At 76.0% G+C, this 57,671-nt stretch carries 50 protein-coding genes, 1 tRNA gene, 1 pseudogene and 1 riboswitch (2 of these 53 cut by a window edge); of the genes and pseudogenes, 20 read left to right on the top strand and 32 right to left on the bottom strand.

Translation table 11 applies throughout. From position 1 onward, the window contains the following. A protein-coding gene (locus ACYVQV_RS06635; protein ID WP_461022481.1) for a hypothetical protein crosses the window boundary here: on the bottom strand, positions 1 to 124 show its 5' end (the start). It extends 1,610 nt beyond the left edge of the window; 124 of the gene's 1,734 nt are visible here — the first part of the coding sequence; the start codon lies at positions 122 to 124; the stop codon falls past the left edge of the window. Between the two features lie 180 nt (positions 125 to 304). On the opposite strand from ACYVQV_RS06635, the gene ACYVQV_RS06630 reads away from it, so the two are divergent. Beyond that, positions 305 to 377, top strand: a tRNA-Arg gene (locus ACYVQV_RS06630). A 109-nt stretch (positions 378 to 486) separates the two neighbouring features. Here the strand turns inward: ACYVQV_RS06630 and ACYVQV_RS06625 are convergent. Then, a complete protein-coding gene (locus ACYVQV_RS06625) occupies positions 487 to 1,305 on the bottom strand; it encodes a nucleotidyltransferase domain-containing protein (RefSeq protein WP_461022480.1) in 819 nt (272 codons plus the stop codon). A 38-nt stretch (positions 1,306 to 1,343) separates the two neighbouring features. Beyond that, on the bottom strand, positions 1,344 to 1,799 hold the full coding sequence (locus tag ACYVQV_RS06620) for a hypothetical protein (protein ID WP_461022479.1): 456 nt from the start codon (positions 1,797 to 1,799) through the stop codon (positions 1,344 to 1,346). Between the two features lie 172 nt (positions 1,800 to 1,971). Between ACYVQV_RS06620 and ACYVQV_RS06615 the strand changes: the two genes are divergently transcribed. Then, on the top strand, positions 1,972 to 3,324 hold the full coding sequence (locus tag ACYVQV_RS06615; protein ID WP_461022478.1) for a COG1470 family protein: 1,353 nt from the start codon (positions 1,972 to 1,974) through the stop codon (positions 3,322 to 3,324). Positions 3,325 to 3,332: 8 nt separating this feature from the next. On the opposite strand, the gene ACYVQV_RS06610 is transcribed toward ACYVQV_RS06615, so the two are convergent. The 18 genes and pseudogenes from ACYVQV_RS06610 to ACYVQV_RS06525 all read right to left on the bottom strand — a co-directional run bounded on the left by ACYVQV_RS06610 (position 3,333) and on the right by ACYVQV_RS06525 (position 21,897). After that, a complete protein-coding gene (locus ACYVQV_RS06610; protein WP_461022477.1) occupies positions 3,333 to 4,325 on the bottom strand; it encodes a zinc finger Ran-binding domain-containing protein in 993 nt (330 codons plus the stop codon). Further along, positions 4,315 to 4,875 carry a phage tail protein gene (locus tag ACYVQV_RS06605; RefSeq protein ID WP_461022476.1) on the bottom strand — a complete coding sequence of 187 codons (561 nt, stop codon included), beginning with the start codon at positions 4,873 to 4,875 and terminating at the stop codon, positions 4,315 to 4,317. The genes ACYVQV_RS06610 and ACYVQV_RS06605 overlap by 11 nt, the downstream gene beginning before the upstream one ends. Next, a complete protein-coding gene (locus tag ACYVQV_RS06600; protein ID WP_461022475.1) occupies positions 4,872 to 6,827 on the bottom strand; it encodes a putative baseplate assembly protein in 1,956 nt (651 codons plus the stop codon). Before ACYVQV_RS06600 ends, ACYVQV_RS06605 begins: the two co-directional genes overlap by 4 nt. Further along, the gene (locus ACYVQV_RS06595) at positions 6,824 to 7,228 is read right to left on the bottom strand and encodes a GPW/gp25 family protein (protein ID WP_461022474.1); all 405 of its coding nucleotides are present in this window, start codon (positions 7,226 to 7,228) and stop codon (positions 6,824 to 6,826) included. Before ACYVQV_RS06595 ends, ACYVQV_RS06600 begins: the two co-directional genes overlap by 4 nt. A 3-nt stretch (positions 7,229 to 7,231) precedes the next feature. Next, positions 7,232 to 7,630, bottom strand: coding sequence for a PAAR domain-containing protein (locus ACYVQV_RS06590; protein WP_461022473.1), 399 nt, complete (start codon positions 7,628 to 7,630; stop codon positions 7,232 to 7,234). Positions 7,631 to 7,675: 45 nt separating this feature from the next. Next, the gene (locus ACYVQV_RS06585) at positions 7,676 to 9,328 is read right to left on the bottom strand and encodes a VgrG-related protein (RefSeq protein ID WP_461022472.1); all 1,653 of its coding nucleotides are present in this window, start codon (positions 9,326 to 9,328) and stop codon (positions 7,676 to 7,678) included. Next, positions 9,321 to 9,989 carry a CIS tube protein gene (locus ACYVQV_RS06580; protein ID WP_461022471.1) on the bottom strand — a complete coding sequence of 223 codons (669 nt, stop codon included), beginning with the start codon at positions 9,987 to 9,989 and terminating at the stop codon, positions 9,321 to 9,323. The genes ACYVQV_RS06585 and ACYVQV_RS06580 overlap by 8 nt, the downstream gene beginning before the upstream one ends. Further along, complete coding sequence (locus ACYVQV_RS06575; RefSeq protein ID WP_461022470.1) at positions 9,990 to 10,970, bottom strand: eCIS core domain-containing protein; 981 nt, start codon at positions 10,968 to 10,970, stop codon at positions 9,990 to 9,992. 1,303 nt (positions 10,971 to 12,273) lie between these two features. Further along, complete coding sequence (locus ACYVQV_RS06570; RefSeq protein ID WP_461022469.1) at positions 12,274 to 12,777, bottom strand: phage tail protein; 504 nt, start codon at positions 12,775 to 12,777, stop codon at positions 12,274 to 12,276. Further along, a pseudogene (locus tag ACYVQV_RS06565) lies at positions 12,770 to 12,919 on the bottom strand (DUF6760 family protein); the annotation flags it as partial. The pseudogene ACYVQV_RS06565 and the gene ACYVQV_RS06570, both read right to left, overlap by 8 nt. A 17-nt stretch (positions 12,920 to 12,936) precedes the next feature. After that, entirely contained in the window at positions 12,937 to 13,293 is a 357-nt protein-coding gene (locus ACYVQV_RS06560) for a hypothetical protein (protein WP_461022468.1), read from the bottom strand. Next, a complete protein-coding gene (locus tag ACYVQV_RS06555; RefSeq protein WP_461022467.1) occupies positions 13,290 to 13,721 on the bottom strand; it encodes a phage tail protein in 432 nt (143 codons plus the stop codon). Before ACYVQV_RS06555 ends, ACYVQV_RS06560 begins: the two co-directional genes overlap by 4 nt. A gap of 68 nt (positions 13,722 to 13,789) precedes the next feature. Then, positions 13,790 to 15,424, bottom strand: a complete 1,635-nt coding sequence (locus ACYVQV_RS06550) for a phage tail sheath family protein (RefSeq protein ID WP_461022466.1) — start codon at positions 15,422 to 15,424, stop codon at positions 13,790 to 13,792. A 31-nt stretch (positions 15,425 to 15,455) separates the two neighbouring features. Next, complete coding sequence (locus tag ACYVQV_RS06545) at positions 15,456 to 15,788, bottom strand: ANTAR domain-containing protein (RefSeq protein WP_461022465.1); 333 nt, start codon at positions 15,786 to 15,788, stop codon at positions 15,456 to 15,458. An 84-nt stretch (positions 15,789 to 15,872) separates the two neighbouring features. Continuing rightward, the gene (locus ACYVQV_RS06540) at positions 15,873 to 18,542 is read right to left on the bottom strand and encodes a phage tail protein (RefSeq protein ID WP_461022464.1); all 2,670 of its coding nucleotides are present in this window, start codon (positions 18,540 to 18,542) and stop codon (positions 15,873 to 15,875) included. Between the two features lie 90 nt (positions 18,543 to 18,632). Then, positions 18,633 to 19,271 carry a Pvc16 family protein gene (locus ACYVQV_RS06535; RefSeq protein WP_461022463.1) on the bottom strand — a complete coding sequence of 213 codons (639 nt, stop codon included), beginning with the start codon at positions 19,269 to 19,271 and terminating at the stop codon, positions 18,633 to 18,635. Next, the gene (locus ACYVQV_RS06530) at positions 19,252 to 21,243 is read right to left on the bottom strand and encodes an ATP-binding protein (RefSeq protein ID WP_461022462.1); all 1,992 of its coding nucleotides are present in this window, start codon (positions 21,241 to 21,243) and stop codon (positions 19,252 to 19,254) included. Before ACYVQV_RS06530 ends, ACYVQV_RS06535 begins: the two co-directional genes overlap by 20 nt. 6 nt (positions 21,244 to 21,249) lie before the next feature. Continuing rightward, a complete protein-coding gene (locus ACYVQV_RS06525; protein ID WP_461022461.1) occupies positions 21,250 to 21,897 on the bottom strand; it encodes a response regulator transcription factor in 648 nt (215 codons plus the stop codon). Between the two features lie 194 nt (positions 21,898 to 22,091). Here ACYVQV_RS06525 and ACYVQV_RS06520 point away from each other — a divergent pair, with 194 nt between their 5' ends. Both ACYVQV_RS06520 and ACYVQV_RS06515 read left to right on the top strand, forming a co-directional pair. Beyond that, positions 22,092 to 23,585: an NlpC/P60 family protein gene (locus tag ACYVQV_RS06520; protein WP_461022460.1), complete on the top strand. Its 1,494-nt coding sequence runs from the start codon at positions 22,092 to 22,094 to the stop codon at positions 23,583 to 23,585. 9 nt (positions 23,586 to 23,594) lie between these two features. Next, positions 23,595 to 24,668 (top strand): COG1470 family protein, encoded by a 1,074-nt coding sequence (locus ACYVQV_RS06515; RefSeq protein WP_461022459.1) that lies wholly within the window; start codon positions 23,595 to 23,597, stop codon positions 24,666 to 24,668. A 13-nt stretch (positions 24,669 to 24,681) separates the two neighbouring features. Here the strand turns inward: ACYVQV_RS06515 and ACYVQV_RS06510 are convergent, their stop codons facing one another. Together ACYVQV_RS06510 and ACYVQV_RS06505 are read right to left on the bottom strand one after the other, a co-directional pair. Further along, a complete protein-coding gene (locus tag ACYVQV_RS06510) occupies positions 24,682 to 26,316 on the bottom strand; it encodes a dynamin family protein (RefSeq protein WP_461022458.1) in 1,635 nt (544 codons plus the stop codon). After that, positions 26,313 to 28,160, bottom strand: a complete 1,848-nt coding sequence (locus ACYVQV_RS06505) for a dynamin family protein (RefSeq protein WP_461022457.1) — start codon at positions 28,158 to 28,160, stop codon at positions 26,313 to 26,315. Before ACYVQV_RS06505 ends, ACYVQV_RS06510 begins: the two co-directional genes overlap by 4 nt. A 125-nt stretch (positions 28,161 to 28,285) precedes the next feature. Here ACYVQV_RS06505 and ACYVQV_RS06500 point away from each other — a divergent pair, with 125 nt between their 5' ends. Beyond that, on the top strand, positions 28,286 to 30,343 hold the full coding sequence (locus ACYVQV_RS06500; RefSeq protein WP_461022456.1) for an Hsp70 family protein: 2,058 nt from the start codon (positions 28,286 to 28,288) through the stop codon (positions 30,341 to 30,343). On the opposite strand, the gene ACYVQV_RS06495 is transcribed toward ACYVQV_RS06500, so the two are convergent. Both ACYVQV_RS06495 and ACYVQV_RS06490 read right to left on the bottom strand, forming a co-directional pair. Continuing rightward, entirely contained in the window at positions 30,268 to 34,929 is a 4,662-nt protein-coding gene (locus ACYVQV_RS06495; RefSeq protein WP_461022455.1) for an Ig-like domain-containing protein, read from the bottom strand. The two genes, ACYVQV_RS06500 and ACYVQV_RS06495, sit on opposite strands and share 76 nt — an antisense overlap. Before the next feature lie 79 nt (positions 34,930 to 35,008). Further along, positions 35,009 to 36,091 (bottom strand): hypothetical protein, encoded by a 1,083-nt coding sequence (locus tag ACYVQV_RS06490; RefSeq protein ID WP_461022454.1) that lies wholly within the window; start codon positions 36,089 to 36,091, stop codon positions 35,009 to 35,011. 127 nt (positions 36,092 to 36,218) lie between these two features. Here ACYVQV_RS06490 and ACYVQV_RS06485 point away from each other — a divergent pair, with 127 nt between their 5' ends. Next, positions 36,219 to 37,034, top strand: coding sequence for an alpha/beta hydrolase (locus ACYVQV_RS06485; RefSeq protein WP_461022521.1), 816 nt, complete (start codon positions 36,219 to 36,221; stop codon positions 37,032 to 37,034). Between the two features lie 30 nt (positions 37,035 to 37,064). Then, complete coding sequence (locus ACYVQV_RS06480) at positions 37,065 to 37,412, top strand: hypothetical protein (protein ID WP_461022453.1); 348 nt, start codon at positions 37,065 to 37,067, stop codon at positions 37,410 to 37,412. Positions 37,413 to 37,423: 11 nt separating this feature from the next. Here ACYVQV_RS06480 and ACYVQV_RS06475 read toward each other — a convergent pair whose 3' ends face one another. Continuing rightward, entirely contained in the window at positions 37,424 to 37,762 is a 339-nt protein-coding gene (locus tag ACYVQV_RS06475) for a rhodanese-like domain-containing protein (protein ID WP_461022452.1), read from the bottom strand. Between the two features lie 34 nt (positions 37,763 to 37,796). On the opposite strand from ACYVQV_RS06475, the gene ACYVQV_RS06470 reads away from it, so the two are divergent. From ACYVQV_RS06470 to ACYVQV_RS06450, 5 genes are all read left to right on the top strand, one after another. Beyond that, positions 37,797 to 38,471, top strand: coding sequence for a TetR/AcrR family transcriptional regulator (locus ACYVQV_RS06470; protein WP_461022451.1), 675 nt, complete (start codon positions 37,797 to 37,799; stop codon positions 38,469 to 38,471). Between the two features lie 77 nt (positions 38,472 to 38,548). Then, positions 38,549 to 39,373, top strand: a complete 825-nt coding sequence (locus ACYVQV_RS06465; protein ID WP_461022450.1) for an alpha/beta fold hydrolase — start codon at positions 38,549 to 38,551, stop codon at positions 39,371 to 39,373. 59 nt (positions 39,374 to 39,432) lie between these two features. Beyond that, positions 39,433 to 39,858, top strand: coding sequence for a helix-turn-helix transcriptional regulator (locus ACYVQV_RS06460; RefSeq protein WP_461022449.1), 426 nt, complete (start codon positions 39,433 to 39,435; stop codon positions 39,856 to 39,858). A 5-nt stretch (positions 39,859 to 39,863) separates the two neighbouring features. Beyond that, positions 39,864 to 40,280 (top strand): VOC family protein, encoded by a 417-nt coding sequence (locus tag ACYVQV_RS06455; RefSeq protein WP_461022448.1) that lies wholly within the window; start codon positions 39,864 to 39,866, stop codon positions 40,278 to 40,280. 283 nt (positions 40,281 to 40,563) lie between these two features. After that, positions 40,564 to 42,072, top strand: a complete 1,509-nt coding sequence (locus ACYVQV_RS06450) for a SulP family inorganic anion transporter (RefSeq protein ID WP_461022520.1) — start codon at positions 40,564 to 40,566, stop codon at positions 42,070 to 42,072. 42 nt (positions 42,073 to 42,114) lie between these two features. Here ACYVQV_RS06450 and ACYVQV_RS06445 read toward each other — a convergent pair whose 3' ends face one another. Continuing rightward, a complete protein-coding gene (locus ACYVQV_RS06445; RefSeq protein WP_461022447.1) occupies positions 42,115 to 43,386 on the bottom strand; it encodes a hypothetical protein in 1,272 nt (423 codons plus the stop codon). A 218-nt stretch (positions 43,387 to 43,604) separates the two neighbouring features. Here ACYVQV_RS06445 and ACYVQV_RS06440 point away from each other — a divergent pair, with 218 nt between their 5' ends. The 7 genes from ACYVQV_RS06440 to ACYVQV_RS06410 all read left to right on the top strand — a co-directional run bounded on the left by ACYVQV_RS06440 (position 43,605) and on the right by ACYVQV_RS06410 (position 51,071). Next, positions 43,605 to 45,290: a ribonuclease J gene (locus ACYVQV_RS06440; RefSeq protein ID WP_461022446.1), complete on the top strand. Its 1,686-nt coding sequence runs from the start codon at positions 43,605 to 43,607 to the stop codon at positions 45,288 to 45,290. Positions 45,291 to 45,370: 80 nt separating this feature from the next. Then, positions 45,371 to 46,615, top strand: coding sequence for an AI-2E family transporter (locus ACYVQV_RS06435; protein WP_461022445.1), 1,245 nt, complete (start codon positions 45,371 to 45,373; stop codon positions 46,613 to 46,615). Between the two features lie 54 nt (positions 46,616 to 46,669). Next, positions 46,670 to 48,280 (top strand): GGDEF domain-containing protein, encoded by a 1,611-nt coding sequence (locus tag ACYVQV_RS06430; RefSeq protein WP_461022444.1) that lies wholly within the window; start codon positions 46,670 to 46,672, stop codon positions 48,278 to 48,280. Between the two features lie 56 nt (positions 48,281 to 48,336). After that, positions 48,337 to 49,113, top strand: coding sequence for an alpha/beta fold hydrolase (locus ACYVQV_RS06425; RefSeq protein WP_461022443.1), 777 nt, complete (start codon positions 48,337 to 48,339; stop codon positions 49,111 to 49,113). A gap of 253 nt (positions 49,114 to 49,366) precedes the next feature. After that, entirely contained in the window at positions 49,367 to 50,047 is a 681-nt protein-coding gene (locus tag ACYVQV_RS06420) for an HAD family hydrolase (RefSeq protein WP_461022442.1), read from the top strand. A 59-nt stretch (positions 50,048 to 50,106) separates the two neighbouring features. Next, the gene (locus tag ACYVQV_RS06415) at positions 50,107 to 50,550 is read left to right on the top strand and encodes an SRPBCC family protein (protein WP_461022441.1); all 444 of its coding nucleotides are present in this window, start codon (positions 50,107 to 50,109) and stop codon (positions 50,548 to 50,550) included. Positions 50,551 to 50,756: 206 nt separating this feature from the next. Then, positions 50,757 to 51,071 carry a hypothetical protein gene (locus ACYVQV_RS06410; RefSeq protein WP_461022440.1) on the top strand — a complete coding sequence of 105 codons (315 nt, stop codon included), beginning with the start codon at positions 50,757 to 50,759 and terminating at the stop codon, positions 51,069 to 51,071. A 102-nt stretch (positions 51,072 to 51,173) separates the two neighbouring features. On the opposite strand, the gene ACYVQV_RS06405 is transcribed toward ACYVQV_RS06410, so the two are convergent. Continuing rightward, on the bottom strand, positions 51,174 to 52,028 hold the full coding sequence (locus ACYVQV_RS06405) for a C40 family peptidase (RefSeq protein ID WP_461022439.1): 855 nt from the start codon (positions 52,026 to 52,028) through the stop codon (positions 51,174 to 51,176). 20 nt (positions 52,029 to 52,048) lie between these two features. Next, a riboswitch (cyclic di-AMP (ydaO/yuaA leader) is annotated at positions 52,049 to 52,185 on the bottom strand. Positions 52,186 to 52,387: 202 nt separating this feature from the next. Beyond that, positions 52,388 to 53,641 carry a D-alanyl-D-alanine carboxypeptidase family protein gene (locus tag ACYVQV_RS06400; protein ID WP_461022438.1) on the bottom strand — a complete coding sequence of 418 codons (1,254 nt, stop codon included), beginning with the start codon at positions 53,639 to 53,641 and terminating at the stop codon, positions 52,388 to 52,390. A gap of 192 nt (positions 53,642 to 53,833) precedes the next feature. Between ACYVQV_RS06400 and ACYVQV_RS06395 the strand changes: the two genes are divergently transcribed. Further along, positions 53,834 to 54,586 carry an SDR family oxidoreductase gene (locus ACYVQV_RS06395; protein WP_461022519.1) on the top strand — a complete coding sequence of 251 codons (753 nt, stop codon included), beginning with the start codon at positions 53,834 to 53,836 and terminating at the stop codon, positions 54,584 to 54,586. Here the strand turns inward: ACYVQV_RS06395 and ACYVQV_RS06390 are convergent. The 3 genes from ACYVQV_RS06390 to ACYVQV_RS06380 all read right to left on the bottom strand — a co-directional run. After that, on the bottom strand, positions 54,505 to 56,673 hold the full coding sequence (locus ACYVQV_RS06390; RefSeq protein ID WP_461022437.1) for a diguanylate cyclase: 2,169 nt from the start codon (positions 56,671 to 56,673) through the stop codon (positions 54,505 to 54,507). The genes ACYVQV_RS06395 and ACYVQV_RS06390 overlap by 82 nt on opposite strands. A 204-nt stretch (positions 56,674 to 56,877) precedes the next feature. Further along, positions 56,878 to 57,549: a GerMN domain-containing protein gene (locus ACYVQV_RS06385; RefSeq protein ID WP_461022436.1), complete on the bottom strand. Its 672-nt coding sequence runs from the start codon at positions 57,547 to 57,549 to the stop codon at positions 56,878 to 56,880. Beyond that, positions 57,546 to 57,671 carry the final stretch of a HAMP domain-containing sensor histidine kinase gene (locus ACYVQV_RS06380; RefSeq protein ID WP_461022435.1) on the bottom strand. The gene runs 1,338 nt beyond the window's last position, so the window shows 126 of its 1,464 coding nt (coding positions 1,339-1,464); its start codon lies off the right edge, out of view; the stop codon is at positions 57,546 to 57,548. Before ACYVQV_RS06380 ends, ACYVQV_RS06385 begins: the two co-directional genes overlap by 4 nt.

The raw sequence follows: 57,671 nt of genomic DNA, 5'->3' as shown, positions 1-57,671 counted from the left end.
CGCCGTCCGTCGGTCCGGCTGCCCGGTCACCCCCGCCCGTGTCGGGGGCGTCGGTGCAGGCGGCGAGGACGGCGGCGGCGAGCACGGCGGCGGTCGCGGCGGCAAGACGTCGGGTCGTGGTCACGGTGGCCTCTCGTCGTCGGCGGGCCCGGTGGGGCAGGCCGGCGGGTGGGGTCGCGCGCGTTCGTTCTGTCCGGATCGTCCCCGACCCTACGGCGGCGAGCCCGTGCCTGCGCGGCTCCACGAACCCGATTTCGACCTGGCGTCGGGGTCGGGTACCCTCGTGCGTCGGACGCAAGTCCGAGCGCCCGTAGCTCAACGGATAGAGCATCTGACTACGGATCAGAAGGTTAGGGGTTCGAGTCCCTTCGGGCGCGCTCGTTGAGACAGCGACGTGGAAGGCCCGTGACCGAGAGGTCACGGGCCTTCGGCGTTCCCCGACGTCGGGTCCGGTCACCGAGCGCAGTCGGCCCGCTGCGTGGGCAGTCAGCCGAGGACCGCGAGCACCTCGCGGAAGCCCGCCTCCGCCAGCCGCCTCGCCTCGGCGAGGCCGCGCGTGCGGTCAGCGGTGCCGTCGAGGTCGTCCCGGTCGAGCTGGGCGATCACGAAGTCGCGTACCGGACGGGGAACCGTCCCGGTGCCGAGCTCGCGGGTGCGGCCCTTCAGGTCGACCAGCCCGTCGACCGCCGCCACGACGTCACCGGGCGCGCCGGCCTCGTGCAGCAGGTCCTGCACGCGCATCGGGGGGACCGCCTGCTGCGGGTGGGCAGCCATCCAGTGCAGGGCGGCGGCGGGCCGCAGCGCGTAGAAGACGCCCTTGAGGCGTACCGGGGCGTCGGGACCCGTGACCCTGAGACGCTCCCACTGCTGCCGCCCGAGGTGGAGGTAGTGCCGTGCCACCAGCGCCGGTTCGACGACGTCGTCGGCCAGGTCCAGCAGGAGCTCGCGGAAGCGTCCGTCGCCCCGGTAGACGATGGGCGACCGCAGCCACTCCAGCACCGTGGCGTTGCCACGGACCATCAGGTCGACGGCCTTGCGGACGTCCCAGCCGTTGACGTCGAGGACGGCGTCCAGTGGCGTCTCGATGACGTCGCGCGGGGGCCACGGCGTGAGGTAGTCCGTGGCCCGGTGCACGTACAGGAACCGGCAGTCGTAGTCGCTGTCCGGGGAGGGGAACCCCCAGGCGCGACTGCCGCTCTCGACGGCCCACCCGATGCGGACCCGGTGCTCGTCCTCCACCCGTGCGAGCCGCCCGTCGACCAACCGGACGACGGCCGGGTCGAGGTCGTCGGGGACGTGCCGCACGCGCTGAACCTACCGGCCTCGCACGTGGCGCCTCGCCCTCACCTGACGACGACGTTGAGGATCGGGCTGCCGGGGAGGTCCTCGGCGTGGGTGGCGAGGAAGGTGACCGACAGCGCGTAGCCGTCGTCCGTCTCGGCGTCCAGCACGATCGTCGTCCCCCATCCCCCGGACACCCCCGGGGCGCCGTACTCGATACCGAGGTCGCTCGCCGTGTCCGCCCACGTCAGGCCGCCCGGCAGGTCGCCCGCGTCGGCGCTGAAGCTCGAGTCCGACGCCGGCAGGCCCAGGGCCGTCTCGTCGTTGTACAGCGTCACGGCGACGACCGTGCCGGCGTCGTCCGCCGTCAGCGAGAAGCCCTGCGACTGCACGTGGACGTCGGTGCCCGGCTCACCCCAGTCCGTACCGAGGTCCTCGGTGTAGGTGACGAACACCGGGTCGGACCACAGGTCGCGGCCCAGCGCCCACTGCCACACCTCGCCCTCGGGGCCGGCCACCGCGTCCTCATGACCCACGCCCGTGCCCTCGTACCCAGCGTCCGCCAGGGCGCTCCGCGCGGCCAGGGCCGGAGGTCACCGTGCCGCCCGGATGGTTGCCCGTGGGGTCCTCGACCCCAGCCCGGCCGCCGCGGTTGGCTGGGACGACCGGCCGGCCAGCAGGGGGAGGACCATGACGGCGGATCCGAGGGTCGACCTGAGGGTCGCCGTCGAACCGGACCGCGTCGACCTGGCGGCCGGACGGCAGGAGACGGTCACCGTCACCGTCCGCAACGTCGGGCGGACCGTCCAGCACGTCACCACCCGGGTCGAGGGGCTGCCCGACGGCGCCACGTTCCGGCCGGACCCGGAGGCCGTGAAGCTCCTGCCCGGTGACGAGGCGACGGTGGTCCTGGAGCTGCGGCTGCCCGAGCGACCCCCGCCCCGCGCCGGCACCCACGTGCTGGGCGTGCTGTGCGCGTCCACGCACGACCGCTCCGTGTCGCACTGCGAAGAGCTGCGACTGTCCGTGGCCGCGGCGCCAGCCGCGACCCTGACCCCCGACCGGACCCTGGTGCGGACCCGCCGGCACGGCCGCTTCGTCCTCACCGCCGCCAACACCGGCAACCAACCGCTGCGCCTCGGCCTGCGGGCCACCGACCCCGAGCAGGTCCTGCACGCGCGGATCAGCCCACCGAGCGTGGAGCTCGCGCCGGGTCAGCAGGGCCACGTGGTCGTGGCGCTCTCCGGTCCGACGGTGTGGACCGGTCAGGACCGGCAGCACGCCGTGCGCCTGGACGCCACCGGCGAAGGGGTGGAGGCCACGACGACGGTCCAGTTCGTCCAGCGGCCCCGCCTGCCCGGTGGCGCGCTGCGCACCGTGGGCGCGGTCGCCGCGCTCGCCGTCCTCGTCGCCGCCGTCGTGGGCGGGGCGCTGATCGCGCGCGACGGCGACGACGACCCCCCGAACGGCCCCACGCCCACGGCGTCACCGACGGATGGACCCACCCCGACCGAGACCACCGCCGAGCCGACACCGACGCCGACGGAGGAGCCGACCGAGGAGCCCACCCCCACGGAGACCGAGCCGCCCGACGTCGTCGACCGGTTCGAGGACTTCGAGGACCTGCAGCCCGGGCCGCTCACCGGTGGGCTGGACGGCGTCCGGGTCAGCACCCGCCCCTCGCAGGCGTGCGCCGACACGGAGACGGTCGTGGCCGAGGAGGTCGACGACGACGTGCGTCTCACCGCCGGAGCGACGACGGCCACCTGCCGCTCCACGCCGCTGCTGCTCGCCTTCGACGACCCCGCGACGTCCGTGCGGCTCGGTGTGCCGGAGGGCCCCACCTACCGGCTCGTCGTGGAGGACGACACGGCGGGGACGACCGCGTTCACGGCCAGCGCGGCCGACGGGGTTGTCGACGTCCCGGTCGCCCCCGGTCGGTCGGTGAGCCGGATCCTGCTGGCACTCGACCCGAGCGAGATCGGGGACGACCCCGAGGCGGTGCTCGCGCTGACCGCCCTGCGCTGGCAGGTGCCTGGCTGACCGCACGGTCAGGGCAGCGCGAGGAAGCCCATCTCGCTGATCGCGACGTCGTCGTACCGCGCGCCCTGGTACACCGAGAGCACCTCGATGGTCACCGTGGACGTCGGACCCAGGTCGGCGTCGACGACCTGCGGGTCGCGGGTGTCCGCGAACGTCACCTCCACCGACCCGGAGTCGCCGCTGATCCGCGCACCGGCGACGCGGTGGTTCGCGGCGAACAGGTCCTCCCCGGTCGGGCCGGTCTTGACGTACCCGTTGAGCACCTGCAGGGCGGTCACGTGCAGCGGCCCGTCGAAGGTGTAGCGCAGGCGGACCCCCTCCGGTGGTATCCCCGGGGGGTCGGCGTCCACGTTGCCGTCGTGGTTCCACGCCGTCGCCGGGTTGCCGTCCAGCGTCAGCTCCGGGCCGTAGGTGACGTCGCCGTCGGGCTGCTGGATGCTCGACGCCTCGGCCCGCACGATCCGCTCGCGCGGCACCGGCGCCGCGGTGCCTGGTGGGTCCTCCTGCCCCGGACCTCCGCCGTCGCCGCCGAACAGCGTGACCACCGCGAACGCGGCGGCCGCCGCCACGAGGACGAGCACCGTGACGCCGACGAGGACGGGCGTCATCGACCGCCGCCGCGGCGGCGGCGGTGGCGGAGGGGGTGGCGGCGCGTCCTGGCCGCGCAGCCGGGTCCCGCACCGCACGCACCAGGTGCGTTCGCGCTCGTTCTCCGTCCCGCACGACGGGCAGGTCGGGCCGGCGGCCGGGAGGGGGCGCAGCACCTGGGTGTCGGACGCCTGCGGGGCGTCGACGGGCGTCGCGTCGGCGTCGTCCACGGTGGTGTCGTCGTCGGCCTCGCCCGGGCGGCGCGTGGTGGACCGGCTCGCCCTCGGCGGCTCGCGGTCCTCGAGGAACTCCAGCGGGAAGCCGCACTCGCACAGCGGCTGGTCGGACGGCACCCGCCGCCCGCAGTCGGGGCAGGTGACCGTGCCGCGGGTCCGTGCCGGGTCAGGTGCCATCGTCCTCGCCCTCCGGGTGGTAGCCCTCGTGACCATCGTCCTCACCGACGGCGCGTCCGGCCACCTCGAGCCGGGCCACCGCGCCCACGGGCAGCTCACCGCGCACCAGGGCCAGCAGCTGGCCGTCGGTCAGGTCACCGGCGTGGTCGACCCGCACCACGACCGTCGGGTCGTGCGGCGGCACGTCGTCGCGCGGGCCGAGGACGCCGCCGGCGTCGGTGACGACGGTCCGCGCGCCCGTCGCCGCCGACACCACCTCCTCCAGGCAGAACCGCGTCCCCCGCCACGGAAGGGTGCGGCCGACCGCGCGCAGCAGCGCCCGCTGCCGCTCCGGGGACTGCCCCGGCTCCAGGTCCACGGCCAGCCACGCGGCGACGTAGCGCAGCATCTCCGGGGTGGCCAGGTCCGGGTCGAGGAGGTGCTCGGCCCCGTCGACGCGCTCCCGGACCGAGTCGCTGACCTGCTCCAGGGCCAGCACGAAACCGGCCAGCACCTGGTCCTCCTGCATGGCCCGCGGCAGCTGGCGCAGCAGCCAGCCGGTGCTCGTCACGAGGTGACCACCACCCGGTGCCGGTAGGACAGGAACAGCGCCTCGGGCGGCAGCGGCACGCGCTGGTCGACCTGGCTGCGACGGTCGGGGTGGCGCAGGTCGACCGTGAAGAACCGCACGGTGCGGACGTCGAGCACCCCCGGGACGGACCGCAGCACGGCGTGCGCGTCGTAGATCGTCAGCTCCTCGTCGAACGGCCAGCCGGTCCCGTCGGAGCCGCCGCGCAGCGGGTCGAGCATCGCGTACAGCGCCTGCTCGGCGCTCTCGCGCACCGTCTCCGGCCGGATGCCGGGCGCCCCGCGGACGTCGGCGACGACGGTGATCCCCTGGTACCGCGGGGTGCCGACCTGCACCCGCACGGTCAGCACCCGCCGCGGTTCGAGGGTCTGCCGGATGCGCTCGACGAGGTCGTCGGGGACCGCCAGGTCGTCGAGCTGCAGCCGCTCGGGCAGGACGTCGACGCGCGGGACGACGAGCAGCCGCGCCGGGCCGCCGTCCCGCTCGGGGTCCAGGCAGCGTGCCCTCGCGACCCCGCGGACGGCGTCCAGCGCCAGCCGCTCGACGTCGCGGCGGGTGACGGCGCGCCCGCCGCCGCGCAGCGTCATCGGGCCGCGCACCCGCGCGTTCTCCACCGTCTCCGCGTCGACGCCGCCGGTGGCAGCGTGCCGGTTGGTGACGCCGGCGACGAACGGGACGGTGGTCCGCAGCTCCTCGAGCTGGCCGGCGGCGACGTTGCCGCGGCGCCCCCCGCCGTAGCGGTAGCCGGTGACCCACACCTGGGCGTCGGGCTCGGGGACGGCGCCGTGCTGGTGGGCGGTGCCGTGCCGGTCCAGCACCCGGGGACCGAACCGCACCTCGCCGGTCGCGCCGTTGACGGTGACGACCCGCTCGTCGGGGCCGACGTCGGCGAAGTCGGCGACCTCCGCCCAGTCCTGCGCCCCCGGCTCGGTGCGCCCCGGGCGGCTGGGCGCGACCACGCGCACGGTCTCGCCGGGACGCCGGGGCAGCACGGGGTGCCGGCGCAGCTGGAAGACCTGCCCGGGCCGGCCCGTGCTCGTGCCCAGCAGCTCGGCGGGTGCCGGCTCGCCGTGCTGGGCGGGGACCGCGACCCCCAGGGTCGCGGCGCTCAGCGCCTCCAGCACGGGCGGGCGTCGGTAGGGCGGCTGGTCCGCGGCGGGGGTGACGAGCCGGCACCGCAGCCAGTGCGCCCGCGCCGGGCCGAGCGCCAGCAGCGCGTGCCGCTGGGGCAGCAGGACCTCCACCTGGCCGGTCGTGTTGAACCCGGCGCTGGTGTCGCTGAGGACCTCGGCGGTCTGCCACGCGCCGCCGTCCCAGGCCTCCCACACGCGCGGCGGCCGCGTGGGGTCGACGCCGGCGCCCTCCGGCCCGGTGCGCAGGTCGAGGCGGACCAGGCACCCGGCGAGCGGCTCGGCGAACCCGACGTAGAACGCCTCGTCCGGTTGCAGCGACTCGAACAGGACCACGGTGCCGGCCTCGCGGGACAGGTCGTCCCAGCGGTCCTCGAGCTGCTGGCCGCGGCTGACCAGGCACGCGGACAGCCGCGGCGGCACCGCTTCGGCGTCGTGCTCGGTGAGGAACACGACCGGCTCGTCGTCGGCGCGGCGGGTGCCGACCTGCGTCCCGGCGGGGACGCGCACCGCGGCGTCCTGCGGTGCGGTGAGCCGGAACAGCAGCTCGGTCCGGGCGGGCACCGAGGAGAACAGCTCGACGCCGACGAGCTCGAGGAACTTCACGTACAGCCGGTCGGGCACCTGGTTGAGCCGGTACAGGACCATCTCGGTCATCCACGCGAACAGCTCGACGAGTGCCACGCCCGGGTCCGACACGTTGTGGTCGGTCCAGTCCGGGCAGTAGCGGGGGATGAGGCGCTTGGCCTCGTCGACGATGTCCTGGAAGCGGCGGTCGTCCAGGCTGACCACGGGCAGCGTCACGGCGCGGCCTCCTCACGGGGGATGACGTAGAAGGGGTGGACGAGGTTGCGCCGGTCGTTCGTGGTGGCGACGCGGTAGTCGAGGTGCACGTGGACGGCGCCGGCGGCCGGGTCGGCGACGGCCTCGACGCGGTCCAGGACGACGCGGGGCTCCCACCGCTCCACGGCCTCGCGGACGGCGTGCTCGATGAGGCCGAGCGTGGACGGCGTCATCGGCGCGTACACCTGGTCCCACAGGGCGCAGCCGAAGTCCGGTCGCATCACCCGCTCCCCGGGGGACGTCGTCAGGATCATCCGCAGGGCGGCGTCGATGTCGTCGGACCCGCCGACGAGCCGGACGGCGCCGGTCGGGGTGATCCGGGTGGGGAACGACCAGCCGCGGCCGATGAAGTCGGTGCTCACCGCTCAGCCCGCCAGCACGTCGGGTGACCCGGCGACGATCGAGGACGTCGGCGCCGGCGCGGGGTCGTTGCAGGTCTGCACCTGGTCGCCGAGGCGGGCGACGGGCTTGCCGCCGGCCAGCACCGTCGTGCTGCCGACGACGACCTGGCCCTGGTTCGTCGGGGGCACCGAGAACGACGTACCGGGCGGCGGCAGGTGCGGCGGCGACGCCTGCGCGCCGCTGCCGACCACGGCGACGGGTCGGCCGTCGACGAGGACGTCGGCCACCGTGCCGGAGGTGATGGCGCCGGAGAAGGGCAGCGGCGTCGGGGTCGGCACCGGTCCGCCGGGGGACGGCACGAGGACGACGTGCACGTCGGTGCCGACGACCTGGTCGCCCTGCCGCGCAACGGGTTGGGGCACGTCGTCCTCCTCGGGTCGGGTGGTCGGGTCGGGTGGTCGCGGGGGTCAGTTGAGCTTGATCGGCTTGCCGGTGGCGGTCAGCGGGCCGGAGGCCTTGACCTCGACGGTCGGGGCCTCGAGGACGAGCTTGCTGTCCGCCTTGATCTCGATCTGCTGGGCGGTGACGACGAGCTTGGTGTCACCGGTCAGGCCGGAGGCCTTGGCCTCCAGGTGCAACGAGCAGGAGCCGTCGCCGAGGGAGAGGTCGACGGACTCGGTCGGGTCGTCGGTGAGGGTGAGCCGGTGGTCCTTGCGGCTGGCCAGCACCCGCGACTGGACCGCCCCGCCGCTGACCGCGCCGGGCACGGGGGGCGCGTCCTCGCGGTTCCACAGCCCGCCGCACACGACGGGCCGCTCGAGGTCGCCGAGCTCGAACCCGACGAGCACCTCGTCGCCGACCTCGGGCAGGGCCTGCAGGCCCCTGCCCTTGCCGCCACCGGGGACGAGCAGCCGCGCCCAGCCGCTCTCGTCCTGGTCGGACAGGGCGGGCAGCTGCACCTTGACCCGGCCGAGCCGCTCCGGGTCGTCGTTGTTGGTGACGACGCCGACGACCAGGCCGCCGAAGCCGCGCCGGACCGTCGCCTCGCCGGCGCCGCGGGTGAGGTCCGCCAGCCCCGCGGGCTCCTTGCCGCCGCAGACGAAGCGGGTCACGTACGGGACCCCCGCGGCCAGCACGTGCTCGACGGCGGTGACCCGGTAGCGGCCGCTGAGCCGGCTGCCGACGCCCTCGACCTGCACCTCGCTGCCCGCCGCGAGCCGCGGGTCGCCCGCCGTCTCGCCGCGCAGCACGGTCTCCGCGCCGCTGGCCCGCTCGAGGAAGGACTGCGCGAGCCCGTCGGCGGCGGCGCCGTCGGGCACGGGGACCTGCGGGGCGAAGCGCTCGGTGCGGCCGAACGCGCGGTCCGCCGCACCCACCATCTGCTGGGCCGCGGGCGCGTCCGTCCAGGGCTGCGGGGGCCGGGACCGCCCGGTGACCGCGCGCTTGCCCAACGGGTCCCAGGACCGGACGACCACCCGGTCGCAGTGCTCGGTCGAGCTGAACCGCACCTTGAACCGCTGCAGGTTCTCGCCCCAGCGCAGCACCGGGGGTGAACCGGGGGCGTCCGGCCGCGCCCGCACGTGCAGCGTCCGGTCCGTCACCCACACGTCGAACCCGGAGCGCACCGCCCTGCGGCGCAGGAACGCCAGGTCGGTCTCGCCGGCCTGGACCAGGTGCTCGTGGACGGTGCCGCCGCGCTCGACGTCGGCGTCCAGGCCGTTGTCGCGGGCGATGCGCCCGGCGACGTCCGCGTCGGAGGACGAGGTGAACGTGCGGGTGCGGGGCCCGCGCATCAGGCGGTGGGTGAGGTCCATCCCGCTGACGACCAGCTCGTGCCGGCCCGAGACGCCGGGCTCCACGGACACCGCCGTCACCTCGCCGCTGGTGACGACCACCGCCTGGCCCTCGGCGCGGTACGCCACCTCGACCCGGGCACCCATCGGCACCGCGTCGGCGTCGAACAGCTCGAAGTGCGGGTCGTCGAGGTGCAGCGTGAACCGGTCCGGCAGCTGCACGGACTCCTCGACCCGCACCAGCCGCAGGCGCGCGTACAGGTCCGCACCGAGGTCGCGCCCGTCGACGGTGACCTGGGCGCCGTCCAGCCGCCGCCCCTCAGGCACGGTGACGCACCGGCAGCTCGGGGACCGCCAGCAGCGTCCCCGGGGGGACCTCCAGCGGGTCGACGACGTCGTTGGCCTGCGCGACGACCCGCCACTGCGACGGGTCCCGGTAGTGCCGGGCCGCGACCCGGTCGAGGGTCTCCCCGGCCACGAGGCGGTGCGTGGCGTGCAGGACGTCGGTGTGCGAGGTGGGGTTCTGCAGCGGGCGGCGCTGGTCGTCCTTGTACTGCTTGAGCGAGACCTCCGCCTTGGCGCGCAACGGCGTCCCGTCGTCCGCGAAGTAGGTGAAGCGCACCTGCACCCGCTCGACGATCGCCTGGAACGAGTGCAGCCGGCCCCAGTGCAGCTGGACCCACGGCGGGCGGCCGGAGTTGCGCTGCCTGTCGCTCCCCGGCAGGGAGCCGTCGACGTCCATCAGCGCGAGCAGCCGGTTCGTGTGCTCGGCGACGTCGCCACCGGTGTCCGTCGTGTCGAACGTCAGCGACAGGGACAGCGTCCCGGACTGCCCGCCCTGGAAGCGCAGCTCGGGGGCGTTGCCGCCCTTGGCCTCGCCGCCGCCCCAGGACGTGGACCGCGCGATCGTCAGCTCGGCCGGGTTGAACATGCACGCGATCGACGTGCCGGTCTCCGAGGTCAGCTTGGCCTTCTCCAGCCCGGGCACTCAGAACACCCCCTGCCAGCGGCCACCACGCCGCTCGATCTCCGCGAGGAGGCGCTCCTCGAGCGCCTCGACGACCCGGTCCATGTCCGGCAGGACGCCCGTGCCCGGGGCGGCGTTCGGCGCCGCCGCACCGCCCGGGGCGCCCGCGGTGGCGGCGCCGCCGGACGCCGCACGCGCCCCTCCCGCGGCCCCGCCGGGCGACACCGACGGGCCGGGAGCGTGCGTGGAGGCGCCTCCCGCCGGGCCAGGGACGTCGTCCGCGGCGCCGGCTCCGGCGGACGACGCGCCGTCCCAGAGGTCGGCCGCGCTCGCGAGCCCACCACGGAGTCCGCCTCCACCCCCGTCTCGCCCGAGTGCGGCTGCGACGGGTGCGGCGGACAGGACGGCGGCGGTTGCCGCGCGCCGGGCCACCTCGGCGACGTTGCGCGCCGCGCCGGCCACCGGCAGGTCCCGGACGCCCGGTGCCGCGAGGCCCGTCGCCAGTTCACCGACGTGCCGGGCGCCGCGCTCGTCCTCGTCGGCGGCGTGGTCGTGGTCCCGCAGCAGGAACCGCGGCCGGACGACGGCCGAGCGCAGGTGCGCCAGCTCGTGCGCCACCAGGCCCACCGACTCCGCGTCACCCGGTGCGGGTGGCCGCGGCAGGTGCAGCAGGCCCCGGCTGGTCGCCGCGCGGGCCCCGGCGGCGGCGAGGGCGGCGCGGGTCGCCGGCCCGGTCGTGTAGCGCACCGGCACCGAGGACGGCGCGCCGCCCACGACCGCGCTCGCGAGGGGGTGGAACGCGGCGGGCAGGGGCTGCGCGGTCTCCAACGGCCTCAGCCGGGTGGCGGCCTGCCACCGCTGCTCGGGGGAGCGGACGGCCGACGCCTCCGGCGCCGCGACCGGTGCCGCCGGCCGGTACGGGTCGCCGGCGCGGTCCGGGGCGGTGACGGCCCCCTCGCCGAGGACCCGGCGGTCCCCCACGGCGTCCGGGGCGCTGGTCACGGGTCCGGGCGCCGGTGGACGGGCCAGGGGGGTGGTCGGTGCAGTGAGCACCCCGCGGACGCCGGGGCGACGCGCGGAGGCTGCCCACGCGGCGGGGTGCTGATCCGTGCGGTCCCGTGCCGTGGGGTGCGGTGCCGTGGGGTGCGGTGCCGTGAGGTGCGCTGCCGTGAGGTGCGGTGCCGTGGGGTGCGGTGCCGCCGTCTGCCGGGACGGCGGGTGGTGCGCCGCGGAGGAGGTGAGGGGCGGTCGTGGGGTCAGGGCCCGCGCACCCGGTGCGGACGCGGTGGTCGGTCCGGGCACCGTGCGGCGAGCGAGGGGCGGTGGGAGGTCGGCCCGCCGGTGGCTGGCGGCGCGGGCCGTGCCGAGACCGTCGGGGAGCCCAGCGGCGGAGAGGCCTGCCACGGGGAGCCCTGCGACGGGAAGGCCGGCGGCGGCGTGCGACCCGGGCTCGCCGTCCGCGGTGCCGGCGTGGCCACCGGCGACCCGGCCCCCGCGGACGCCGTCGGCTCTCGCGTCACCGCGATCGCCGTGGCCCCCCTCGCGTGGGAGACCTGGCACGTCACCGGCACGGTCGGTGGCCCCCCGAGGCCGAGGGCTGTGGCCGGGTCGCGGCAGCAGGCGCGCGGACCACTGGTGCGACACCGGTGCGGTCGTCGGCCCGGGAGCGCCCGTGTGCGGCAGCGCGTCCCGGGTGCTGGTGCGCGCATCGGAGGGCGGTCGGTCGCTCCCCGGCTGCAGGAGGTCGCGGACGAGCCGGGCCAGCGGGTGACCGGCCGGCACTGCGGTGGTCGCCCCGGCCGGCGGGACGGTGGGGCGGCCCGGCACGACGGCGCGGGGCAGGCGGGGGTCGCGCGCCAGCCCGGTTCGCCGGGGTCCGGGGAAGGTCCACCGGCCCGGCCCCTGGACACGGTCGACCACCTGCGCTCCCGTCGGAGGCAGGTGCAGCCCGCCGTGCAGGTCGTCACCGTGCTCGCCGCCCGGGCCGTGACCGTGCTCGCCGTCCGGGTGCGCGCCGTGCCGGCGTCCGTCGTCCGGGTGCGCACCGTGCCGGTCCTCCCGGTGCCCCGCTGCCGCGAGCCCGGCGGGCGCGTCGTGCGGCGCGGCGAGGCGCCGGGACCGGCGGGAGCGCAGCAGCCACCACGACGGGCGCACGCGCAGACCAGCGGAGCCCGTGGACGTCGCGGACGCCGGCCGGCCGCCCGCCGCCATCCGGCGCAGGCCCAGCGGGGCGGTCAGCGGCGCGGTCAGGCGAGCCACCCAGCCCCTCAGGCCCGGGCGGCGGCCGGGACCGCCGGCGGCGGCGTCAGGTCGTCGTACGGAAGCCACGGTGGCAGATCTCCAGCTCCTCGAGGGCCAGCTCGTTCGACGACGCCGCGAGCTTCGGCCCGCTCCACTTCACCGGGTACGCGCCCTCGACGGTCCAGCGCCGGGACTCCTTGCCGGTCGGGTCGCGCAGCACGATGCTCGCGTTCGCGGGCGTCGCCTTCTTGACCAGCGCGGACGACGTGGTGTCCGGCGCCTGGGAGTGCGACGCGTCCTGCCAGGTCCGGTAGAACCAGGCGAACAGCTCGTCGCTGTTCGTCACGCCGCGCTTGAGCACCAGGTTCGGCCACTTCAGGCGGCCGGGCAGCCGGTGCACGTACCCGTTGACGCCGCCCTCGACGACCTCCTCGACGTCCATCTGCACCGACAGCCCGGACACCTCCATGAACCGGCCCAGGTCGACGTGGTCGACCTGGAACGTGAAGTGGCCGGTGAACGGCGGGTCGGGTGCGCGGCTGGGCGCCCCGCCGGTGGTCTCAGGCATCCAGCACCCCCTGCCAGGCTCGTTCGTTCAGTCCGGCGACCTCCTCCACCAGGCGGATCCGGTCGCCGTGCTCCAGGTCGAGCAGCCGGTCGAGGTCCCAGTGCAGGTGGTAGGCCAGGTAGGTCACCTCGTGCCACAGCTCGTCGACGGCGTAGTGCCCTAGCCCCCCGCCAGCGAGTCCTGGGGGAAAGGGGTGCCGGGCTCGACCGCCTCGAGGATGCTCGGGTCCTGGAAGTTGACGATCCGGTACAGGTCCTGCAGGTAGCCGAAGTCGCTGACGAACAGCGACTCGACGGTCTTCGTGGTGACGCGCGGGACGGTGCCCAGCTCGGTGACGACCCGGGCCAGGACGATGACCGTCGCGTACGCCTCGTTGTCCTTGACCCGCGGGTCGCGCAGCGGCTCGATCTCGTCGCTGGCGCGGGCCAGGCGCATGACCCCCTCGCGGTGCAGGACGCCGTCCTCGTCGACGAAGCCCTTCGGGAGGGTGAACGGGTACTCGGTGCGCAGGCTCATGCCCGGTACAGCCGCTCGTGCTGGATCGTGACCTTCTCGGTGGCGATCGAGTTGGTGCCGGCGTCCAGGTCCGAGGCGCTCCAGTCCGACGGCCAGCCCTTCTCGAAGTTCCACCGCGCGACCTCCTCCAGCATGGAGTTGAACTGCACGATGGAGCCGTCGCGGCGGGCCTTGTCGATGTTCCCGGCGAGGACCTCCTGCCGCCACTCCTCGAGCATCTTCGCCTCGTCGACGCGGCGCTCGAGGACCAGCGGCTCCCACTTCGTGGCGCCGGGGACCTTCCGGATGATCATCTTTCCTTCCTTGGTGACCTCCTTGGACTCGATGACCTCGGTCTTGTAGGTCAGCCCGGTCACCTTGCGGAAGGTGGCGATGGTGACGCCCCCCACCTCGAGGGTGAAGGTGTTGGTGGTCATGAGGTCGGGCACGGGGTCCTCCTGCTCGCTTCGTCGCTGCTCAGGTGCTCAGGTGGCCCGCTCGGGGCCGGAACCGCGGGTCACTCGCTGATCTCGCCGCCCGTGGGCAGCTGCGAGATGCGGAAGATGACGAACTCGGCGGGCTTGACCGGCGCGATGCCGACCTCGACGACGAGCTTGCCCTCGTCGACGGACGCCGGCGGGTTGATGCTCTCGTCGCACAGGACGTAGAAGCCCGGGAAGCCGCTCTGCGTCGCCAGCGCCCCCTGGTCGGCCAGACCGCGCAGGAACGAGGTGATGTTGCGCTTGACGAGCTGCCACAGCGCCTCGTTGTTCGGCTCGAACACCGCCCACTGGGTGCCGCGGCGGATCGACTCCTCGACGTAGTTGAACAGCCGCCGGACGTTGACGTACCGCCACGACGGGTCCGTGCTGGACAGGGTGCGCGCGCCCCAGATCCGCATCCCGTTGGTGCCGAACGAGCGCAGGCAGTTGACGCCGTCCGGGTTGAGCAGGCCCTGCTCGCCGTCGGTCAGGTCGGTCTCCAGGCGCGCGATGCCCATCACGGTCTCGTTCGCGGGGGCCTTCCAGACGCCGCGGGTCCCGTCGGTGCGCGCCCACACCCCGGCGACGTGGCCGACCGGCGTGACGGTGACGAACTTGTCGGTCGCCCCGGACGGGTCGTACTGCGGGTTGTCGACCACGACGTTCGGGTAGTAGAGCGCGGCGAACGCCGAGTCGCGGGCCAGGCGCGTGCGCCAGTCGAGGGCGCCGGTGGCCGTGAGTCCCGGCGGGGTGTCGAGGATCGCCATCCGGGTGCCGCTCATCGTGCACCAGTCGACGAGCTTGCCCTGGATGGACAGGTACGTGTCCTCGTCGACCGTGCCGTCCTCGCGCCGGGCGATGTTCACCAGGTCGGGGATGGCGACCATCGTGACGTCCTTGGCGATCGCCAGGCCGAGGTAGCCGGTCCGGTCCGTCTCCGAGCCCTCGACGGCCTGCGGGGTGGCGACGAGCGCCGCCTCGGTGACGATCGCGGACTCCAGGTGGTAGCGGCCCGGCGCGGGGACCAGGTCGGCCAGCGACACCCCGGACGGCGCCTCGACGGTCAGGGTGACCAGGCGCGACTGGTCCCGGACGGTCTTCTCGAGGTTGCGGGGCGAGCGGGCGAAGCTGAGCCCGGTGATCTCCTCCTGCACCGCCCCGCCGCCGTCGATGACGCGCAGCGTGTAGTCGGTGCTCGGCTGCTGGCCCTCCTGCGGCTCCGGCGGGGGGACGACCTCGACGTCCAGGTCGACGCCGGGCTCGACGGCCTCGACGTGCAGGGCGCCCAGCCCGGCGCGCTCGGTGGACGCGGCGGCCGGCAGCGCGGCCCGCGGGCGCGGCACGCCGTTCCCGCCGTCGTCGTCCCCCGTCCCGCCGGTGGGGATCCGGACGACGAAGCAGGTGCTGCCGCCGTTGTCGAAGAAGCCCTTCACGGCGTGCGGCAGCATCGCCCCGTCGACGTACCCGCCGTAGATGCGCTGGTACTGCGGCCAGTTCGTCACCAGCTGCGGCTTCACCCCGAGCGGGTCGGTCGGGTCGCCCTGCTCGGGGACGTACTTCTCCGTGAAGCCGACGAACGCGGCGACGGACGTGCCGACGCCCTCGATCGGCATCGACCCGCTGCGCTGCTCCTCGATGTAGACCCCGGGGGTCAGGTACGACGCCGCCATGTCAGGCTCCTTCTGCGGTCAGGCTCTGCGGTCAGGCGTGGATCGCGCTGGTGAGCAGCGCGGGCTCGAGTCGGGTGGTGTAGGACTCGCCGTGGTGCAGCGAGGGGAAGACCCGCATCACCGGCGCCGTCGACGAGCAGGCGATGACGGTGATCCGCGGGAAGCGGTGGGTGATCGTGGCGACGAGGGCGTCCGTCTCCAGGGCGTCCCCGTCGAGGACGACGACGTCGGGCAGGACGTCGAGGAGGCGCTGGACGAGCACCGGGGTGTGCGCCTCGACCACCTCGACCCCCTCCCCCTGGAGGACCTCCTCCAGCCCGAGTCGTTGCAGGGCGGTGAAGTCGCCCATCAGCACTCGTGTCATCTGCTCCTCCTGCTACCACTCTCCGTGTCGGGGCAATGTCAAGGAAGCGATGGTGGGGCAGCCATGAGTGCAGACGACGCCTGCTCACATCTCGTAGGACGACGTGCCATCCGGCCGGAAGACGAGGAAGCCCCTCGGATCTCTTACAACGATCGGCGCACCCGCTGTCTGGGCATGACGTTCCAGCGCCGATACGCAGGTGGCGCAAACCTCCTTGGAGACACCGATGCCTGACGCGCCTGTGAGTGCTCGTACCTGGCGCTCCGCGTGTGCATGCCAGTAGCGGCCCGGAGTCCCCTTGTCCTCGGATCGAGCGGCCTTCCCGGACACCCGATGCCACACGCGCTCGGCAAGCTCACGGAACTCAGCGTTGGACAGAGGTTGTTCTGGCAGCGCCGCAATCAACTTCTGTGGGTAGCCGAGTCTGGTTTGCTCCTCCGACACCTCGGCGCTCACGATCATGTGGCGTAGAGCGTCGAAGCTGTAGCGGCGGGAATTATCGCTTCCCCAGCCACTCATGATCGTTCGCCAGCCGTCCGAACTGAACGTTTTCTTGGACTTTGGCCTACGTTTGAGCCAGGCTTGCTGAGCTTCGCACGCCGCGCTGTATGCAGTCGCTGCCTGTTTCTTCAATTCTTCTAGGTTGACTGGTTTCGTTCGATTGCCGAGATCCGCCACGCCGTAGGCTTTCGCATAGCGGCCTAGGGCGATTACCACCCGGTCCAAAGCCAGTTGTACCGACTGCTGAACGTGTTGATGCGCTTTCAGTTGCTCGGGCGTCCTGTCACTGGGCTCAACGCTGGTCGGCATACCTGCATTCAGTTCGGCCAGCTTGGTCGCGAGTGGCAATAACGCCTTGGCGGCTTGAACCTGTGCCGGGTTGCCTTCGGATAAGAGGATCTCGCGATTGATCTTCGCGAGAAGTAGCTCATCCGCAACGGACGCCATGGTTACGCTGCCCGTCCGCCCCGGCGAGAGGGTGATGCGATGCGGATGAGCTCTCATGGTGAAGGATCGCCGCAGGATGCCGAACTTAGCCCCGATCGCTGCCAGCCGGGCGCGGCCCGCAGAGAGGCCTGACTCGACCCGTTTCGTTACAACTCGACCGGCCTTCTGGAGGCCAGTCCCTAGCCGCTTCGCCCTATCGGCCAGCCAGTTGACGACCTTGTCGAGCGCCCGGTCGAGCACACCGCGTGCGCGGCCGATGAGGTTCTTGACCGGCGTGGCGACGTCACCGAGACCGATCAGCCGCGCGAGAAAGCCGATGGCCACGGGCAACGCCTTGGACAGCGCGTTCTCGACGGCGTTCATGGCGTTGCCTAGGGCTCCGCTCGCGATGGCGGCGATGGAGCCGAACACCGCGTTGGCGAGGCTCGCGAGCTGCTGGGCGCGCTCGATGAAGAACCGGATGGTGTTGTACGCGGCGATGATCGCCTGGATGACCGCGCCGGCCGGGTTGAACATGGTGACGAGCCGGCTGATCGCGGCGCCGACGACGGTGCGGCCGACCCAGTCGCGGATGCTGCCGATGACCGTGTCCACCAGGCCGGTGGCGAACTCGGCGATCCGCTCCCACACGGCGGACAGCCCCTCGGTGGCGATGCGCTGCACCCAGTCGACGGCTCGCTCGATCATCGCGACGCGCGGTTCACCCAGCAGCCGCACCATCCGGGTCCGCAGCCACGACCACGTCGCGCCGACGAGCTGCAGGACCAGCGACAGGATCCCGCGCAGGTCGAACCGCTCTGGCAGCGTGATCGCGCCCCGCAGCGCACCGGTCAGCCAGCCGAACAGCCCCTGCCGCAGGTGGTGGCCGATGCGCGCGGCGAACTGCCCGAACCCGCCGCGGACCGCCGCGACGAGCCTGCCGGCGAAGCCGACGGGGTCCCGGAAGACCGTGCCGAGTACCGACCCGGCCCGCCGGATGACCGCCATGACCTGGCCGCCCAGGGACCCGGCCAGGCTCAGGCCGCCCTCGAAGACCAGCTCCAGCAGCTTCGACCCGGCGGAGGCCGCGAAGGCCAGCACCCGTTGCAGCGGTGCGGCGAAGACCGCCTTGAGCTTGTCCCAGACACCCGCCGGGTCCAGCAGGTCCCGCACCCCGAGGGCGTCCCACGCCCGCCGGAACAGGCCCCGCAGGTAGTCCCACGTCAGGCCGAGCTTCTCCCACGCCGTCCCGAACCACGCGGCGGCCTTCTCGATCGCCCCGGTCGCCTGCAGGTTCGCGAAGATCCCCGCGCCACCGGGGACCAGGCCGACCAGCCCGCCGACGACGTTCGTCGCGGTCCGCGGCACCTGCTGGCCCGTCACCAGGTCCTTCCCCAGGGCCACGCTGAGCAGGCCGTACCCCGGGATGCTCCTCGCCCTGCCGGCGACGGCCCCGAGCACACGGCTGGTCAGCGCCCCAAGACCCGCGCCGACGCTGCTGAGGGCGCTGGACACGGCGTCCTTGACGTCGTCCCACCAGCTGCGGTCCTCGGCCTGGCGCGCCTCGCGCGCCGACGTCGCCGGCACCATCTCGGGGATCGGTCCGGTGGGCACCGGTGCGGTCGGGACGGCACCCGGGGTGAGCACCGCCGTCGAGCCTCCTGACGCCGTGAGTCGCGCCACCGCGCCGTTGCCGGCGGTCCCCTGCAGGGCCAGGGCGCCGGTGGTCACCGGTCCCGCCGAGCGCGCGGGCGCCGCCGTCCGGTCCGCGACGGCCACCGCCCCGGCGGGCTCCTGCGCCCGCTCCCGGGTCACCGCGGCCCCCACCGGCCGGTCCTACCGCCGCGCACGACGCCACCGTCCTGCCGCTCCCGCGCCCGGCGACAGGACCGCGAGGGCAGACGTGTGGGCCGATCTTCAGCCGGTCGCGTCGTCCTCTCCCGACGCCCCTTCCGGCGGCGGGACGTCGCGCTCGGAGATGTGCGTCCCCTCGGTGCTGCCGGTGCGCAGCACGTACCGGTCGACCCGGTGCGCGGGACGCTGCGCCACGACGGCCTCGACGGGCGCGGTGAGCACCAGGTCCAGCCCGGGCTTGAGCTGGCCACCCAGGGCGGACCAGAAGTCGGAGTCCTCACCGGACTGCCCGCCGCGCAGCACGAGCCGGGGCAGCGGCCGCAGGTGCGCCATCGGCGGCGGCAGGTACTCCGGTGGCAGGACCGCGTGCTCCAGCAGGGCGACGAGCACCTGCCCGAGCGTCTGGTGCTCGTTGCCGACGTCCTCCGCCCACACCGTGAGCAGGTACCGGCAGTCCACCAGCGGCAGGGGGCGGCGCAGCACCGCCGAGCCGTCCACCTCGCCCGGCTCCAGGCCCGACTCGCGCAGCGCGGTGTTCGGGCGCACCTCGCGCAGGTAGGCGTTCAGCGTCGGCGTGGACGCCGCGCGTCCGGCCGCCCAGCCCTTGTCCGGCGCGTCGAAGGAGATCGCGTACTCGTGGGAGGGCAGCGGGACGACGGCCCGCAGGAACTCCTCGAGGGCCTCATCGAGCAGGTGCAGCACCGGGACCTCCAGCCACGAGGGGGAACCAGCGGCCGAACTCCTCCTTGGTGCGCAGCCGCCCGAGCTTCTGGTACTCGCGCCCCAGGGCGAGCGCGACGTGCTCCATGTCGATGGCGGTGCCCTCGTCCGCGGCCCGGAACGCCGCCCCCAGGGCCGCGCCGACGATGACCCCGCCGGTCACCTTGAAGGACCGGGCGAGGAACTCCACGTCCAGGTCGACGACCGGGGCGGTGGCGGGGAACGCCCGCCGCCACAGCGCGAGACGCTGCTCCTCGTCGGGCACGGGGAAGTCGACGGCCACCGAGATCCGCCGGGTGAACGCCTGGTCGATGTTGCGCTGCAGGTTCGTGGCCAGGACGACGAGGCCGTCGTGGCGCTCGAGCCGCTGGAGCAGGTAGGCGACCTCGATGTTGGCGTACCGGTCGTGCGCGTCGCTGACCTCCGACCGCTTGCCGAACAGGGCGTCCGCCTCGTCGAAGAACAGCACCAGGTCGGCCGTCGCCGCGGCCGTGAAGATCCGTTCGAGGTTCTTCTCGGTCTCACCGATGTACTTGCTCACGACCGAGGACAGGTCGACCCGGTACACGTCCAGGCCCAGGTCACCGGCGAGCACCTCCGCGGCCAGCGTCTTGCCGGTGCCGCTCGGACCGGCGAACAGCGCCACCACCCCCGTCGACGGGGACGGCGTGAAGCCCCAGTCCTCGTGGACGCGGCGCCGGTGCCGGTAGCGGGCGACGAGCTCTCGCAGCCTGGCCTCCTGGTCGGCGGGCAGCACCAGGTCGTCCCAGCCGCGGCTCGGCCGGATCCGGACGGCGAGCCGGTCCAGGTGGCCACCGGCGAGCCGGCGGACCGCCGGCTGCAGACGACCTCCGTCGGCGGAGGCGGCCGCGGCGACGAGCCGCAGCTGCTCGCGGGACAACCGGGTGGCCGGGTCCGGCTCCCGGCCCAGCTCGGCCCGCCAGTCGCCGTCGTCGGCGTCGCCGTCGCTGACGTGCAGCTCCGTCCAGGGGCGCTGCGGGACCGTCTCCAGCGGCAGCTCGGTGGGCGACGACAGGACGGCGGGCAGGTGCGCGGCGTCCTCGACGACCCGGCGCGCGGCGCCGTCCAGCGGCTCCTCCACCTCGACGAGCAGCACGGCGCCCCGACACGTCGCCTCCCGCACGAGCGCCAGCCAGCCGGTGCGGTCGCCGGGGGCCTGCGGGCTGGTGACGACCGGCGCGTCGGGCCAGCGGGCCAGCGCCGCCAGGCGGCGGCTGACCCGGTCGGCGCCGTGCACGAGCACCAGGGACGCCGGTCGCGGCGTCCCCGGGCCCGGCGTCCAGCGCGTGCCGGGCGGCGTGTCCGGGTCCAGGACGGTGTCGCCGTCCACCGGCCCGGCGGCCGGTCCCATCGAACCGGTCAGGTGCCACGCGACGCGGTCGGGCAGGCCGCAGCAGCGGACGGCCCACGGCCCGGACGCGTCCACCTCGACCAGTCCCGCCCGGACCAGCGGCGAGCCGGGGGCGACGTGCGCCGCCCAGCCGTCGTCCCCGTCGCGCCGGCCGACCCGCCGCAGCGTCCACAGGGTGGGCCGGCGCAGCTGCACGTCGTCCTGGACGAACTGCACGAGGCGCTGCCGGCGCGGGTCCAGGTCGACGCCCGCGACGAGCGCCAGCACCTCCGCGGCGACCGGACCCGGGTCGGCCGCCCGGACCAGCCGGTCGAACGGGGACCCGCCCTCGGCGACCCCGCGGTGCACCGCGGCCCGGGCGGCCGTCACCTCCGGCTCGAACGAGGTCAGCACCTCGCCGGTGCCCGCCGGGCCGCGCCCCACGCCGCGCAGGGCCCCCAGGGCGGCCTCGACGTCCTGCTCGGTCACCACGAGGCCGGCGAGGTCACGCGGCGTCGTCCCGTCGACGAGCAGCGCGAGGGCGACCTCGCGCCGCAGCAGCACGTCCGCGAACGCCTCCCACGTCCCGTCGACGGGGCCCACGGCGGCTCAGATCACGCCCTCACGGGTGGCCAGGGCCACCGCGTGGGCCCGCGTGCGGCAGTGCATCTTCATCAGGACGTCGTGGACGACGTTCTTCACGGTGCGCTCCGAGTAACACAGGTCCGTGGCGATCTGGCGGGTGTCGCAGCCGTCCGCGAGCAGCCGCAGCACGTCGCGCTCGCGCGCGCTCAACGCGCCGGAGCCGCCCTGCGCGGCGCGGGCGGCGAGGGCCAGCAGCCGGGGCAGCAGGTCCGACGGGAGGGTGACCCGGCCGGCGACGACGGCGCGCAGGGACGCGCCCAGGGACTCCGGGGTCAGGTCGTCCTGCGGCAGGACCGCGGCGACGCCGCCCTCCACGAGCTCGCGCACGCACCGCTCGTCGACGGTCCGCAGCGTCGCGACGAACCGCGTCCGGTCGCCGGCGAGGGCGCGGACGCGCCGCAGCGTCCCGGGCTGGGCCTCGAAGACGAGCACGTCGGCGGCGCCGAGCTGTGGCTCGGGCCGCAGGTGCGCGCTCTCACCGAGCACCGCGAAGCCCTCCTGGCGCAGGCACGCCAGCATCCCCTTGCGGACGATCGCGTGGCTCTCGTCGACCCACACCGACGGGGTCGTGCGGTCACCTGCGACGTGGTCGCGCACCACCTGGTCGCTCATCATCAGCCACCCCCGGCTCCCCGTCCCCGGACGGGTGCTGTCAACTGTAGGGACCGAACAGGTGCCGCGAGAGCGGTTTCCTGATACGGGCGCGGCCGGTGTCCACGGGCGGGCCGGGACGACGCGGCGGACCTGCCCCGGTCGCTGCCCGGAAGTCCTACCGGCGCGGCGGCGGCCGGACGTACCCTCGGCTCATGGCCAGGTACTCGGCCGAGCAGATCTACGCCTTCGCCCGGCAGGCGGGGTTCAGCCCTGACGCCGCGACGACGATGACGGCCATCGCCCTGGCCGAGTCCGGGGGGCGCAGCAGCGCCCACAACCCCGTCGGCGAGGACTCCCGCGGCCTGTGGCAGATCAACGTGAACGCGCACGCCGACCTCGGGCGCCGGCTCGACCTGTACGACCCGGCGCAGAACGCCGTCGCGGCGTTCGAGGTGTCCCGCGGGGGTCGCGACGTGTCGCCGTGGACCGTGACGCACGGCGGGGCGTCGGCCCGCTACCTGCACCACAAGGACGCCGCGCAGGCCGCGGCCGTCGCGTACGGCGACGGCCCCGGCCTCGGGGTGTGGAGCGGGACCAGCGGGTACGGCGACCCGCTGTCCGCCGGCGCACCCGGCGGAGCGCCCCCGGCACCACCACCCGCGGCACCACCGCCGGACCCCGGCGCCGGGTCGGGCACGGTCGACACCGCCGCCGACGCGGCGGAGGGCAGCGCGCTGCGGCTGTTCCTCGACGCGGCCCTGGCCCAGAAGGGCGACCGGTACGTCTTCGGCGCGGAGACCGACCTGGACGAGGCGGACCCGGACGCGTTCGACTGCTCCGAGCTGGTGCAGTGGGCCGCCCACCAGGCGGGAGTGACCGTCCCGGACGGCGCCGCCAACCAGTACCTGCACCTCAAGCAGGAGGGGATGCTCGTCCCCGTCGAGCAGGCGATCGACACCCCCGGGGCGCTGCTGTTCACGTTCTCCCGGGAACCGCGCCCCGGCGAGCCGCGGCAGGGCACCGCGCACGTGGCGATCAGCCTCGGCGACGGCAGCACCATCGAGGCCCGCAACTCCAGGGTGCCGGTGGACTCCTACCCCGTCGGCAACCGGTTCACGTTCGCCGCGGTCATCCCGGGGATCTCGGACGCCGCGGGCTTGGCCGCGGCCGCCGCGCCCGCCGCGGCGCCCGCCGCTCCGCCCGTCGCGCCGCTGCCCGTCCCCGAACCGAGGCACGAGGTGGACCTCGGTGGCGTCGACAGCGACGGCGACGGGCTGACCGACGCGCGCGAGGCGCAGATGGGCACCGACCCGACGAACCCCGACAGCGACGGCGACACGCTGCTCGACGGGTGGGAGGTCGTGAACGGCAGCGACCCCCGGCTGGCGAACACCGACGGTGACCTGCTGCCCGACGCCTTCGAGTTCGCCCGCGGCAGCGACCCGGCCGACCCCGACGAGGACGACGACGGGCACCTGGACGGCGCGCTGGCCGACGCCTGGCTGGACACCGACGGCGACGGCCTCGACGACGCCCTGGAGGTGCTGCTGGGCCTGGACCCGGCGGTCGGCGACAGCGACGGCGACGGGTTCACCGACCGGCTCGAGGTGGACGCCGGGCACGACCCGCTGGACCGGCTGGACCTGCCCGGCCGTGGACCGTCGGCGCTCGAGGACGCCGCCGACGGCACGCTGCCGACGGGGTGAGCGGGCCCCGTGCGTCCGGACGGTGCGCTGCAGCTGCGCCTGGGCGACCCCACGGTCGAGGTCGCCCCGGGGGGTGAGGCGACCGTCTCGGTCGACGTCGCCTGCGGCCCCGACCGGGCCGCGACGGTGGGACTGAGGGTGACGGGTCGGGCCGAGCCGTGGGTGCGCGCGGACCACGGCGACGTGGCGCTGGCCGCGGGGGGCGCGGCGCGGGTCCGGCTGACCGTGCGGCCACCGGCCACCGCCCCCGAGGGGGTGGTGCCGTTCGCGGTGGAGGCCGCCGACGACGCGGGCGGTCGCACCCGGGTCACCGGCCTCCTGGTGCTGACTCCTCCGCGCGGCCTCGACGTGCAGGTCGTCCCGGCGACCGTGGCCGCCCGGCGGGCGGCGCGGTGCACCGTGACGCTGGGCACCGGCACCGGCACCGGCGGGACGGTCGACGCGCGGGTCGTGGCGCTCGACGTGCAGGCCTCTGACGGCCTGCAGGCCGCGCTGGACCAGCCGACCGTCCAGGTGGGCGCCGCGTCTCCCGCGCAGGTGGGCCTGACCCTGCGACCGCGACGCCCCGCCCTGACCGCCCGCACCCGTGCGGCGGTGGTGCGCTGGTCTGTGCTGCCGACCGGCGACCCGCACGGCACGGCGCGCGTGGAGGTGGTCCAGCGCCCGCTCGTGCACCCCGCGGTCGCCGCGGCGGTCGCCGTGCTGGTGCTCCTCGCCGGCGTCGCCGGCACCCGCGTGCTCCTCGGCCACGACCCGCTGCCGTGGGTCGCCGACCCCCCGCCGCCCGGGCAGGAGGCGCCGGTCGAGGGGGACTACGTCCAGCTGTGGTCCGGCCTGAAGGGCGCGGACGAGCAGGCGAGCCGGGACGCCGCGCAACGACGCGCCGACGAGCTGGTCGCCGCCGGCCTGGACGGTGCCCGCGTCGTCAGCGGCGGCGCCCTGCCCGACCCGGCCGAGCGCGGCGACGACTTCTGGGTGGTGGTCCGGGACGGCTTCGACGGCCCCGCCGCGGTGGCCCGGTACTGCGCCGAGCACGCGGACGCCGCCGTGGCGGCCGGCGGGCGCTGCGTCCCCGGCGGGTGAGGCCGAGCCGCGGTCACCGCTCGGTGCCGTCGTCCACGCCGGTCTCGACGCCGGTCTCGACGCCGGTCTCGACGCCCGCCTCGACGTCGGCCTCGACGTCGGCCTCGAGGTCGGCCACGAGCCGCTCGCACGACCGGGCGGCGGCGACCGCGGCGCGGCGCAGGTCCTGGGAGGCCATCGGGTGCTCGCTGAGGTCGCGGCAGCGGGTCAGCGCGCGGTAGGCGGCTGCCCGCAGCTCGTCCACCGTCGCGTCCGGGGCCAGCCCCAGCCGGTTCGCGGCGTCCGCGCCGTCACCCCCGAGCAGCCGCTCCAGCTCGCGGACGCGCTCGGGCCGCCCGCCGGCCCGGCCCGTCCGCAGCAGCCGCAGGAAGCGCACCTCGACCAGCTCGTGCGCCCCCGCCCGCAGCTCCTCCACCTGGGTGCGCAGCCCGGCCGCGTCGGCGCACCCGTCGGCGGCGAGGACGGCGTCCAGCACGGCGAGCGCGGACCTCGCCTTGAGCGCCGACGCCCGCGAGAGCAGCTGCACCTGCAGGACGTCGCGCAGCGCGGACAGGCCGCTGCGGTCGACCAGCTCGCGGGCGAGCCCCGCGCCGTCCACCACGGCCCCGGAGCGCACGAGGTGCACCGCGAGGCGTACCCCGTACAGGCCCAGCCGCTGCAGCAGGTGCGCCCGCTCCAGCGGGCCGACCGGCACGGGGGACGGCGAGCGGGCCAGGTCGTCGGCGGTCAGCAGCAGCCGGCGCAGCTCGGTGGCCGGGGCGGCCGCCAGCGCCGCGAGGCACCGGAACTCGTCCTCGCGCAGCGTCGCCGCCGCGCACGCGGGCAGACCGGCCACGGGGACGACGACCGGGCAGAGGCGTCGCAGCCGCTCGTCGGCCCGGTAGCGCGCGGCGACCCGGTCGGCGACGTCCATCGCGTCCAGCCGCGCGTAGCCCACCTCGTCCGCGCGGGACAGCACCCCGACGGTGTTCAGGGGCGTCCCGGCGACGAGCTCGTCGTCGGCGAACGCCTCGAGGAACGCGACGTCGGACGCGTGCGCGTGGCGCAGCAGGTACACCACGGCGTCCGCCTCGCCGGCGCGGCCGTCGGCGTCGTCGGCGTCCGGGCCGAGCCACCGACGGGTGCGGTCGGAGACGTCGGTGCTCAGCGAGCCCAGGCCGGGGGTGTCGACGAGCGTGACGGACCGCAGCGCCGGGCTGGGCACCTCGACGTCGACGTGGTCGACCCGGTCGGGGGTGGTCCCGAGGTCGACGACCAGCGCCCCGGCGTCCCGGGTGAACCGCCGCTGCCCGGCGACGCCGCCGCGCGGGTGGACGACGGCCCGCGGCGCCGGTCCGTACCGGTACCAGGTGACGACCTGGGTGCACTCGCCCGCGTCGGTCGGCGCGACCTCCTGGCCGACGAGGGCGTTGAGGAGGGTGGACTTGCCTGCCTTGACGCGCCCGACGAGGGCCACCCGCAGCGGCTCGCCGAGCCGGGTCCGGGTGCGGTCGAGCAGCGCCGTGACCTCCGGGGTGCGCGCGCGGCCGCGCGCGTCGAGCAGGACGGCGTCGACGCGGTCGACGAGCGCGCTGCCGGGCGGGGTCCCGGCGAGTCCCCTGGCATCGGCCGCGGGCACGCCGGCGGGCTGGGCAGCCGGATCGGTCACGGCGTGGCTCCGGTGACCTCGCCGAGGTCCTGCCACCGCCGGTCGGCCTCGCGGGCGAGCCGGTCGCGCCCCGCGGGGTCGAGGTCGGCGGCCAGCCGGGCCGTGTCGCGGGCGGTCCGCAGGGCCTGGGCGGCCGACCGGTGGACCAGGGACGCCCGCGCGGTCAGCTCGTCGCGGATCCGGCGCTGGGTGCGCCGCGCGGCGTCGCGCGAGTCCTTGGCGAGCGCGAACGTCATCTCGTCGACGAACCGCCTGAGCTCGCGCTTGGCGTTGTCGCGGTGCATCTGCAGCTCGCGCTTGCGGTCCTCGCGGATGATCCGGCGGGCCAGCGCCACCCCGACGAGCGCGCCGACGGGGGCGAGGACGGCGGTGCCCAGGAGCACGGCGCCGCCGATGCCGCCGATCAGCCCGCCGCCGTAGCCGACCCGCGCGGTCGTCATCAGGCCGAGGACGGTCCGTGACCCGGTGGCGGTGAACTGGATCCGCGCGTCGGGCACGGCGCCCACGGTCAGCGCGGGCGTGGGCAGGTCGACGTCGACGGCGGCGACGTCGTCGTCGAACTGCTCGGCCACCTCGCGGACCAGCTCGTCGGCGCGCTCGACGAGCAGCTGCAGGTTCGCGACGGCCGCACGTGCCGCCTCGGCCCGCACCCACGCGGTGAGGTCGTCCCACGTCACCCGGGGGTCCTGCTCGTCGACCCGGGTCTCGGCGCGGCGCACCAGGTCGAGCATCCGCTGCCGCAGGTCGTGGTCGACGTCGGCGACCAGGTCCTGGGTGCCGTCGGCCAGCGCGACCTGCCAGCCGGCGGTGGGGGAGGCCAGCCGCTCCGAGCGGCGGGCGCCGTCCTCGAGCCGCGCGACCACCCCCGCCGCGGCGGCGGGGTCGGCGAGCACGGCCCGTTGGGCGAGGACGGGTTCGCGCAGCTGCTCGACGACGAAGCGCAGCTCGGTGGCGGCGGCGTCCGCGCGCTCGCGGTCGGCGGCCTTGAGCACCTGGCCGAGGAGGCGCAGCAGCTCGGTGAAGCCCGAGCGCTCGTGCAGGTGCTGGTCGCCGGTCGCGGCGGCCTGCATCCGCAGGAAGGACGACGCCGGCACCACCGGCAGGTCCAGCCCCGCGGCGGCCAGGTGCGCGCGGTCGAGGTCGACGACCTGCCGCCAGGAGGCGTGCAGGTCGGTCATCGTCACGACGACGACGGTGGTGGGGCAGCGCCGGACCACCTCGCGGAGGTACTCGACCTCGGCCGCCGTCAGCTCCCGGCCCGCTGCGGTGGCGAACACCGCGGCCCGCGCCCGCGCCAGCGTCGCGAGCGCCGTCACGCCGTCGGCGGAGGCGAGACCGCCGAGCCCGGGGGTGTCGACGAGCACCAGGCCGGTGCGCAGCAGGGTGCGGTCCAGCAGCACCTCCACCGAGGTCAGCGCGCTGCTGCCGTCGGCCCTGCGGTCCGTGGCGGCCTCGTGCAGCCGGTCGAGGGGGACGGTCGACGGTGGGGCCAGGGGCGTCTCGTCGGGGGTGCCGGTGGCGGACGGCGACCGGTGCGCGAGGGCCCGCGCGGGCCGGCCCCAGCGCAGCACCGTCGGGACGGCCGTGCCGACGTCCGGGTCGGCGGGGCAGACGTCGGTCCGCAGCAACGCGTTGCACAGGGTGCTCTTGCCCTGCTTGAACTCGCCGAGGACGGCGACGGGGACGTCGACGGCGGCCAGCCGTCGTCGCAGCAGCCGCAGCCGGTCGGCGAGGTCGTCGCGACCGGCGTCCTGGGCCGTGCGGGCGAGGTCCGCGGCCCGCCGGAGCACCGCGACGGTCGCCGGTCCGCCCACCACCTGCCCTGCCACGTCCCCGGACGTCACCTGCCCCGCACCTCCGCACGTCGCGCCGGTCCCTTTCGCCCGAACCGTCGCGCCGCGGGGGCCGGGTGCGCGATGGTGGACGTCGACGGCGGGTTCGCGGGCGGGCCCGCCACGGGGAGGTGGCGATGGGCTACCGGCTGGGGGTCGACCTCGGCACGACGTTCACGGCCGCGGCGGTCGACCGCGGCGACCGGCCCGAGCTCGTGTCCCTCGGGGACGACGCCCCGGAGGTGCCCACCGTCGTCTTCCTGCGCGAGGACGGCGAGCTGGTCGTCGGGGAGGTCGCCAGCAGCCGCGGCCGCGCCGCCCCGCACCGGGTCGCGCGCGAGTTCAAGCGCTGGCTGGGCGACCCCACGCCGGTGCTCCTGGCGGGCAGCCCCTACTCCGCCCACGCGCTGCTCGCCACGGTGCTGCGCTGGGTGGTCGACCGCGTCGCCGAGCGGGAGGGCGCCGCCGCGGACGCCGTCGTGGTCACCCACCCGGCCAACTGGGGGCCCTACAAGCTGGAGCTCGCCCGCCAGGTCCTGACGATGGCGGACCTGCCGGACGCGACGCTGCGTCCCGAGCCGGTCGCGGCGGCCACCGGGTACGCGTCGTTGCAGCGCCTCGCCCTCGGCGACGTCGTCGCGGTGTACGACCTGGGCGGCGGCACGTTCGACGCCGCCGTCGTCACGCGCACCGACGCCGGGTTCGCCGTCGTCGGTGAGCCCGCGGGCGTCGAGCAGCTCGGCGGGGTCGACTTCGACGACGCGCTGTTCGCGCACGTGCTGGGCGCCCTCGGCGGCGCGGTCGACGAGCTCGACCCGGACGACGAGGCGGTGCTGCGGGGCCTGACCCAGCTGCGGCAGGACGTCGTCACCGCGAAGGTCCGGCTGTCGCGCGACCAGGAGTGGACGGTGCCGGTCGGGCTGCCCGGGCTGCACACCACCGTCCGGGTGACCCGCGCCGAGCTGGAGGACCTGATCCGTCCCTCCCTCGCGGAGACGCTGCGGGCACTGCGCCGGGCCCTGCGGTCCGCCGGGGTCGAGCCCGCCGACCTGTCGCGCGTGCTGCTGGCCGGTGGGTCGTCCTCGGTGCCGCTCGTGGCCGAGATGCTGTCGGCCGACCTGGGTCGCCCGGTCGCGGTGGACGCCCCGCCGAAGCACCTCGTGGCCCTGGGCGCCGCCGTCGGGGCCCTGCCCGCCGGGCCGCCGGCCGCGGTGCCGAGCCAGGTGACCCGCGGGACGCCGTCTCCGACGGCCGCCGACACCACCACCGCCACCGCCACCGAGGCCGGGGCCGACGCGAGCGCCGACGCGATGCGCGTGGCCCGGTCCGACCAGGCGCCCCGGCCCGACCGAGCACCCCGGCCCGACCGAGCACCCCGGCCCCCCGCGCTCGGCGGGGAGGGCGGGGACGGCCACCGGGGAGCCACCGCCGGGGTCGGACGCCGCGCGAGGCTGCTGGCGGCCGCGGGTGCCGCCTGCGCCGTGGCGGCGGTCGCCGTCGGAGCCCTCGGGCTCGGCGCCCTGGGTCTCGACGCCCCCACGGGCTCGGCGCCGGACGTCGCGGTCAACGGCACCGCCCTCGACCCCGGGGCCCGCGTCCTGCTCGACACCGACGAACCCGAGCGGCTCACGGTCGCCGGGGGCGACGTCACGGCCCTGGAGGTCGACCTGCTCGGGGCCCGGTTCGCCGCGCAGCAGGAGGCCGACGGCCGCTGGGACGTCGGCCAGGTGCAGGCGCTGGTCGCCGGGGCCGTGCCCGCCCGGGCCACCGTCGACGGTGCGGACGTCGGGTTCACGCTCGAGCCGTCGGGCTGGCGCTGGCGCAGCGTCCCGCCGGCCGCCGCGGTGGTGGCCCTGCTGGCGCTGCTCGCGTTCGGGGAGTCCCTGCTCGGACCGGTCCGCCGGCGCCGGCGCGCCACGGCCGGCCGGGTCGTCGCCCTGGCCCTCGTCGGCGCCGGCCTCGGGGGCGTCGTCGCGGTCCTCGGCTGGAACGTCGGCGTGGCCGTGCTGAGCGTCCCGGTGCTCGTGGTGTGCGCCGCGCTCGGGGCCGTCGCCGCGGCGTGCGGGACCCTCGCCCTGGACCGCGGCCACGCGCGCGACACCTCCCACGGCGGGCCCGCTCAGCCGGCGTCCGGCCGGGGTCGCGACGGTGCCGCCGTCCCGCGCGGGGCCAGCAACGAGCCCCACAGCAGGTAGAACGCCAGCAGCCCGGCCACCAGGGCCCCGGCGCCCGCCGGTGCCGCGGTGGACGTCGCGCTCGTGGTCAGCACCACGTCGACGTCCGTGACGAACACCTCGACGCCGCACCGGACCACGACCTCGTGCCGTCCGACCGCCTCGGGGGCCGGGGCACGGACGTCGAAGCGACCGGCCGCGTCCGCCCGCCCGGCAGCGCGCGGCTCGCCGCCGGCGACCGCGACGGTCACCTCCTCGCCGGGGCGGCAGCCGCTGCCGGTCAGGGCGAGGTCGGCGCCGGGCGACGGGGCGACCCGCAGGTCACGGGCGATGCCGCCGACCCGCACGGCGAGGGTCGCCGACGTCTCCCGTCCCTCGGCGTCGCTGACCGCGTACCGCACGACGTCGGTGCGGTCGCGGGTCCCCTCGGCCGGGACGTACCGCACCGAGCCGGCGCCCGTCACCGTCGCCGTCCCCGCGGCCGGCCCCGACACGAGCCGCACGGTCGAGGGCACCAGGGGGGCGTCGCCGGCCACGTCGTTGGCCAGCACCGCGACGGTCACCGCCTCACCGGCGGGGGTCTCGGCGGCGTCGTCGCGAGCGAGCGGCCCGACCGGTTGCGCCGCCGGCTCGTCGGGGTCGTCCGTGGGGGGCGGGGGTGGCGGGGGTGGCGGGAGCACATCCACCCTGAGCACGGCCTGACCGTAGGTGAACCGGGCGTCGCGCAGCCGGTAGCGCAGCACCGCCGTGCCGCCCTCGGGGCGCTCGCTGGTGAAGCGCACCCGCTGGTCCGCCAGCACGGTCGCGGCACCGGCCGGCACGTCGGTGTCGACCAGCACGACCTGCAGGCCGCCGGCGTCGCCGTCGTTGGCGCGGACGTCGACCACCACGGACCCCAGCGCCTCGACGCTCGCCGCGTCGTCCACGAGCGCCGGCCCGGTGACCGGCACGCGCACCAGCGCGGAGTCCAGCGCGGTCCCTGCGGCCGGGCCGTCGAGGGTGCCGTCGGCCACCAGCCGGTACCGGAACGAGCCGCCCGCCACGGAGGACGGCGTGACGTCGTAGCCGGGCGGGGCGTCGGCCACGACGGCGTCGACCGGCGGGCCGTCGAGCTCGCGGGACACGCCCGCGGGTAGCGGGGCGCCGGGGACGCCGTCCACGGTGTCGTTCGCGTGCACGTCGACGGCGACGGTCGCGCCGCGCCGCGACGGCACCGCGTCGTCGACGGCGTCGACCACGTGCACGGTCACCGTCGCGGTGTCGAGCTCGACGCCGGTGTCCAGCAGCCGGTACGTCACCTGCACCGGTCCCGCCGCGCCGTCCGGGGTGACCCGCAGGAGCGAGCCGACCACCTCGACACCGCCCGGCCCGGAGGCCGTGGCGTCCAGGACCAGCCCCGGGTCGACGCCCGTGTCGTCGGCGAGGACGTCCACGTCGACCGGGCGGCCCGCGCCGGACACGGCCACGTCGTCGGTCAGGGCCACCGACCGCGGCACCGCCGTCACGCTCGCCGCCGGGCCGGGACCGGCCACGTTCACCGCGGACACCTCGACGGCGTAGCGGGTCCCGGCCACGACACCGGGCAGCGGGGTGGTCAGCGCGGTCGCCGGCAGCACCAGCTGCGTCCACGGCGCCCCCGCGCCCTGCGCCGGGCGGAACCGGACGACGTACCCGGTGACCGGGGCGCCGCCGTCGGACGCGGGCGGCGACCACGAGCACGTCAGCGGGCCGTTGACCGGCGGGCACGCCAGGTCGCGCGGCGGCCCGGGGACGGTGCGGGGGGTCGCCTCCACGGCCGCCGGGGTGCCGGGGCCCTCGGTGAGGGCCCGCACCTCGAAGCGGGTTTCGACGCCGTTCAGCAGGCCGGTGACGGTCGTCTCCGCGTCCGCCTGCGGTTCGTCCGGGTCGACGTCGACCGTGCGGGTGCCGGACGGTCCGGTGCCACCGGTCGGGGCCCAGTCGACCCGGTACCCGGTGACGGGCCGGCCGCCGTCGGTCTCCGGCGCCGACCAGGTCAGGCGGACCCGGCGGTCACCCGGCTCCGCGGTCAGGCCCTCGGGCGGTCCGGCCGGTCCCCACGGTCGGGCGTCCACGGTCGCCGGCGCTCCCGCTCCGGCGCGGGTGACGGCGGCGACGGTGAAGCGGTACGTCTCGCCGTTGACCAGGCCGGTCCAGGTGTACGTCGTGCCGGTCACCGCCACGGGCGAGGACGGCGGGCCCGGGGCGGTGCCGACCAGCCGCTGCACCCGTACCTCGTAGCGGTCGACCGGCGCGCCGCCGGTGTCGGCGGGCGGGTTCCAGGTCAGCCGCACGGCACCGTCGAGGTCCTCGGCGGCCAGCGCCGTGGGCGGCGACGGCGCACCCAGCACGTCCACCCGCACCCACGCGGTGTCCAGCAGCGGTTCGGGCCCCTCGAAGCGCCACTGGCGCAGCTCGTACCGGAAGGTGTCGCCCCCCGGCGGGCGGGTCGTCGGCGGGGTGTACGTGACGTTCCCCCCGTCCGTGGTCACGGAGCCGCCGGCAGCGGTGGAGTCGGACGGCAGCCGCAGGACGACGCCCTCGGCCAGGCCGGTGTCGTTCGCCAGGACGTCGACGTCGACCGGGTCCCCGCCCGCGACGGCCTCCGCGGTGTCGTCCACCGCGTCGGGTCCCTGGACGACGACCCGGATGACGGCCTCGGACTCGGGCCCCTCGCTGATCTCGAGCCGGTAGGGGCACGCGAGGGTGCTGCCGACGTCGTCGGCGTCGGCGTCGACGACGACCTCGAACGGGTTGTCGGTGTCGGCGTACCAGCACGCCCCGTCGTCGCCCTCGGGCAGGTCGAGCTCGACCCCGGAGTCCTCGGGGACGAGGTCGTTGCGGGTGGGGTCGAGCGTCGTCCTGCCCACGCCGACGGTGAACAGGTCGTCGACCGCCCGCAGCGCGGTCTCGTCGAGGTCGGGGTCGAGGTGGACGACGACCCGTGCGGTGCCGGTGAGGGTCCCGTCCGCCGACGTGGCGCGGTAGGTGAACCCGTCGATGCCCGGGGCCGGAGGGCCGGTGGGTTCGTAGCGCACCGCGCCGTCCTGCACCGTCGCCGTCCCCTCGGACGGGGGCACGGTGACCTCGACCGTCGCGTCCTCACCGACCGCGTCGTTGGCCAGCACCGGGACGAGCACGCCGTCCGGGCCGCTGACGACCTCGTCGTCGACCACCGGGGTGAGGGGCGGCAGGACGGCCACCCGGACGGTGGCGCGCGCGACGACGGTGCTCGCGTCGAGCACCTCGTAGTCCCACGCGTCGGTGCCCTGGGAGCCGCTGTCGGGTGCGTACGTGACCTCACCGTCGGACACCGATGCGCGACCGTGCGCCGGTGGGGCGTCGTCGGCGACCCGCACGGTGGCACCGGCGGGCACGTCGTCGTTGTCGAGGACGCGGACGACGACCGGTTCCCCGCGGGTCGCGGCCGCGTCGTCGCGGGCGACGGTGACGTCGAGCACGAGCTGGGCCGAGGCCTCGGCGAGGGCGAGCAGGCCGCCGCCCTCCCAGGCCGGGCGCAAGGTCTCGCCGTCCGCCCCCTCGACCGGGGCGGGCCAGCCGAGGGTGGGTGCGGTGCCCTGCCCGCTCCGGGCGTCGGCCTCGTGGGCCGCCTCCTCGCCGTCGCCGCCCGTGCCGTCGCCCGTGTCCGTGCCGGATCCGCCGTCCTCGGTGCCGTCGGCGGGGTCGTCCGCTGCGTCGGCGTCGGCGTCGTCGTCACCGGTTCCGTCGGGTTCGCCGGAGGGCAGGACGCGGACGACCAGCGTGGACGTCGCCACCACCTGGGCCGGTGCCAGCGACGGGGCCGCGAGGGGCCGGACGAGGCCGTAGCGCCACCGCACGGTCCGGACGCCGTCCTGCGCCGCGGCGTCGTCGGCGACCCGGACCCGCACCTGCCCGTCGGGTGCCACCTCCGCCGTCACCCCGGTGGTCCGGCCGTCCTGCCGGGCGGGCCGGGGGAGCAGCACGACGTCCAGCCCGTCGGCGCCGGAGTCGTTGGCGCGCACGTCGACCAGGGCGACGTCGCCCGCGGTGAGGCGGACGACGTCGCGGACGGCGGTGACCGCCGGGCCGGTGGTCGGGCCGGTGCTCGGCGCGGTGGTCGGGCCGGTGGCGTCGTCCTGCGGGCCGGTGCCGGAGGTGGCCGGGGCGGTCGGGGTGGTCGCGTCGTCCGGGTCGCCGGTCGGTCCGGTCGGCCCGGTCGGCCCCGTCGGCCCGGTCGGCCCCGTCGTCTCCGTCGGCTCGCCGGGTGCGGTGGGCCGGACCGGTTCGTCCGCGGGCTCGGTGGGGGCGTCGGCGGGCGAGCGGGTGGGGCCCGTCCCCCCGCCGGTCCCTCCGCCGGCAGCGGCGCCCGGGTCGACCAGCACGGCGGTGGCGGTCGGTCGCGTCAGCACGTCGGTCGGCGCGCCCGTGGTCGCGCCGCCGGGCGTGACGCTGCCCTCGGCGGTGGGGGTCGCGGCGTCCCCGAGCACGGAGGACGCCGGAGCGGCCGTGGCCGTGACCGTCTCGGGGGCGACGAGGGCGAGGGCGGCGCACACCGCGACCAGGACGCGGTTGGCCCCGCGGGCCCTGCGGTGACGGGCTCGGCTCACGGTGGTGCCTCTCGCTGCTGTGGTGGCTGGTGCGGGTGCGTGCCTGGGGTGAGGTGGGTGCGGTGAGGCGCCGGTGACGTCAGTGCTCGGCGCGCTCGCGCCCGGGGCCTGCCGGCCCGGTGGGGGCGCCCGACCCGTCACCGTCCGCGGTCCCGGGCGGCCGGGCGGTCCCGGGCGTGGGGTCCGGGTGCCGCTCGGCCGCCGGGCTGCGGCGCATGGTGGGCAGGACGGCGTCCGTCTGCTCGTCCCCGACGAGGTCGCCGACCCAGACGCTGTCCGGCTCGGGGCGGGTGCGTCGGCGGCGCAGCCGGCGCACCCGCGCGGGGACGTCGGCCGGGCGTCCGTCGCCCGCCCGCTCGCGGTCCGGCTGCTCCCAGGACGGTGCCGTCTCGCTGCGGTCCCCGTCGGGTGCCGGGGTGAGGAAGCCGAGCAGCAGGCCGACCAGCCCGCACACGACGATCACGGTCACGGCGCTGCCCGGGGACGGGACGAGCACCCGCAGCACCGACAGCGTGACCGTCGCCGTGAGCCCGACCCCCACGCCGGGCACGGCGAAGCGCACGGCGCGGGACCACCGGTGCGACGGCAGGGTGCCGCGGGCGAGCCGCACGAGGGCCGCCCCGAGGAGCAGCGCCGTCGCGACGGCCACGAGCAGTCCGAAGACCCCGTACGCCGACGACAGGCCACCGCGCGCGTCCACGACGAGCGGCGTGCTGGCGAGGGCCTCGCGGTCCGCCCCGAGCACGCTCAGCTCCAGCGGGAGGAGCCCGACGGCCTGCTCGCTGACCCGGGCGAGGTCGAGGTCCACCTCGCGGGTCGCCGTCTGCCCGGGCGGCACCTCGGCGTCCACCCGGACGTCGTAGTCGATGAAGGTGACCCCCAGGACGCGGCCGTCGAGCCGGATGCTGCGCACGACGAGCGGCCGGGTGCCGGTGTTCGTCACGTCCACGGCGACGGCCAGCTCGCGGTCCGGGCGCAGGACCAGCGGGTCGGTGGCGTCGAGCGCCTCCGCGGGCGTGCCGTCCAGCGTCGCCACCAGCCCGACGTCCTGCGACGCGCTCGTGCCGCCCGCGCCGGGTGCGGCCGCCGCCTGCGCGGCCGCCGGGACGGCCACCGCCAGGGCGGTGGCGAGCGCTGCTGCGAAGGGCCTGGTCCTGGTCACCTAGGGACCGTAGGAGCCGGCCGCCGCGGCAGGCAGGGCACGACGGGCAGCCTCAGGGGCAAGGCTGCCGACCGCGGGGCAGGATGGCCCGGTGACGGCGGCCGCGCGTGACCCCCGCGGGCGGACGGTGCTGCGCGGGCTGGCCGTCGTCCTCGTCGTCGTCGTGCTGCTGGGGGCGCTGGTGTGGGGTCTGCAGCGCAGGCTCGTCTACTTCCCGTCGGCCGGGCCGCTCCCCGCCGCGGTCGACGTCGTGCCGGGCGGGCAGGACGTCGTCCTGACGACCGACGACGGGCTGCGTCTCGGCGCCTGGTTCGTGCCGGCCGAGCCGGGGACGGACCGTGGTCAGGCGGTGCTGGTGGCCAACGGCAACGGCGGGAACCGCGCGGGGCGCGTCCCGCTCGCGCGTGCGCTGGCGGCGGACGGGTTCTCGGTGCTGCTGTTCGACTACCGCGGCTACGGCGGCAACCCCGGGAGCCCCTCGCGGGAGGGGCTGGCCCTGGACGTGCGCGCCGCGCACCGGCACCTCGTGCAGGAGCGGGGCGTGCCGTCGCGGCAGTTGCTGTACCTCGGGGAGAGCCTGGGCTGCGCGGTCGTGGTCGACCTGGCCGTCGACCACCCGCCGGCCGGGCTGCTGCTGCGCTCGCCGTTCACCGACCTCGTCTCCGTCGGCCGCGAGCACTACCCGTGGCTGCCGGTCGGCTTGGTGCTGCGGGACCGCTTCGACGTCGTGGGCCCGGTGACCCGCGTCGACGTCCCGGTGTCGGTGGTGCTCGGGACGGCGGACGGCGTCGTCCCGCCCTCGCAGAGCCGCGAGGTGGCGCGGGCCGCGCCGCGGCTGCACGAGCTGGTCGAGGTGGCGGGGGCCGACCACAACGACCCGGTCCTGCTCGACGGCCCGCAGCTGCTGGCCGCCGTCCGCTCGCTGGGGGACGCCGTCCGGTGACCGGCCGGGCGCCGCCTACCCTCGGGTGACGTGGACGCCTTCGACACCCCCGGTCTGACCGCCTGCTCCCTGTGTGCGGGGGAGACCCTCGGGGAGTCCCCGGACGGCCAGCTGCGGCGGTTGCGGCGGCTGGGTGCCGCGGGTGTCGCGCGGGTGGCGGAGGTCGAGTGCCTGGACCGGTGCGAGCGCGGGGACGTCGTCGTCGCGCGCCCCGGGCCCGCCGCCCGGCGTCAGGGTGGCCGGCCGGTGTGGTTCAGCGGGGTCGCGGGCGAGGCGGTGACCGGTGACCTGGCCGGCTGGCTGGCCGCCGGGGGCCCGGGCCGGGCCGACCTGCCGCCCGCCTTGCGGCAGCGACGGATCGACCCGCCCGCGACCTGACCGCCGGGTGGTCAACCGGCGACGGGCTGGCCCGACTCGACCGGCAGGCCGGCCTCGACCCAGTCCTGGATCCCCTCCCGGTAGCTGCGCACGTCGGTGTAGCCGAGCCGGACGAGGGTGCGCGCGACCGCCTCGCTGTTGCCGCAGGCGGTGTTGGCGCAGTAGGTGACGATCGCCGCGTCCCGGTCGGGGAGGACGTCGGCGGCCCGGTCGGCGGCCTCGTCGGGCGTGAGCGCCACGGCGCCCGGCAGGTGCTGCTGGGCGTAGTAGGTCCCGCCGAGGGCGTCGACGACAGTGACGGTGCCGGCCGCCAGGGCCTGCTGGAGCTCGGACCTGCTGATGGTGCGCATGGCTCTCCTCGGAAAGTGGACTAGAGTCCGTTTCATGACGGGTGCCGAACGTAACGGACCGCGGTCCGCTTCGTCAACGAGCGGGACGGGACCGGTCGCCGCCGACCGGGCCGCACCGGCCGGTGGCTTGCGCTCGCTCCTGCCCGAGCGCCCGCGCGAGCGCGCCGACGCCGCCCGCAACCGCACCCGCGTCCTGGACGCCGCGGCCCGGTTGTTCCGCGAGCGCGGCGTCGAGGCGGTCTCCATGGACGCGGTCGCCGCAGCGGCCGGCGTCGGCAAGGGCACCCTGTTCCGGCGCTTCGGGGACAAGTCCGGCCTGGCCGCCGCCCTGCTCGACGAGCGCGAGCGGGTCCTGCAGCAGGCGGTCCTCGACGGCCCCCCGCCGATCGGCCCGGGCGCCCCCGCCCGGCAGCGTCTCGAGGCCTTCGTCGACGCCTACCTCGACCACCTGCTCGCCGACCTCGACGTCGTCCGGCTCTCGGAGACCGCGAGCCCGGGAGCGCGCTACCGCATCGGCTCCTACCGGTTCTGGCGCCGGCACCTGGCCGTGCTCCTCGAGGACGCCCGCCCCGGGTGCGACGCCGAGGCCCTCGCGACCACCCTGCTCGCACCGCTCGGCGCCGACCCCGTCTCCGCGCTCGTGGCGGACGTCGGGCCGCGCCGCGCCCGCGCGGCCGTGCGGGACGTCGTCCTCGCCGTCCTCGCCTGACGTCCCGGCCCGCCCCCGCGACGACGTGCGGCGAAAGGCCTTGTGCGACGGCGCGTGCGCTGCCACGCTCCGGCGTCGTGACGGACGCGGCCCGGACGGGCGTGGTGAGCAGCGGGCAGGCCCGGCTCTGGTTCGACGACACCGGGGGAGACGGCCCGGCGCTGGTGCTCGTGCACGCGGGCATCGCCGACGCGCGGATGTGGGACCCGCTGGTCGACCTGCTGCGGCCCGACCACCGCGTCGTCCGCTGCGACCTGCGCGGCTACGGCCGCAGCGCCCTGCCCTCCGGGCCGTTCAGCCACATCGACGACCTGCGCGCCGTCGTCCGCGACGTCGTCGACGGGCCCGCGCACCTCGTCGGCGCCTCCTACGGCGGTCGGGTGGCCGTCGACCTCGCGCTGGCCGACCCCGACCTCGTCCGGTCCCTGACCCTGCTGGGGACGGCGCTGAGCGGGTTCGAGCCGGACGTCGCCCCACCGCCTCTGTGGGACGAGATGGTCGCCGCGCACCGGGCGGACGACGTCGACGCGCTCGCCGACCTGGAGGCCCGGACCTGGCTCGCGGACCCGGACCGCTCCCGGGTCCCCGACCTCGTCGCGCTCGTGCGCGAGATGAACCGGACGGCGCTGGTCAACGAGCGCTCCGGCGTCGCCGAGGAGGTCGAGCCCGAGCCGCCGGCCGTCGACGTGCTGGAGCAGGTCGCCGTCCCCACGCTCGTCGCCGTCGGTGACCTCGACCAGCCCGACATCCTGCTCGCCGCCGACGAGGTCGCCCGCAGGGTGCCGGGGGCGCGTCGCGTGGACCTGCCGGGGGTGGCTCACCTGCCGGCGCTCGAGGTGCCCGACCGGGTCGCCGAGCTCGTCCGCGAGCACGTGCGGGCGGCGGTCGCGGCGACCCCCTGACCCCGCTGCGGCAGGTCAGGGGGCAGACGCCGCCGGTCCCGCCATGGCAGGCTGCCGTGGTGGACCTCGACGACCTGCGCAGGCTGCGGCGGGCCCGCGACCGGATGGACCGCGACCACGCCGAGCCGCTCGACGTGCCGGCGCTCGCGCGCGAGGCGCTGATGTCGCCCGGGCACTTCTCCCGCAGCTTCCGCACCGCGTACGGGGAGACCCCGTACGGCTACCTGATGACCCGGCGGATCGAACGCGCGAAGACCCTGCTGCGGCGCGGGGACCTGACGGTCACCGAGGTGTGCTTCGCCGTCGGCTGCACCTCGCTCGGGTCGTTCAGCTCGCGCTTCACCGAGCTCGTCGGGCAGACGCCGAGCGCCTACCGCGCGGCGTGCCACGACGCGAGCGCGCAGATCCCGCCGTGCGTCACACGGGTCCGGACCAGACCGGTCAGGAACGGAGAAGCCACGCGGGCTCCGCGCGTCCTAGCGTGAACGGCATGGACATCACGATCGCCCAGTGCTTCATCGCCGTCGACGACCACGACAAGGCCCTCGCCTTCTACCGCGACGCGGTCGGGCTCGAGGTCCGGCAGGACGTCTCCTACGAGGGCATGCGGTGGGTGACGGTCGGCCCGCCCGGCCAGCCCGACGTCGCCATCGTCCTCGAGCCCCCGCTGGCCGACCCGGGCGCCTCGGACTCCGACCGGCGGGCCGTCGAGGAGCTGCTCGCCAAGGGCCACCTGCGCGGGGTCAACTTCCGCACCGACGACGTGGACGCCCTCTTCGAGCGCGTGCGCGGCGCCGGCGGTGAGGTGCTCCAGGAGCCGATGGACATGCCGTACGGCGTGCGCGACTGCGCCTTCCGCGACCCCGCGGGCAACATGGTCCGCTTCGGGACGCCCTCGGGCGGCTGACGGACGCCGTCCCGCCGCTGCGACGGGACCTCCCGACCCGTTCCCTCCCGAGTGCCCCGCCGCTCAGCGGTCGGGGCACTCGGCGCGCAGCCGCTCGATCAGCTCGTTAGCCTGCGCGAAGGTAGACTCGGTGTCCGGCGGGCGCGACGACGCGCCGCCCCAGCCGCCTCGGCGCGGCGCCCCCTCGCCTCGCCCGGCGGTCGCCCCGGGTGCTTCTCCCTGTCTGGACGGGCCCCGGGCCCGAGCACCGATCGGAGCCCGCGTGGCCGCACCGCCCCCTGCCCTGCACGAGTACCCGCACGACGTCCGCGACGAGGACACCACCTCGGTCCGCGCGGCGCTGCGGTCGCCGAGGCGCCTGCGGACCGAGGTGCTGGCGGGCCTGGTCGTCGCCCTAGCGCTCATCCCCGAGGCCATCGCCTTCTCGATCATCGCCGGCGTCGACCCTCGCGTCGGCCTCTTCGCGTCGTTCACGATGGCGGTGTCCATCGCGTTCCTCGGCGGGCGGCCGGCCATGATCTCCGCGGCCACCGGCGCGATCGCCCTGGTGATCGCCCCGGTCGTGCGCGAGCACGGCATGGACTACCTCATCGCGACGGTCCTGCTGGGCGGGCTCATCCAGCTGGCGCTGGGACTGCTCGGCGTCGCCAAGCTGATGCGCTTCGTTCCGCGGTCGGTGATGGTCGGCTTCGTCAACGCGCTGGCGTTCCTCATCTTCCTGTCCCAGCTCCCGCACCTGCGTGACGTGCCGTGGGTGGTGTACCCGCTGGTCGCCGTGGGGGTCGCGGTCATCGTGCTGCTGCCACGGGTGACCACCGCGGTCCCCGCGCCGCTGGTGGCGATCGTCCTGCTGACGGTGTTCACGATCACGGCCGCCGTGGCCGTGCCGACCGTGGGTGACGAGGGGGAGCTGCCCGACAGCCTGCCGTCCGTGGTCGTCCCGGACGTGCCGCTGACCGGCGAGACGCTGTCGATCATCGCCCCGTACGCGCTGGGGATGGCCCTGGTGGGGCTGATGGAGTCCCTGATGACGGCCAAGCTCGTCGACGGCGTCACCGACACCCACTCGCCGAAGACCCGCGAGGCCCTCGGCCAGGGCGGGGCGAACATCATCACCGGCTTCTTCGGGGGCATGGGTGGCTGCGCGATGATCGGGCAGACGATGATCAACGTGAAGGCGTCCGGGGCCCGCACCCGGATCTCGACCTTCCTGGCCGGCGTCTTCCTGCTCGTCCTCGTGGTGGGCCTCGGGGACGTCGTCGCGATCATGCCCATGGCGGCGCTCGTCGCGGTGATGGTGATGGTGGCGGTCGGGACGTTCGACTGGCACAGCGTCCACCCGGCCACGCTGCGCCGGATGCCCAAGAGCGAGACCGCCGTGATGGTGTCGACCGTCGCCGTGGTCGTGGCGACGCACAACCTCGCCATCGGCGTGGTGGTCGGCGTCCTCGTCGCGATGGTGATGTTCGCCCGCCGCGTCGCGCACTTCACGACCGTCACCCGCCTGGACGCCTCCGACGAGGACGACGAGCGCGTGTACGCGGTGGAGGGCGAGCTGTTCTTCGCCTCCAGCAACGACCTCGTGTACCAGTTCGACTACACCGGCGACCCGGAGAACGTCGTCATCGACATGTCCCGCTCGCACATCTGGGACGCGTCCACCGTCGCGACGCTCGACGCCATCACGACGAAGTACGAGCGCAAGGGCAAGACGGTGCGGATCGTCGGGCTCAACGAGTCCAGCCTCGAGCGGCACGGACGGCTCGCCGGGCACCTCGGCGCGGGGCACTGACGCCTCGCGTCGTCGGCCGTCGGTCCCGGCGCCGTCTCCTCGTCACGGCTGGTGGACCGGTCCGGTCCAGCCGAGCAGGTCGACGACGAGGTGGTTGGCGCCGGGGCCCTGGTAGAGGACGGACACGGTGCCGTCGGGTCCGATCGGGACCAGTGCCAGGTTGGCGTAGGTGCCGCCGGCGGTGACGTTGAGCGCGGAGGTGACGGGGCGGGGGTCCTGGCCGCTCCAGGCCTGCAGGAACCCCGGACCGGACGTCGCCGGGACGGTCAGGGTCAGGACGGCGGTGGTCGCGTCGGCGGGCACCCCGGCGGCGTGCACGTCGACGGTGGCGGATCGCCCGTGGGTCAGCGGTGCGGTGCGCCCGCCCGTCCCGTCGCGGGTGTCCACGACCCGGGTCGGCGGCACGAGCGTCACCATCCCGCCCCCGGCAGCCCAGGTCCCCTCCACGTCCAGCAGCAGGTGGGCCCGCGGGGACGCGACGTAGGCGTCCACGCCGTCCCGGTTGATGACCGCCCAGCCGGCGTTCGGGCGCACGGGGACGGTCACCGCGCGCGTCTCGCCACGCACCGCGGTGACGACGGACGTCGGCGCCGGTGGCGCGCCGGCCGTCCACACGCGCAGGTGCGTCGCGGGCGCGGTCACGTCCACGAGCGTCGCGGTAGCCACAACCGGCGGCGGTGACTCGGCGATGGGTGTCCGCGTCGCCACGTACAGCCGGCGCACCTCGCCCGGCTGGGTGAACGGGCCCTGCGGGGTGACGCCGTTCCCCACGGCGGGACGCGAGTCGTACACACGGAGCCCGCCGGACCAGGGCCGGTACCCGAGGGCGCTCGTCGGGACGAGCAGTCCGTGGACGTCCAGGACGACGAACGGCGCGTCCCCGGCGGTGCGCAGGCTGACCGTCCCGGTCGGGGAGACGGCGGTCAGGACGCTGCCGGTGACGGTCTGCCCGGGCAGCCAGTTGACGGTCGACGTCGCGGGCGCGGGCTCCTCGCCGCTCCACACCACCAGGTGGCCGGGAGCGGACGTCCCCGTGACCGTCACGGTGAGCGCGACGCCCTCGACGTCTCCGTCGCCCGGCGGGACGAGCCCGTTGACGTCGACCTCCCGGGTCGTCCACGGCTGCACCCTGCCCCCCGGCCCCTCGGTGCGGGTGTCGACGAGCCGCTGGGAGGCGTACCGGAACCCCAGCGGAGCGGTGCGCCCGCCGACCACGGCGGTAGCGCCCCAGGCGGTCGTCGACGTCGCCGCGTCCTGCGCGCCGCCCGGGCGGGCGACGACCGGCGCGACGGTGAGCGCAAGGCCGAGGGCCATGACGGTGAGAGTGGTGCGTCGTCGCCGGACGGACATGGTCGCTCCTCGCCCGGGCGCCCCGACCGGGCGCCTGCACGCCGACGACGCTACGGTCCCCGCCGAGGTCGACGGCAGGGTCGGAGGTCACCTGGCGGGCGCCGCCCACGGGCTCGCGTCCGCCCCGCCGACCCGGCGGTCAGTAGTCTCGTCCGCACCACCCCGACACCGAGACGGAGACCATGAGCCACCCCCACCCCGAACTCGGGCCCCCTCCGCCGCTGCCACGTCACGGGCTGCGCATCACGCCGCTGGGCGGGCTCGGCGAGATCGGGCGCAACATGACGGTGTTCGAGCACCGCGGCAAGCTCCTGGTCGTCGACTGCGGCGTGCTGTTCCCCGAGGAGCACCAGCCCGGTGTGGACGTGATCCTGCCGGACTTCACGTCCATCCGGGACCGGTTGGCCGACGTGGTGGCGATCGTGCTGACGCACGGCCACGAGGACCACATCGGTGGCGTGCCCTACCTGCTGCGGGAACGTCCGGACATCCCCCTGGTGGGGTCCGAGCTGACGCTGGCGTTCATCACCGCGAAGCTCAAGGAGCACCGCATCAAGCCCCGCACGGTGCAGGTCGCCGAGGACGAGCAGCACTCGTTCGGACCGTTCCGCTGCGAGTTCCTGGCCGTGAACCACTCGATCCCCGACAGCCTGGCGCTGGCGCTGCGGACCGAGGCCGGGCTGGTCCTGCACACCGGCGACTTCAAGATGGACCAGTTCCCCCTCGACGGCCGGCTCACCGACCTGCCGGGCTTCGCCCGCCTCGGCGACGAGGGCGTCGACCTCTTCCTCGTCGACTCGACGAACGCCGAGGTGCCCGGCTTCACGACGTCCGAGCGGGAGCTGACCCCCGCCATCGAGAAGGTCTTCCGCACCTCCCCGAAGCGCGTCATCGTGTCGAGCTTCGCCAGCCACGTGCACCGGATCCAGCAGGTCCTGGACGCCGCGCACGAGCACGGCCGCAAGGTCGCGTTCGTCGGCCGGTCCATGGTGCGCAACATGCAGATCGCCGAGGAGCGCGGGTACCTGACCGTCCCGAAGGGCCTCGTCGTCGACCTCAAGCAGCTCGAGAAGCTGCCCCCGGACCGGATCTGCCTCGTCTGCACCGGGTCCCAGGGCGAGCCGATGGCCGCGCTGTCCCGGATGGCGAACCGCGACCACGTCATCCGCGTCGGCGAGGGCGACACGGTCCTGATGGCCAGCTCGCTGATCCCCGGCAACGAGAACGCGATCTACCGGGTCATCAACAACCTGACCCGCTGGGGGGCCAACGTCGTCCACAAGGGCAACGCCAAGGTGCACGTGTCCGGTCACGCCAGCGCCGGCGAGCTCGTCTACTGCTACAACATCGTCCGCCCGTCCAACGTCATGCCGGTGCACGGCGAGTGGCGCCACCTGCGGACGAACGCCGACCTGGCGATCGCCACCGGCGTGCCGCAGGACCGGGTCGTCATCGCCGAGGACGGCGTGACCGTCGACCTCGTCGACGGCCGCGCCCGGATCACGGGCAAGGTGCCCGCCGGGCTCGTCTACGTCGACGGGGCCACGGTCGGCGGGGCGACGGAGGCGTCGCTGAAGGACCGACGCACCCTCGCCGAGGAGGGCGTCCTGACGGTCGTCGCGCTCGTCGACGCCGACACCGGCGCCCTCGCCGAGCCCCCGGACTTCCTGGCACGCGGGTTCGAGCACGACGAGGAGACGTTCGCGCCCGTCGTCCCGCTGATCGAGAAGGCGCTGGCCAAGGCGGCGTCCGAGGGGATCGGCGACCCGACCCAGCTGGAGCAGATCATCGCCCGCACCGTCGCGCGCTGGTCGCACCGGACGCACCGGCGCAGCCCCCTGGTCATCCCCGTGGTCGTCGAGGCCTGACGAGCCGCGGGGCGCCCCCGCCGACCGTGCGACCGCGGGCTGCGGCGGCGCGGACCCGCAGGCGCGGCTACCGTCACGGCGTGGGACTCCTCGGACGCCGCACGCGGCGAGACCTCGACCGTGCACCCGCCGACGCCGCTCCCGGCGCCGCCGCGGGCACCCGACCGACGACCGGGCAGGCGGCGCGGCGCGCGCCCGACGGTCACGTCGAACCACCCGCGGTCGCCCACCCCCCGGCGTCCCCGTGGTCCGACGGGCTGGGGCGCACCGCCATCCGGTGCGCGCAGGTGCTGCTCGTCCTGCTCCTCGCCGCAGTGGTGGTGTGGGCCCTGACCCGGCTGCGCCTCGTCGTCATCCCGCTGCTCATCGCCATCCTCCTTGCCGCGGCGATCAGCCCGCTCGTCGCGTGGCTGACGCGACGTGGGCTGCCGAGGATGCTCGCCACGTGGCTGTCGCTGCTCCTCGGCATCGGGTCGCTGGTCGGCGTCGGCTGGGTGGTCGTCGCCGCCGTCCGCGACGAGTGGGGGGAGCTGTCCCGGTCCGCGTCCGAGGGGCTCGAGGAGCTCGAGGAGTTCGTCACCGGCACGTTCCCCGTGGACGCCCAGCAGATCAGCCAGGCGCGGGAGCAGCTCGTCGAGATCGCGCAGGGGGAGCAGGTCCGCAGCGGCGCCATCGCCGGCGCGACGGCCGCCGTCGAGGTGGTCGCCGGGCTCTTCCTCGGCGCCGTCGTCCTCTTCTTCCTGCTCAAGGACGGACCGCGGATCTGGGACTTCCTGCTCCGGCCCCTGTCGGGGTACCGGCTGCACCGCACCCGCCTCGTCGGCGAGCGCTCCGTCGACGTCCTCGGCGGCTACGTGCGCGGGACGGCGATCGTCGCGTTCGTCGACGCCGTCATCATCGGCGTCGCCCTGGCGCTGCTGGGGGTGCCGCTGGCCCTGCCGCTGGCGCTCGTCGTCTTCGTCGGCGCCTTCATCCCGCTCGTCGGAGCCACGGTGGCCGGGGCGCTCGCCGCCCTCGTCGCGCTCGTCGCGAACGGTCCCGTCGTCGCCCTGGTCGTCGTGGGCGTCATCATCGCCGTCAACCAGATCGAGGGCGACGTGCTGGCGCCCGTCGTGCTGGGCCGCGCACTGTCGCTGCACCCCCTGGTGATCCTGCTGGCCCTGACCGCGGGCACTATCCTCGCCGGCATCATCGGCGCGCTGCTGTCCGTGCCCATCGCCGCGGTCGCCTGGACGGCGGTCAGCACGTGGGCGGAGGAGCACCGCAAGGAGCGAGCACGGATCGAGGCCGCCGACGCCGTGGCCGGGCCACCGCGAGGCCGCTGAACCGCGGGTGTGCTCCACCCGTCCGCGGGGTACAGGGGAGCGCCGGAGACGACGATGAAGGAGACCGTGGGAACCAAGTCCGCGAGGTCGCTGCCGTGGTCGGGAGACTCCGCGCACGGCACCCTGGGCTTCCTCGCGGCGCTGCTCACCGCCCTGTACGCCCTGCTCGTCCCCCTGCACCTGGTCACCCTCCCGCCCGGGGAGCGCGTCACGATGGCGCTGGTTGCCGGGGCGAGCGTGGCCGTGGCCGGTTCGGTGCTCTGGGCGACGCACCGCGAGCACGTGCCGCACCGGCACGTCGACGGCCTCACGGCCCTGGTGATCAGCCTGCCGCTGGTGAACTCGCTCGCGCACCTGACCACCACCGGCGAGATCGAGCAGACCTCCGTGGTGATGCTGTCCGTCGTCGCCGCGGGCGCGGTGCTGCGCGCCCGGTACGTCGCGCTGCTCGTCGCCTGCGCGCTCGCCGTCTGGGCCGCCCTCGTCCTCGTCCTCGACCTGGGGGCCTCCGAGCTGCGCACCCACTACGGGATCGGCCTGCTGCTCGCGACGCTGCTCGCGTACGGCGTCTTCGAGGTGCGGGCGCGCTCCGAACGGCGGTTGAAGGCCGTGAGCGAGGACCTGGACGCGGTGGCCGCGGTGGCCCGGTGCGGCATGGCCGGCGAGGACCCCCGTCCCGTGGCCCTGGCGGCGGTCTGCCACCGGGCGGGCGCGGCAACGGTGGCCTGGGCGGAACCGGACGGTGACGAGCTCGTGGTCACCCACAGCCAGGGCCGGAACCTGCGGGGCATCCGGATCCCCGTCGAGGAGGACTCGGCGACCGCGGTCACCTTCCGCTCCGCGGAGCGGATGCTCGTCCTGGACGTCGCGCGCGACGGGCCGCCGGTGCGTTCCCGGCTGCTCGACCGGTCCGGGGCCAAGGCGTTCCTGTGCGAGCCCGTCGTCCACGACGGCACCTGCCTCGCCGTCATCGCCGTGGGGTGGGACCACGCCCTGTCGACCCTCGACGACCACGCGGTGCGGGTGGTGTCCACCCTGGCCGCGGAGGCCGGTGCGGCCGCGGGTGCGGCCCGGCTGCGCACCCAGCTGGAGTCCCTCGCCACCACCGACCCGATGACGGGGATCGCGAACCGCCGCGGCTGGAACCAGCGGATCGACGCCCTCACCGCCCACGCGCGGCGCGCGAGCGAGCCGCTGACCCTCGTCCTGGCCGACCTGGACCACTTCAAGGCGTACAACGACACCCACGGCCACGACGCGGGTGACGCGCTGCTGCGCAGGATGGCGACCGCGCTGCGCGACGGGCTGCGCGAGGTCGACCTGGTCGCACGCTGGGGCGGGGAGGAGTTCGCCCTCGCGCTGCCGGACACCGACGGTCCGTCCGCCGCGGTGGCCCTCGAGCGCCTCCGCCGGATCCTGCCCCCCGGTCGCTCGTGCTCCTTCGGGCACGCCACCTGGGACGGTGTCGAGTCGGTGCAGGCCTGCCTCGCCCGTGCCGACGCCGCGCTCTACCGCGCCAAGGCCACGGGCCGGGACCGGGTCGTGGGCGCCGAGGACCTGGACGCCGGGGACCTGGCGCTGGGCCGGCTGGGCGCCGCGGCCCCGGACGGCGAGGAGCGCGACGCCGGCGACCTGGACGGCGACCTGGACGGCGACCCGGTGTGACGGCCGGCGCGACCCCTGGCGCGGGCGCCGGTGCCCTGCCCCTGGACGGTGCGGTGGTGCGCGCCCTGCACTGGCCGGCGGGCGCCCGTCAGCCGGAGCGGTGGGCCGTCCGGGGACCGCGGACGCTGACCGGGGCGCGCGAGCCCGTCACGGGACCGCACCTCGTCGTCCTGCCGGGACTCGGCCTGCTCCGCTACCTGTGGCCGCTGGCCCGCGCGGTCGCGGACCGCGGGACGGCGGTGACCGTCCTGGACCTGCCGGGGACGGGCCACGCCCTGGCCTGCGGCCCCACGGTCCCGGAGGTCGGCGCGGCCGCGGGCCGGTGGTTGCGCGGCCCGGGGGCCGGCGCGGGTGGGGACCTGACGCTGATGGGGCACTCGACGGGCGCCCAGGCGGCGCTCGTCGCCGCCCTGGCCGTGCAGGACGACGTCCCCCTGCGGCGGCTGGTCCTGGCCGGCCCGACCTTCGCGCCCACCCAGCGCTCGCTGCGGCGGCTGGCCGCCCGCGTCCCGGCCGCCTACCGCGACGACTCCCCGCGCCAGCTCGCCGTGGCACCCGCCGCGCTCCGGGGGCTGGGCGCGGTCACCCGGCTGGTCCTCGACGGGCGCCGCGACCGCCCGGAGGTGGCGGTGCAGCGGCTCACCGTACCGCTGCTCGTGACCGCAGGGGCACGCGACGCACTGGCACCCCGCTGGTGGACGGCGGAGCTGGCCCGGCGCGCCGTCCGGTCGCCGCACGCCAGGGTCGTGACCCTGCCCGGCTCGCACAACAACCCGCACACCCACCCGGCCGAGCTCGCCTGGTTGCTCACGCGCCCCGGCCCCCACCGCTGACCCCGCCGCCCGCCCCTGACCCCGCCGCCCACCCCCGCCCGCCCACCCCTGCCGCCCACCCCAGCCACCCACCCCAGCCACCCACCCCAGCCGTCCACTCGCGAGACGGACGAACACGCCGTCCGAGATCGCGAGCGGACGGCGTGTTCGTCCGCCTCGCGAGCGGGAACGGGCGCGTCCGTCCGGGTCGCGAGGGGCGGCGCGGGCCCGGATCATGGGCGGCGATCCCCCGTCCACCACCACGGAGGTCCGCGTGAGCCAGCCCGACGCCGTCCGGGTCGTCGTCCTCGACGTCGACGGGACCCTGGTCGACACGAACTACCACCACGTCACCGCGTGGTTCCGCGCCTTCCGCGGCCTCGGCGCGCACCCACCGCTGTGGCGGGTCCACGGGTGCGTGGGCATGGGCGGTGACCGGCTGGTCGCGGAGGTCCTCGGTGAGGACTTCGAGGCGGAGCACGGCGACGCGGCCCGAGCGGCGTGGAAGGAGGAGTTCGACCGGGTCATCGACCAGGTTCAGGTGCTGCCCGGCGCCAAGGAGCTGATGCGCTCCCTGCGGGACGCCGGGTTCACCGTCGTGCTCGCCAGCTCCGGTGCCGGCGAGCACGTCGAGCACTACCTCGACCTCCTGGACGGCCGCGAGCTCGCCGACGCGTGGACGAGCTCCGACGACGTCGAGACCACCAAGCCGGCGCCCGACCTCGTCGGGGTCGCGCTCGACGCGGTCGGGGGCGGGTCCGCGGTCATGGTCGGCGACTCGCCGTGGGACGCCCTCGCCGCGCAGCGGGCGGGGGTGCCGACGTACGCCGTCCGCACCGGGGGCTTCGGCGCGGAGCAGCTGCGCGAGGCCGGTGCCCTGGCGGTGTACGACGACCTCGTCGCCCTGCGCGCGGACCTGCGCGGCTCCGTGCTCGCCTCGCCGTCCGGGAGCTGAGCCGCCCGTCCCGTCGGCCCTCGGGCCCGGGGTGAGGGTCCGGGGCTACGCTCGACGACGTGGGACGGGTGGACGTCGAGACCACCGTCGTGGTGGCTCGGCCGCGGGACGAGGTCGCGGCGTGGGCGGCGGACCCGTCCAACGCCCCCCGCTGGTACGACGCCATCGACGCCGTCACCTGGCGCACCGGACCGCCGCTCGCGGTGGGCACGGAGGTCGACTTCCGGGCCCGCTTCCTCGGCCGGGCGCTCGCCTACACGTACGTGGTCCGCGAGCTCGTCCCCGGTGAGCGCCTGGTGATGAGCACCGACGCCGGGCCGTTCCCGATGGAGACGACGTACACGTGGGCCGACGAGGGCCGCGGGCGGACGCGCATGACCCTGCGCAACCGGGGGGAGCCGAGCGGCTTCGCCGGGGTGGCCGCCCCGGCGCTGGCCGCCGCGGTGCGTCGCGCGAACCGCAGGGACCTGCGGCGCCTGTGCGCCGTCCTGGAACGGCGCTGACCACGGAACGGCAGGACGCGACGACATCCGCGGACCGGGCGCGGACCGGCCGCGGTGCCCGCCGAGGGTGCCCGGGACGGCGCGCGGCTCGGGAGGTTGCCTCGTCCCGGCCTGGGTAAGGTCCCAGACGGTCCAGCAGCGAGGCCACCGACACCGACCGGTGCCGGCACCCGTGACCGGGTGACGGTGCCCGCCTGGAGGAGCACGTGAGCACGTCCGCGTCCCGCCCCCCGCTGCGCCTGGTGCGCGACGACGTCCCCGAGCCGCCCGTGCCGGTGGGCCGTGACCGGTGGCTCTCGCCGCAGGAGGCCGCCGAGCAGGTGGGCGTGGAGCCCCACGTGCTCGAGAGCTGGGCCCTGCAGGGTGGCCTGGAGCGCCGCGAGGTCGACGGCCGGCCGGAGTACGAGTCGCCCTCGGTCGCCGAGCTGGTCGTCCGGCTGAAGGCCGCCCGCTGCGCGCAGGGGCACCGGCTGGTCCTGCGTCGCGACGGCAGCCAGGTGTGCGTGCGCTGCGCCGGCTGACCCGGGCCCTGGCACGACGACCGGCACGACGACCGGCACGACGACGGCCCGGCGGGTCAACCCGCCGGGCCGTCGTCGAGCGCCGGGCGCACCGGCCGGGGCTCAGCCCACGCGGATGAACGTGGGGGTGTACCAGATCTCGCGCTTGGCGACGGCCTTACCGGTGCGCGGGGAGTCGTACATCATGTTGCCGCCCGCGTAGATGCCGATGTGGCCGGGCGTCCAGACGAGGTCACCGGGACGGGCCTCGGACGCCGGCACGCGGCGGCCGGCCTGCGCCTGGGCCGACGAGGTGCGCGGCAGGGAGACGCCGAGCTGGGCGTAGACGTACTGCGTGAAGCCCGAGCAGTCGAAGCCCTCGGGCGTGGTGCCGCCGTAGCGGTACATGGTCCCGACGTACCGCTCGGCGACGGCGAGCACGGAGCCCGCGGCCTCGCTGGCGGACGGGCGCGTGGCGGACTGGCTGCCGGAGTCGGCGGCGGCGGACCGCTCGGAGCGGGACGCGCGGGCGGGGCGGTCCTGGCGGGCCCCGGACGCCTCGTCCTCGTCGGCCTCCTCCACCGGCGCGGGCGGCGGCGGGGGCGGCGGCGGGGGCGTGACGCTCGTGAGGGTGGCGCCGGCGAAGGTGACCGCGGCGTCCGCGGGGACGCTGACGGTGGCGACGGCCCCGGTGCCGGCGTCGGTGCTGGTCTCGGTGCCGGCCTCGGGGGCGGTCACCTCGGCGACCTGGTCGGCCGGCGCGTCGACGTCCTGGCCGGCGGTGGAGCCGCCGTCGGTGAGCGGGGTGGCGGTCGCGGCCGGCAGGCCCATCGTGACGACGAGGCCGGAGGACGCGGCGACGACCGCGGAGCGACGGGTCATCGTCGTGGCGTTGGCGGAGACGACCTCGACGAGGACGGTCAGCGGGGTGGTGGGGCGACTGGCGGCGCGGTGGCGCGCGGTGGCACGGCTGGACACGTTCGGTACCTCGGTCCACGCCTACGAGGTGAGCTGTCGGGTTCGGGTGGGAGGTGTCACCCGGCCTGTCGTCCCTGAGGACTCGAGGCTTCACCCCGAGGACCCGGTGGTGCTGGGCCCGGAAGTGGTTCCCCCGCCCCTGTCGTGCGGATCTCGGACGGACCCTCGGGCGGTGACAGGGTTCGGCGAGCCGCCCGCGGGGCCGGGCGGTGTCCCCGACCGGCAACACTGAGAGTACGTGACCAGCGACCGTAGGTCACATCGATGTCACGAAATGGACTCGGCGATGCACCGAACGGGTGACGGCGTGTTTGCGGTCTCGTGTCGGGGCGCGTCGCGACGGGTCGTCGGCGGCGGGCTCAGCCCGCGAACTCCCAGTGCCACGGCTCCGGCTTGGTGCCGTTCTGCTGCGCCCACCCGGGGTTGAACCAGCCGTGCAGCGGCGCGTGCACCTGCATCCACCGGTGCTCGGGCGTGCCGAACCGCTGGATGCCCCCGCACAGGTCCAGGGCCTTGCCCCAGCCGTGGTTGCTGGTGCCAGGTGTCGCGGCGAGGCGCGGCTTGCTGGCCTTGACGCGCACCTGCGCCTCGTAGGAGCGGTAGGAGTCCGTCACGCAGACCGGCGCGCCGAACTCGGCGGCGTAGGCCTTCGCGAGCTGCTCGAACGCGTACGCGGCGTCAGCCCGCAGCAGGTGCCCGCTGGCACCCCAGACCGGGCACAGGGCGGAGGCGGGGATCGTGCCGTTGGCGTAGCCGCGCAGGTCCCCTCCCCGGCACTCCCCGACCGCACCCGTGACCGACTGGGTGAGGTCGGCCGTGACGGCCGGCTGGCCGGCGACCAGCGCGCGGGCCTGCTCCAGCCGGGCCGCCTCCGCGTCCGCCCGCGCCGCGGCGTCCGCCGCGCTCGTCGCCCGCTCCGCGAGCGTCGTCACGAGGGCGCGCTGCTCGGCGACGAGGCGCTCGCTCTCCAGCCGGGCCTCGTCGGCCGCGGCGGCCAGCTCCAACGCGGCGCGGGCGGAGTCCTCCGCCTGGCGCGCCGCGTCGTCCTGGACCTCCTGGGCGTCGGCAGCCTGCGTCAGCGCGGCGTCACGGACCCGCCCCAGGCGCTCCAGGGTGATCAACCGCAGCTGGAGGTCCTCGGCGTCCTCGGCGCGCAGGACCTGGACGACGCCGTCCAGGTCGGTGCCGCCGGAGCTGCGGTACGCCTGCGCCGCCCAGCGGCCGAGGTCACCCCGGGACCGGGCGGCGGCGTCCTGCGCGTGCGCCAGCCGCTCGCTCTGCGTCCAGTGGTCCGCGCGCGCGACGTCCAGCGCCTGCTCCGCGCGCTCGTAGCGCTCCAGCGCGGCGTTGGACGCCGCCGCCAGCTCCGCGAGCCTGTCCTCCGCCGACCGGACGTCGTCCTGCTGCCGGGTGGCCTCGGACCGCAGCCTGTCGGCCTCCTGCCGCGCCGACGACGCCGACGACGCCGACGACGCCGCGAAGGCCGCGGAGCCCGAGGGCCCCGCGGACGGGTCGCCCACGACGGGCGCGGCCAGCAGCGCACCCGCGAGCAGCGCGGACGCGGTCAGCAGGCACGTCAGCGAGCGGCGCACCGGCCGGTGGGGAAGGGGCACACCGCAGCCATCGTCACGTCGCGGCCCCACCTTGACCCCCTGCCCGGGTGAGCACCCGGGCAGGCGCCTGCCCGGGTGCTCACCCGGGCGTCGCCGGCGCGGGCGTCCCCCGTCGCGCCCGCGGTGGCCATCTGGGAGGGTGCGGTCCACCACCAGCCCGAGACCGTCCCCGCCCGCCTCCCGGAGGTCCCCGTGCCACTGCGCCGCACCGTCCTCGTCACCGGGGCCAGCTCCGGGCTGGGCCGCGGGATGGCCCGCGAGCTCGCCGCCCGCGGGCGCGACCTCGCCCTGTGCGCCCGGCGCACCGAACGCCTCGACGAGCTCCGCGCCGAGCTGCTGGACGCCCACCCCGGCGTGCGGGTGGCCGTCCGCCGGCTGGACGTCGACGACCCCGAGCAGGTGATGGACGTCTTCGCGTCGTTCCGTGAGGAGCTCGGCACCATCGACCGGGTGGTCGTCAACGCCGGGCTGGGCAAGGGGCAGCCCGTCGGCACCGGCGGGTGGCGGGCGAACGCCCAGACCCTGCGGACGAACGTGCTCGGTGCGCACGCCCAGGTCGAGGCGGCGATGGAGGCCTTCCGCGCCCAGGGGCACGGGCACCTCGTCGTGGTGTCGTCCGTCGGCGCGGTGCGGGGGATGCCCCGCAACGTCACGGCGTACTCGGCGTCCAAGGCCGCGCTCGCCACGCTCGCCGAGGGCGTCCGGGCCGAGACCCTCGGCACGCCGATCGCCGTGACGACCCTGTACCCCGGCTACATCCGCTCGGAGATGAACGAGGGGCTGCGGCGGATCCCGTTCGTCGTCGACACCGAGACCGGCTGCCGCGCGCTGGTGGCGGCGATGGAGCGCGAACCGGCGCGCGCCTACGTCCCGCGCTGGCCGTGGGCCCCGGTCTCGCTGGCCCTGCGGGTGCTGCCGCTGCGGGTCGTGGCCCGCATGGTCTGACCCGGTCGGCCAGGCCCGCAGCCGTCGTCCACGGGACCACGGCCGTCGTCCACGGGCCGGACGTCGTCCACGGGAGCGAGCCGGCGGGCCGTCCGGGAGGTCTTCTGGGCGTACAGGGTGCGGTCCGCCTGCAGGTACAGGGCCTCGAGGTCCGCGCCGTCGACACCCAGCGTCGCCGCCCCGACGCTCACGCCGGTCCGCGCCGCCAGGGCCGACTGGAGGCGGACCCCGAGCACCTGGGCGTCGTCCGCGCCGCAACCCGGCAGCAGCACCGCGAACTCGTCGCCGCCGAGCCGGCCGACCCCGTCCCCGGCACGCAGGCCGGCGGACGCCGTCTGCGCGACCCAGCGCAGCAGGTCGTCCCCCGCCGCGTGGCCCTGGGTGTCGTTGACCTGCTTGAAGCCGTCGAGGTCGAGCAGGAGCAGCGACAGCGGCTCCTCCGTCCGACGCGCCCGGGACAGCGCCTCCCGCAGCCGCTCCTCGAAACCCCGCCGGTTCAGGCAGCCGGTCAGCCCGTCGGTCCGCGACAGGACGGTGAGCCGGCGTCGCTGTCCCGCGGCGACGTGGCCGTGCATGCCGCAGGCCACCGTCATGCCGAGGAAGGCGGCCAGGTCGGCGAAGACGTGCCACCCGCTCGGGGCGCCCACCAGCAGCGCCACCGCCAGGTACACGGCGACGAACGTCGTCCCGACCGGGGCGGCGAGCCGTCGCGGAGAGCTCAGCGCCACCAGCGGGAGCATGCTGATCAGGCCGATCGACGTGGGTGAGGTGACACCGCCCGCGACGACGACGAACGCCGTCGCCAACCCGCCCTGGACCGCGGAGAAGACCAGGGACGCCAGCAGCGAGTGCCGGCCACGGACCACGGCCGGAGCGACCCGGGTGGTGACGAACCCGGCGAGGACCCCGACGGTCGCGACGACGAGCAGGGCGCCGCGGGCCGCCGGCGCCGAGAACGCCACGGCGTAGAACGCGCCGAAGCTGAAGTTGCCGACCGTCAACCAGCCGAGCTGGGCCAGGGCGCGGGCTCTGCGCTCGGTCGCCGCGATGCGCGGTGACCGTGGGGCCTCGACGGTCAGCCCGTCGACGGGGTCAGGCACCTCCGGCCGGTCCCGCAGGGACTTGTCCTCGTAGAGGCGGGCGTCGGCGACCCGGTGCAGCTCCTCGACGTCCTCGCCGTCGGCGGGGTACCGGGCCCAGCCGACGCTCGACGGCGTGCGCTGCGACAGCTCGGCGCGCAGCCGCTGCGCCGCGACGGCGGCGGGCTCGCGGGCGGTCCCGGTCAGCAGGACGGCGAACTCGTCGCCGCCCAGCCGTCCGACCGGGTCGTGGTCCCGCACCCCCTCACGCAGCGTGCGGGACGTCCAGGTCAGCAGCGCGTCACCCGCGGCGTGGCCGTGGGTGTCGTTGACCTCCTTGAACCGGTCCAGGTCGAACAGCACGAGCACGAACGAGTCGCCGGTGCGCCGGCAGCGGGCTGCCTCCTGGCCCAGCCGCCCGTCGAACGCCCGCCGGTTCAGGCAACCGGTGAGCGGGTCGATGCTGGCCACGTCCACCAGCCGGGTGCGCAGCGAGCGCAGCGCGTGGGCGTGGGCGGCGCACACCGTCGCCACGAAGACGAACGCCGCGGTGTAGGTCGTGGCGCGCGACCACGCGACGTCAGGGTCCGACAGGGCGACCGCCCAGTACAGGACGCCGGTCAGGGCGACGTAGCCGACGAACCGGCGCCACGTGGCGACCAGCGAGACGAGCACCAGCCCGGTCCACGGCAGCACGCCGAGCGGGCTGGTGACACCGCCCTCGAGGTGGGCCATGAGCGTGAACAGCAGCAGGTGGGACAGGGCCAGCCACGGCGGGACGACGCGGGCCAGCGGCCCGCGCGCGATCCTCCGCGCGCCGGCCCTGGCGGCCAGGGCGACGAGCACCAACACCGTCGCCAGCGACACCATCAGGGGGCGGTGGGGACCGCGCTCCCAGGTCAGCAGGAGGTAGACGAGCAGGATGGCGCTCGGCCCCGCCGCGAGCTCGGCGTCGCGCCGCAGCATCGTGACGGAGGCGCGGCGTCCGTGCCGAGCCACTCCGTCCACCCGACATCCCTTCGACCGCCCACGGCACCCGGCCGCCTGTGGTCCCCGTCGTCAGGTCGGCACGCGATCCTGACCCGGACGGGGCGAGAGCACCCGGACGGGTGCCCGTCGTGATCACCGCCCCGGAGGCGACCGCGGGACAGCAAACCACCGGACGGCGCGGCAGGCACGTCCGGTGCGGACGTCGCGGTGGGGCGCCGGCGTTCAGCTCCCGGTCGGTCCCGGCAGCGGTGTGGTGGCCGGCCCGGGATCGGCCGGGGCGGGGGGCTGCACGCCCGGTGCCAGCAGCGGCAGGTAGTCCGTCGCCCGCACGGCGCCCTCGGCCCGGTTACCACCCGGCAGGACGGCCGCCACCCGCTCGTCGTCCTGCACGAGGCGCACCGACTCGACACCCGCCACGGACGTCAGGGACAGCACGATCTGGCCCACCGCGAGCGGCAGCCGGTCCGCGGACGGCTCGCGGGTCGGCAGCTCCACCTCGACCGTCGCGGTGGTCCCCTCGATCTCCAGGAGCTCGAGGGTGACCTCCGGGCCGAGAGCGCTGGACAGGCCCGCGCGGCGCTGGCTCTCCGTCGGTCCGGCGGCCAGCTGGGCGAGCACCTGCCGGGCCACCGAGCGCAGACCGGTCGCGTCGACGGTGGAGGCCTGCGGGACGAGCCGGTCGTCCGCGTCGAGCAGGTACACCTGCGGCACCGTGCGACCGGGCGGGGCGTCGGTGGGCGACGCGGTCGGGGCCGGTGGCGGGTTGAGCAGCCCGTACGGCACCTGGGTGGGCTCCAGCGACCGGCTCCGGCCCTCGTGCGGCGCCCCGCACGCGGCCAGGCACCCGGCCGCGACCACGAGGGCGAGGACCCGCTGACCCGCGCGCCGCCTCACGAGCCGGCCCCCGTGCGCTCACCCGGGTCGGCGACGAGGTCGCGAGGGCCGGGACGCGGCTCCGGTGCCTCGAGGTCGGCGACGGGCGGGGCGACGTCCGCCCGGGGCAGCCGGATCGTGAA

It is taken from the genome of Thalassiella azotivora (assembly GCF_054781695.1).
This window is presented reverse-complemented; position numbering and strand designations above follow the sequence as displayed.

Coding starts and splice junctions, on each gene's coding strand:
- ACYVQV_RS06615 (WP_461022478.1), top strand. CDS start 1,972: ATGACGGCGGATCCGAGGGTCGACCTGAGGGTCGCCGTCGAACCGGAC.
- ACYVQV_RS06610 (WP_461022477.1), bottom strand. CDS start 4,325: ATGGCACCTGACCCGGCACGGACCCGCGGCACGGTCACCTGCCCCGAC.
- ACYVQV_RS06570 (WP_461022469.1), bottom strand. CDS start 12,777: ATGCCTGAGACCACCGGCGGGGCGCCCAGCCGCGCACCCGACCCGCCG.
- ACYVQV_RS06560 (WP_461022468.1), bottom strand. CDS start 13,293: ATGAGCCTGCGCACCGAGTACCCGTTCACCCTCCCGAAGGGCTTCGTC.
- ACYVQV_RS06550 (WP_461022466.1), bottom strand. CDS start 15,424: ATGGCGGCGTCGTACCTGACCCCCGGGGTCTACATCGAGGAGCAGCGC.
- ACYVQV_RS06545 (WP_461022465.1), bottom strand. CDS start 15,788: ATGACACGAGTGCTGATGGGCGACTTCACCGCCCTGCAACGACTCGGG.
- ACYVQV_RS06525 (WP_461022461.1), bottom strand. CDS start 21,897: ATGAGCGACCAGGTGGTGCGCGACCACGTCGCAGGTGACCGCACGACC.
- ACYVQV_RS06520 (WP_461022460.1), top strand. CDS start 22,092: ATGGCCAGGTACTCGGCCGAGCAGATCTACGCCTTCGCCCGGCAGGCG.
- ACYVQV_RS06500 (WP_461022456.1), top strand. CDS start 28,286: ATGGGCTACCGGCTGGGGGTCGACCTCGGCACGACGTTCACGGCCGCG.
- ACYVQV_RS06475 (WP_461022452.1), bottom strand. CDS start 37,762: ATGCGCACCATCAGCAGGTCCGAGCTCCAGCAGGCCCTGGCGGCCGGC.
- ACYVQV_RS06470 (WP_461022451.1), top strand. CDS start 37,797: ATGACGGGTGCCGAACGTAACGGACCGCGGTCCGCTTCGTCAACGAGC.
- ACYVQV_RS06455 (WP_461022448.1), top strand. CDS start 39,864: ATGGACATCACGATCGCCCAGTGCTTCATCGCCGTCGACGACCACGAC.
- ACYVQV_RS06445 (WP_461022447.1), bottom strand. CDS start 43,386: ATGGCCCTCGGCCTTGCGCTCACCGTCGCGCCGGTCGTCGCCCGCCCG.
- ACYVQV_RS06440 (WP_461022446.1), top strand. CDS start 43,605: ATGAGCCACCCCCACCCCGAACTCGGGCCCCCTCCGCCGCTGCCACGT.
- ACYVQV_RS06430 (WP_461022444.1), top strand. CDS start 46,670: ATGAAGGAGACCGTGGGAACCAAGTCCGCGAGGTCGCTGCCGTGGTCG.